This is a genomic window from Streptacidiphilus jeojiense (assembly GCF_000719095.1).
Taxonomy (GTDB): Bacteria; Actinomycetota; Actinomycetes; order Streptomycetales; family Streptomycetaceae; genus Streptacidiphilus; species Streptacidiphilus jeojiensis.
In genome coordinates this window covers 1-57,671 of sequence record NZ_JOEH01000035.1, presented here as the reverse complement: position 1 = coordinate 57,671, position 57,671 = coordinate 1, and the positions used below count along the sequence as shown (strand labels likewise).

Genomic DNA, 57,671 nt, shown 5'->3' with positions numbered 1-57,671 from the left:
CCGACTTCGTGACGGCGGACGACGGCCAGGGCACGGGCCTCGACGCGAGCTCTGACGCGGGTTTCGACGCGGGCGAGGACCGGCCGCGGCGGATCACCGCGCCGGTGTCGGCCGGGGACCGCATCTTCCGCGGGTTGCTGCGCGCCGCCGGGCTCTCGGTCTTCGCGATCATGGGCCTGATCGCCTTCTTCCTGCTCTACCGGGGTCTGCAGGCGCTGAGGTCGAGCGGCTGGTCGTTCTTCACCGAGCAGAACTGGCTCACCCAGGCGCATGTCTTCGGGATCGCCGCGGTGCTCCCGGACGGGATCATCATCGCGCTGGTGGCGCTGGCCATCGCGGTGCCGGTGGCGCTGACCGCCGCGGTCTTCATCTCGGAGTACGCGCCGGTGCGGATCAGGTCCGCGCTGGTGTCACTGGTGGACCTGATGGCGGCGATCCCCAGCATCGTCTACGGCCTGTGGGGGCTGTTCTTCCTCCAGCCCAGGATCGTCGGCTTCGTCCGCTGGCTGACCATGCACCTGGGCGGCGTGCTGCCGTTCCTGAAGGTGCGCACCGGCGACATCGACACCTCCTACACCTCGTCACCGTTCATCGCCGGCACGGTCGTCTCGCTGATGATCATCCCGATCATCGCCTCGCTCAGCCGCGAGGTCTTCTCCCAGGCCCCGCAGGGCGAGCGGGAGGGCGCCTACGCGCTGGGCAGCACCCGCTGGGGGATGGTGCGGAAGGTGGTGCTGCCGTTCGGCCGGGGCGGGGTGATCGGGGCGGTGATGCTCGGCTTCGGCCGGGCGATGGGGGAGACCATCGCCGTCGCCCTGATCATCTCGCCGAAGTTCCTGGTGACCGGTCACATCCTGGAGAACGGCGCCAACTCCATCTCGGCCCTGATCGCGCTGCGCTTCGGCGAGTCGGACGCGCTGTCGCTGTCCGCGCTGATGGCCGCAGGCCTGGTGCTCTTCCTGCTCACCCTGCTGGTCAACATGGTCGCCTCGGTGGTGATCGGGCGGTCCCGCTCCGGTGCCGCGACGGCGGACTGAGGCAGCGGTGGACCGAAACGACTCACGAGGGGCTGGGATGCAGTGAGTGTCATCGAGCGTACGGCGCAGGCCGTGCCCACCGCGCCGGCGGAACGGCGGGTGCGCCTGGGCGGCGTCACCAGGGAGAGCGTGCTGACGCTGCTCGGCGCCGCCGCGGGCTCCCTCGCGCTGGACTGGGTGCTCTACGAACGGGTGCTGCCGCTCAGCGGCGCCTTCGGCTTCCTGGTCGTCTGGTACCTGCTGTTCCTCGCCATGACCTGGGGCCTGGGCCGGCTGCAGTGGGACGCGCGCACGGTCCGCGAGCGCCTGGTGCAGACCGTGGTCGGCAGCTCCGGGGTCCTGGTGGTGGCGCTGATCGTCGATCAGATCGTCTATGTGGCGATCCGGGGCTCGCACGCGGCCTCGCACAGCAACTTCTTCACCCAGTCGATGGAGACCACGGCGACGCTCTCGCCGATCACCTCGGGCGGGGCGCTCAACGCGGTGGTCGGCTCGCTGGAGCAGCTCGGCCTGGCGACCCTGTTCGCCGTGCCGCTGGGCATCGCGGCGGCGGTCTTCATGTCCGAGGTCGGCGGCAGGTTGGCCCGACCGGTCCGGACCGTGGTCGAGGCGATGACCGCACTGCCCTCGATCGTGGCCGGGCTGTTCATCCTCGGCGTGGTCATCCTCTCGCTGGGGGTGCAGAAGTGCGGCTTCGCCGCCTCGCTGGCGCTGACGGTGATGATGATGCCGATCGTGACCAGGGCCGCCGAGGTGGTGATCAGGCTGGTGCCGGGCACCCTGCGGGAGGCCTCGTACGCGCTCGGCGGCAGCCAGTGGCGGACGGTGCTGAACGTGGTGCTGCCGACGGCGCGGCCCGGTCTGGTCACCGCGGTGGTGCTGGGGATGGCCCGCGGTGTGGGCGAGACCTCGCCGGTACTACTGACCTCAGGCTTCACCTCGGGGATGAACGCCGACCCGTTCTCGGACCACCAGGTCAGCCTGCCGCTCTACATCTGGAACTACGTCAGGTACCCCGCGCCGGACATGGTGGCGCGCGGTTTCGCCGCCGCGCTGACCCTGATGGCGATGGTGCTGGTGCTCTTCGTCACCGCCCGGCTGATCGGCGGCCGCCGCCCCGGTGACCTGAGTCGCCGTCAGCGGCGGCGGCTGCAGCGGGAGATGGCCGCGTCATGAGTCGAACCGATCCTGGAGGAACACCCATGTCAGCGACACCCCCCGGGGCCGGTCGCCTGCTGCGCCGACTGCGCCTGTCGGCCGTCCTGCTCTGCGCGGTGGCCCTGGTGCTGGTGCAGAGCGGCACCGCCGGCGCGGCGACCTCGCTCAACGGCGACGGCTCCAGCTGGGCGGGGCCCGCGCTGGACCAGTGGCGGCAGGACGTGGGTCCGCTGGGGATCAACATCAACTTCTCGCCGGTGGGCTCGGCCGCCGGGCGCCAGCAGTGGAGCCTGGGCCAGGACGACTTCACCGCCTCGGACGTGCCGTTCCGCACCCACGCCGACGCCGGCATGCCGACCAACGGCGGGCAGACCTTCAACGGCGCGGAGAACCCGGTCTACGACTTCTCCTACGTCCCGGTCACGGCCGGCGGCACCGCCTTCATGTACCACCTCACCGTCGGCGGCAAGCTGGTCCGCAACATGCGGCTGTCGCCCGCCACCATCGTGAAGATCTTCACCGGGGCGATCACCTACTGGGACGACCCGGCCATCGTCCACGACTACGGCAGCGCGCTGCCGCACACCCCGATCACCCCGGTGGTCCGCTCCGACGGGTCGGGCGCGACCGCCCAGTTCACCCGGTACATGGAGCACACCTACAAGTCCCAGTGGGACGCCTACTGCCGGGCCCAGGTCCATGCGACCTGCGGCGACTACACCGAGTTCTTCCCGCCCTCGGGCCGCATGGTCGCGCAGAACGGGTCCGACGTGGTGGCCAACTACATCCAGTCGCCCACCGGTGAGGGCACCATCGGGTACGACGAGTACGCCTACGCCAAGCGCGCCAACTGGCCCGTCGTCAAGGTGCTCAACCCGGCCGGTTACTACACCCTGCCGACCGCCTCCAACGTGGCCGTGGCGCTGACCGCCGCCAAGATCCGCGGCGTGGACGACAACACCTCGCCCAACGACCCCAACTACCTGCAGCAGAACCTGGACGGGGTCTACACCAACAGCGACCGGCGCTCCTACCCGATCTCCAGCTACAGCTACCTGATCGTGCCGAGGTCCGGAGAGTCGCGCGGGGTGCCGCCGCGGTTCAACACGGCCAAGGGGTCGGCGCTCAGCCGCTACATCGGCTACATCCTCTGCGCCGGGCAGGGCGAGGCCGACCAGTTGGGGTACTCGCCGATCCCGCGCGGGCTGGTGAAGGGTGGCCTGCTGCAGGTCGCGCACATCCCCGGGAACGCCAGCGGGGTCAATCCCAACACGCTCAGCAACTGCCCCAATCCGACCTTCAACTCGGCCGGACAGCTGACCGTGCTGATCAAGGCCCCGCAGCCGAGCCCCTGCGACAAGGCGGGCGAGCCGCTGACCTGCACCGTGCAGGCCAACGGGCAGCCCAGCAGCGGCAGCGGCAGCGGCGGCGGTTCCGGCTCCTCCGGCGGTTCCGGCTCGGGGAGCGGCGGCAGCGGCTCGTCCGGCACGTCCGGCGGAACGGGCGGCAGCGGAACCGGCGGCAGCGGGGCCGGTACCTCGGGGAGCGGCGGGGCGGCCGGCGGCAGCACCGGCGGCGCCAGCGGTTCGACCTCCGGATCCGCGGGGTCCACCGGCGGCAAGATCGATCCGGACACCGGCCAGGTGGTCCCGGCCTCGGGCACCGGGACCGGCGGAGGGGACGCCGGGAACGGGGCTCCGGCCACCATCGTCTCGCTGGCCGGACGGCACGACGACGCCCTGCTGAGCTCGCTCACCGCGGTCGAACTGCTCGCCGTCGTCAGCGTTCCCCCCGCTGTCGGCGGCTACCTGGCCCGGCGACGGCGCCTCCTCGCCCTCGGCACCGGCGCCGGGCCCCACCCCGGCGGCGGGAGCGGTGGCGGCGGCGGTGGCGGCGGTAACAACGGGGGCAACGGCGGCGAGGGGGCCGGCTCATGAGCGCCCCACCGCTGGACCGCCCCGCGGTCACTGCCCCTCCGGCGCCGCCGGAACCCCCCGCGGTCCCGGCCACCGCGGCCGACCCGGCGCCGGTGCGTCCCCGCCGGCCCCCGGCGACACCGGGGCGCCGCCGGCTGCTGCGGACCGCCACCGCGGTCAGCCTGCTGGGCTTCCTGCTGGTCGGATTCGCGGTCTTCCTGCTCGCCTTCGCGGGCCTGCAGGAGCAGCACTTCCAGTCCACCTCCTACAAGTCCTTCGCGCTCGACCTCGGCAACGCCGTCGCGCCGACCGGCAGCGCCCCCGACGGCGCGCCGGTCGCCGTGATCGACATCCCGGCCATCGGGCTGCACTCGACCGTGGTGGTCGAGGGCACCACCGGGCGGGACCTGATGCGCGGCCCCGGACACCGCAGGGACACCGCGCTCCCGGGCCAGCAGGGCGTCAGCGTGCTCTACGGACGCACCGTCACCTTCGGTGCCCCGTTCGGCGCCATCACCTCGCTCCGCACCGGCGACAAGATCTACGCCACCACCGGGCAGGGCCGGTTCAGCTACACCGTCGACGCCTTCGGCGACGGCAGCCACCCGATCACCGACACCGCGGCCTCCCGGCTGGTCCTGGTCACCGGGAACTCCAGCTGGATCCCCACCGGTACCACGACCGTCGGCGCCCGGCTCGACGGAACCGCGGCGCCCAACCCGGGCGGCCGTCCGGCCGTCGTCGCCCAGGACAAGGCGCTGGCCTCCGACGACTACGGGCTGGCGCCGCTGCAGCTGTGGTCGCTGGCGCTGCTGGGCGCGGTGCTGCTGGTCACCCTCGGCTCCAGGCTCTGGCACCGGCAGGCCGCCTACCTGGCCGGGGCCCCGGTGGTGCTGGCGCTGCTCTGGAGCGTCTACGAGAACGCGGCAGCGCTGCTTCCCAACCTCTACTGACACGGAGAGACGCGATGAGCGACACCGCAGCTGCGGACCCGACCGTCCCCATGGCCGCGATCGACGCCGCCGACGCGACCGACACCATCGTCCTGCCCGGCGTCGAGCGCCCGTCCGGGGGAACCCCGCTGTACGGGCTGGAGAGCCGGGGCGTCTCGGCCTGGTTCGGCACCCACAAGGTGCTGGACCGGGTCTCGCTCACCATGCAGCCGGGACAGGTCACCGCGCTGATCGGCCCGTCCGGCTGCGGCAAGTCCACCTATCTGCGCATCCTCAACCGGATGCACGAGATGGTCCGCACCGCGGGCCTGGCCGGCGAGGTGCTGCTGGACGGGGAGGACGTCTACGCCCCGGGCCGGCGCCCGGCCGACGTCCGGCGCCGGATCGGGATGGTCTTCCAGCGGCCCAACCCCTTCCCCGGCATGTCGCTGTACGACAACGTCGCCAGCGGGCTGAAGCTGGCCGGGATCAAGGTGAGCCGGGACCACCGCGACCACCTGGTGCAGTCCAGCCTGGAGCGGGCCGGGCTGTGGAACGAGGTCCGCAACCGGCTGCGCACCCCCGGCGGCTCGCTCTCCGGCGGCCAGCAGCAGCGGCTCTGCATCGCCCGCTCGCTGGCGGTCTCCCCGGACGTGCTGCTGATGGACGAGCCCTGCTCGGCGCTGGACCCCACCTCCACCCGCCGGGTCGAGGAGACCATCGCGGAGCTGCGCGGACGGCTCACCATCGTGATCGTCACCCACAACATGCAGCAGGCCCAGCGGGTGTCGCAGTCCTGCGCCTTCTTCCTGGCGACCCACGACACCCCGGGGCGGATCGTCGAGGCGGGCGACACCGAGCAGGTGTTCGGAGACCCGGCGGACCCGCGCACGGCGGACTACGTCAACGGGCGTTTCGGCTGATCGCGCGGGCGACGGTAGGATGGGGCTCCCCCCATCGCACCGCCGGAAGGCCGCCCTGTGGCAATCGCGACCCCCGACCACCAGACGACAGACACCGTGCTCGTCGTCGACTTCGGCGCCCAGTACGCCCAGCTCATCGCGCGCCGGGTGCGCGAGGCCCGGGTCTACAGCGAGATCGTCCCCTCGACCATGCCGGTCGCCGAGATGCTGGCGAAGAAGCCGGCGGCGATCATCCTCTCCGGCGGGCCGTCCTCGGTGTACGCCGAGGGTGCCCCGGTGCTGGAGCGGGCGATCTTCGAGGCCGGGGTCCCGGTCTTCGGCATGTGCTACGGCTTCCAGCTGATGGCGGTGGCGCTCGGCGGCACCGTCGACAACAGCGGCGCCCGCGAGTACGGCCGGACCGAGCTGACCGTCTCCCGCCCCGGATCGACCCTGTTCGAGGGCACCCCGGCCGAGCAGTCGGTGTGGATGTCGCACGGCGACGCCTGCTCCGCCGCCCCTCCCGGGTTCACCGTCACCGCCTCCACCGGGGTGGTCCCGGTCGCCGCCTTCGAGGACGACGCCCGCAAGCTCTACGGCGTCCAGTACCACCCAGAGGTGCTGCACTCCACGCACGGCCAGCAGATCCTGGAGCACTTCCTCTACCGCGGCGCCGGCATCGCCCCGTCCTGGACCACCACCAATGTGGTGGAGGAGCAGGTCGCGCTGATCCGGGCCCAGGTCGGCGACAAGCGCGCCATCTGCGGCCTCTCCGGCGGCGTGGACTCCGCGGTCGCCGCCGCGCTGGTGCAGAAGGCCATCGGCGCCCAGCTGACCTGCGTCTACGTCGACCACGGGCTGATGCGCAAGGGCGAGTCCGAGCAGGTCGAGAAGGACTTCGTGGCCGCCACCGGCGTGCAGCTGAAGGTCGTCGACGCCGAGGAGCGCTTCCTGACCGCGCTGGCCGGGGTGTCCGACCCGGAGCAGAAGCGCAAGATCATCGGCCGGGAGTTCATCCGGGTATTCGAGCAGGCCGCGAGCGAGATCGTGGCCGAGGCCGGCGCCTCCGGCGAGTCGGTGGAGTTCCTGGTCCAGGGCACCCTCTACCCGGACGTGGTGGAGTCCGGCGGCGGCACCGGCACCGCCAACATCAAGTCGCACCACAATGTCGGCGGCCTCCCCGAGGACCTGCAGTTCCAGCTGGTCGAACCGCTGCGCAAGCTGTTCAAGGACGAGGTCCGGATGGTCGGCGCCGAGCTCGGCCTGCCCGACGAGATCGTCCAGCGGCAGCCGTTCCCCGGTCCGGGGCTGGGCATCCGCATCGTCGGCGAGGTCACCAAGGAGCGGCTCGACCTGCTCCGCGAGGCCGACGCCATCGCCCGCGCCGAGCTGACCGCGGCCGGGCTGGACCGCTCGATCTGGCAGTGCCCGGTGGTGCTGCTCGCGGACGTCCGCTCGGTCGGCGTCCAGGGCGACGGCCGCACCTACGGCCACCCGATCGTGCTGCGCCCGGTCTCCTCCGAGGACGCCATGACCGCCGACTGGTCCCGGGTGCCCTACGAGGTGCTGGCGAAGATCTCCACCCGGATCACCAACGAGGTCGCCGACGTGAACCGGGTCGTGCTGGACGTCACCAGCAAGCCGCCGGGCACCATCGAGTGGGAGTAGCCGCCTTCGGCTGCTCCCGCAGGGCCCTGCCGTCGCCGTCGTCCGCTCAGCGGGCGGCGGCGACGTCGCGTTTCCGGCCGTGGTCGGCTCTGGTCATTGCTGGTACTCAGGGGTAGCTTCCAGGCTCAGGACACCACCATGAGGAGAGCCGCCGTGACCAACCCGCCGCCGGGGCCCGTGCCCATGGACCAGTTGCAGTTCGCGCTGCCGCAGAAGTTCGCGACCGTGGAGGAGGAGCGGCAGCACCGCAAGGAGCGGCTGGTGGTGGCGCTGCGGCTGTTCGGCAGGTTCGGCTTCGAGGAGGGCGTGGCCGGGCACATCACCGCCAGGGACCCCGAGTGGACCGACCACTTCTGGGTGAATCCGTTCGGGATGTCCTTCAAGCGGATCACGGTCGGCGATCTGATCCTGGTGAACCACGACGGCCAGGTCGTCCAGGGCCGCCACCACGTCAACGCCGCGGCCTTCGCGATCCACTCGCAGGTGCACGCGGCCCGTCCGGACGTGGTGGCGGCCGCGCACAGCCACTCCCTCTACGGCAAGACGCTGTCCGCGCTGGGCGAGCTGCTGGAGCCGATCACCCAGGACGTCTGCGCCTTCTACGAGAGCCATGCGCTGTTCGACGACTACACCGGGGTGGTGCTGGACCAGGAGGAGGGCCGCCGGATAGCCGTCGCCCTGGCCGGCCACAAGGCGGTGATCCTGCGGAACCACGGGCTGCTGACGGTGGGCGACTCGGTGGACGCGGCCGCGTGGTGGTTCATCACCATGGAGCGGTCCTGCCAGGTGCAGCTGATGGCCAGGGCGGCGGGCAAGCCGGTGCTGGTGGACCACGAGAACGCTGTGCGCACCAGGGATCAGCTGGGCAACGACCTGGTGGCGTGGATCAACTACCAGCCGCTGGTCGCCGGGCACGGGGATGCGTTGGTCGGGGCGTTCGAGTAGGGGGTTTCTGTTCCGCTCTCTGCTGCGGGCCGTAGTTGGCTGGTCGCGCAGTTCCCCGCGCCCCTGGGGGGCTGCAACTGGCTCAGTTGCACATGGCAGGGGCGCGGGGAACTGCGCGACAAGCCCGGCACATGCTGCACCCGCGAACTGAACCTTGCGTTGCACCCGTGCGTAGGGGACAGATGTACGAACGGTCAGTTCGAGAGGTGGAGACCAGCATGGATCTGTCAGAGAAGGCGACCCGGTACGCGCTGCTGCCGCTCCGGCTCTTCCTGGGGGTGACCTTCATCTATGCGGGGCTGGACAAGCTCACCGACTCGCACTACCTGGCCGGGCTGAGCGATCCGACCTCCTTCGCCTCGATGACCACGGGCGTCAAGGCCGGCAGCCCGATCGGTCCGCTGCTTGACCTCGCCCTGAAGGCGCCCACCGGCTTCGCCCTGGCCATTGCGATAGGCGAGCTCGCGGTGGGCCTCGGGGCTCTCTTCGGGCTGCTGGGGCGGATCGCGGCGTTCGGCGGGGTGCTGCTGAACCTGAGCTTCTGGCTGACCGTGAGCTGGCAGGTGCACCCCTACTACCTGGGCAACGACCTGATCTACCTGATGGCCTGGGTGCCGCTGGTGCTGGCCGGGACGCCGTACCTGTCGCTGGACGGGTGGCTGGCGTCCCGGCGGCGCCATGCGGCCGGGGCTCACAGCCTGCGTTCGGGGTCCTCGTCCAGCAGCCCGAGCGAGTCCAGGTCGGTGGAGAGGTCGTCGTAGCGGTACGGGTGCTCCCCGGAGGGTGAGCCGGCCGCAGGGGTCCCCGCGGGCTCCTCCGGCAGGTTCTCGCGCTGGCCCCGCGCTATCCGGTAGATGGCCCCGGCCAGTCCGGCCACCCCGAGCGCGACCAGCAGCAGCGGGATCACCAGGCGGCCGTTGACGCTCAACTGCCCGGCGGCGTCCAGCAGGTAGAGCACGGCGATGGCGACGAAGGCCAGCCCCGCGATCAGCGAGAACAGGTCGAGCTGATGGCGCTTCACTGGGTGACCTCCAGGTCTCCGACGCCGACGTTCAGGTCGAGGCTGACGGTTCCGTGCTTGGCCGCGGCCTCGGGGGCGATGTCCGCGGTGCGGCTGGTCGAGACGCCTCCGGCGCTGCTGTCGTCGGGGAGCCGGATGCTGCCGATGCCGACGTGGGCGTCGATCCTGAGCTCGGTGCCCGGCGGCACGATCACGGTGAGCTTGCCGAAGTCGAGATGGACCCTGGTGCTCACGGTCTGCCCGGCGGCCGGTGCGGCGGCGCTGAGGTCCAGCGTGGCGTCGCCGCCGTCCAGCTGATAGCTGGGCTGCACCGTGCCGGCCGTGACCGGGGTCCAGGTCATGTGCTGGTAGGCGGTGCGCAGGTGGACCGGCCCCGCGCCGACGGCGGTGACCGCGAGGGTGAGCAGCGTGGCCCACACCGCCAGGCTGCGGCCCCGCCCCCAGAAGGAGCAGACCACCAGGCCCAGGCCCAGCACCAGCAGCGCGGCGGCCAGTACCGCCAGCACGTTGACCGGGCGGTTGTCCTTGGCGGCGACCCACCACACCGCGCTGCCGGTGATGAGGGCCAGGAAGAAGAAGGCCGAGCCGAGGAAGGACCGCTGGCGGGTCCGCCGGCGGGCGGGGACCGGCGCGGGCGCCCGGGGCGCCGGCGGGGGCTGCGGCGGGGTGTACGGAGGCAGCGGCTCGGTCGGGTCCGCGTCGCGCGGAGCGGCGTCCTCGGGTTCCTTGAGCAGGCCGACGGTGGGCGCGCCGTCCTGCGGCGGCGGGTCGCCGGCGGGGCGCTTCTCCATCGGGTCGGCCCTCTGCCACCAGGCCGGGGCCGACGGCGGGACCGGCACGGTGGGCTGCTCCGGGGGCGCCGACGGCGGGCTGGTGCGGAACTTCAGGCCGAAGACCGAGCCCTCCACACCGCCGCCGGCCGACTCGGCCTCGTCGGCCGCGCCGATGACCGGCTGCTCCCAGCGGCGCGGGTGCTTGGCCGGGTCGTAGCGCAGCGCGGCGAAGGCCAGCAGGGCGATCAGGGTCAGCGGGAAGATGTGGCCGGTGCTGCCCATGTAGGAGAAGAAGATGCCGGTGCCCAGCACGGTCACCAGCACCGCGCCGAGCGACTGGCCGTCCACCCGTCCGGACAGCAGCCGCTGCAGCTCGTTCCGCCTGGTCCGCTCGACCGGGACGATCAGCCAGGCCAGGCCGTAGATGAACAGTCCGACGCCGCCGGAGAGGCAGAGCACGGCGATCACCACCCGGAACACCACCGGGTCGATGTCCAGGTGCCGGCCCAGGCCGCCGCAGACCCCGGCCACCACGCGGCGGTCGCGGCTGCGTTCCAGCGGGGGCCGTGCGGCGCGGGCCGGCTGCGGGCCGGCCTGGGGTGGTGCCGGTGGCGGAGGCGTCTCGTCCTTCATGCCTCCATCCTGCTGCCCCGGGAGCCCGGAGCCCATCAGGCATCTCCCTGACCGGACCCTGAGATACCCCCTCGGTAGATACCCGCAGCGCTCCGGACGTGTGACGATCGTGGTGTGGCAGCCACCGACTTCGACCCCGATCCCGCGCAGGCAGCGGCGTCCGCGCCTGCGCCCGGACCCGCTCCCGCGCCGGAGCCTGCGCCGGGACCCGCGCCGGTGCGCAAGCTGTACCGGATCCCGGACGGGCGGATGCTCGGCGGGGTGGCCAACGGGCTCGCGGCGCACCTGGGTGTCGGCCGGTTCTGGGTGCGGGTCGCCTTCGTGGTGCTGCTGCTGGGCAACGGGCTGGGGGCGCTGCTGTACGCGGCCTTCTGGTTCGCGGTGCCGATGGGGCTGCGCGCCGGTGCGGCTCCCGCGACGACCTGGCAGGTCGGCAACATCGGCCCGTACTCGCTGGAGAAGCAGCAGCGCGGGCTGCGCCGGGTCCGCCAGCTGCTGCAGCAGACCATCCAGGGCGAGCCGACCGTGGACGGGCAGAGCGCCCCCGGCGCCGGCTCGACCCGTCCGGCCACCGGGCCGGGCTCCGCGGAGGACGAGGAGCACCGCGGCCCGCTGCTGGCGCTGATCGCCGTCGTCGCCGGACTGCTGGTGTTCCTCAACACCGTGACCAAGCAGGCGACTTCGCCCTACGTCTGGCCGATACTGCTGGCCGGCCTGGGGGTCGCCGTGGTCTGGCGGCAGGCCGACGACGCGCGCTGGGCGCGCTGGTTCTCGCTGGGCGAGAGCAAGCGCGGCTCCACGGTGCTGCGGACCCTGGCCGGGGTGCTGCTGGTCGCGGCCGGTGTGGTCGGCTTCCTGTTCGTCTCCGGGACGCTGGCCGACTTCGCCAAGGTCGCCCAGGCCGTGCTGGCGGTGCTGGCCGGGGCGCTGCTGCTGGGCGGCCCGTACCTGCTGCGGATGTGGCAGGACCTGGGCACCGAGCGCGGGGAGCGGATCAGGGCGCAGGAACGCGCCGAGGTGGCCGCCCATCTGCACGACTCGGTGCTGCACACGCTCACCCTGATCATGCGCAACGCCGAGGACCCCAAGGAGGTGACCCGGCTGGCCCGCGCCCAGGAGCGGGACCTGCGGCAGTGGCTCTACCGGCGGCCGAGCGACGCCGACGAGGCCGAGGCGGCCGCGGACACCCTGGCCGAGTGCGCCCGCAAGGTCGCCGCCGAGGTGGAGGACCTGCACGGGGTGCCGGTGGAGGTGATCGTGGTCGGCGACTGCCCGATGGACGAGAAACTGGTGGTGCAGTTGCAGGCCGCCAGGGAGGCGCTGGTCAACGCGGCCAAGTACGGTGGCGGCGAGCCGGTCTCGATGTACGCCGAGGTCGAGGGGAACACCGTCTGGGTGTTCGTCCGCGACCGCGGCCCCGGCTTCGACCTGGACTCCGTGCCGGAGGACAGGATGGGCGTGCGCGGATCGATCATCGGTCGGATGCAGCGCAACGGCGGGCACGCGCGGGTACGTCCGGCTCCCGCCGGCGGTACCGAGGTCGAACTTGAGATGGAGAGGGCGAGCGAGCAATGACGACGGGCGGGGACGAGATGGCTGCCGGGACCGGGACCGCCGGGACCGAGGGCGCCGGGGCCGAGGGCGGTCGCCGGGCGCGGGTGGTGCTGGTGGACGACCACCGGATGTTCCGCACCGGCGTGCGTGCCGAGATCGGGCAGACCGAGCGCACCGGCGTGGACGTCGTCGGCGAGGCCGCCGATGTGGAGCAGGCCGTCGCGGTGGTCACCGCCACCCGGCCGGACGTGGTGCTGCTCGACGTCCACCTGCCCGGCGGCGGCGGGGTGGAGGTGCTGCGGCGCTGTGCCCCGCTGATGCCTGGCGGCACCGCGCCGGCGACCTCGCCCGAGGGCGCGGAGGCGGTGCGGTTCCTGGCGCTGTCGGTCTCCGACGCGGCCGAGGACGTCATCGGCGTGATCCGGGGCGGCGCCCGCGGCTACGTCACCAAGACCATCACCGGCACCGACCTGGTCGACGCGATCTTCCGGGTCGCCGACGGCGACGCGGTCTTCTCGCCGCGGCTGGCCGGCTTCGTCCTGGACGCCTTCGCCGCCACCGACACCCCGCCGGTCGACGAGGACCTTGACCGGCTGACCCAGCGCGAGCGCGAGGTGCTGCGGCTGATCGCCCGCGGGTACGCCTACAAGGAGATCGCCAAGCAGCTGTTCATCTCGGTGAAGACGGTGGAGAGCCATGTCTCCGCGGTGCTGCGCAAGCTGCAGTTGAGCAACCGTCACGAACTGACCCGCTGGGCGACGGCGCGACGGCTGGTCTAGTGCAACTTGCCCACGTCGGTTCAGTTGCAGCCCCATAGGGGCGCGGGGAACTGCGCGACAAGCCATGCACGAGCCGCACCCGACAACCCCGCCCTGCCCCTACCCGGGGCGGACCGCACCGCTGATCGGCATCTCGTCCACCGGCGCGTACTCCACCGACGCGCCGGGGTGCGGAGCGTGGATGATCTGGTGGTTGCCGACGTAGATGCCGACATGGCTGATGCCGGAGTAGTAGAAGACCAGGTCGCCGGGTTGGAGCTGGCTGACGGAGATCCGCTGCCCGGCGTTGATCTGCTCGTAGGTGGTCCGTGGCAGCGAGACCCCGGCGGCGGCCCAGGCGGCCTGGATGAGCCCCGAGCAGTCGAAGGCGTCCGGCCCGGCCGCACCCCAGACGTAGGGCTTGCCGAGCTGGGCCCGGGCGAAGGCGACCGCGGTCGCGGCGCGGCCGGAGACCGGGGCGGGAGGTGCCTCGGCGGCCCCGGGGGCCTGCTCGGCGGCGGCCTGCTGCGCGGCGGTGAGGGTGCCGAGCAGCTGACGGGCGGCGGCCAGCTTCGCCTGGACCTGGGCCCGCGCGGCGGAGATGCGCTGCTGGGCGGCCTGGAGCCGGGCCAGTTGGGCGGTGGCGGCGGCCTGCTCCTGGTCCAGGGTGCGGCGCTGGGTCCCGTACTGGGTGAGCAGCTGCTGCTCGGAGGCGTTGAGCCGGCTGAGCGAGCCGGCCTGCTGCAGGAAGTCGTCCGGGTGGGCGCTGGTGAGCAGCTGGATCAGCGGGTCGACCCCGCCGCCCCGGTACTGCGCGGCGGCGACCGCCCCGAGCCGGGTCTGCAGCGTGGTCATCGCCGCCTGGGTACGGGCCGCCCGGTCCTGCAGCTCGGCGGTCTGCTGCTGGAGCGCCGCGGTCCTGGCGACCGCGCCGTCGTAGTCCTGGGTCGCCGCCTCGGCCTGCTGGTAGAGCTGGTCGACCTGCGACTTCACGCCCTCGGCGGTGGGTCTGGGATCGGCGTGCCCGGGGTGGGCGAACACGGTGACTGACGCGGCGGCGGCCGTGGCCAGGGTGACCGCGGTGCGGGTGGTGGCCCGGGTGGTGACGGCGGCCAGCGGGTTCGGTCTCGGTTTTCGGTGCGACGCCATGGGCCGGGACGCTAGTCCGGCGGGGACCGGCGGCGAGGGGCGGAGTTCGAGGCTGGTCGAAGTTCTGCGGAACTGATCGTTCCGATTGATGAAGTCCTGGCTGATTGGGCAGCGGATCCGCCCGTAGTTGAGCGAAACACTGATCAATCGGATCATCTGACCGTGCTCGGCGGCAGCGGTCCGCGGATAGCGGCCAGGAGTGTCGGTGCGGACGCCTAGACTCGTTGACGATGAGCAGCCTCTTTGATGACATTCCCCTGCCCGGTCTGCAGGGTTCCGCCGCGGAGCCGCCGGCCGACCATGCCGGCCATGCCGACGACGACCTCCCCTACGAGGAGGAACTGCCCGCCGACCTGTTCGCGGGCAGCTTCGACGCGCCCCCGCCGCAGCGCGAGGGGTACTACCGCGACGGCGCCCCGCGCCCGGTCGCGGACCCGGCCGCGCTGCTGGACGGGATGAACCCGCAGCAGCGCGAGGCCGTGGTGCACGCCGGCTCGCCGCTGCTCATCGTGGCCGGCGCGGGTTCCGGCAAGACCCGGGTGCTGACCCACCGGATCGCCTACCTGCTGGGGGCGCGCGGGGTGCAGCCGGGCGAGATCCTGGCGATCACCTTCACCAACAAGGCCGCCGGCGAGATGCGCGAGCGGGTGGAGGCGCTGGTCGGGCCGCGGGCCAAGGTCATGTGGGTGTCCACCTTCCACAGCGCCTGCGTCCGGATCCTGCGCCGGGAGAGCAAGAAGCTGGGCTTCACCTCCAGCTTCTCGATCTACGACTCCGCCGACTCGCAGCGGCTGATGGCGCTGGTCTGCCGGGACCTGGACCTGGACCCCAAGCAGTTCCCGCCGAAGTCCTTCACCGCCAAGGTCTCCAACCTCAAGAACGAGCTGGTCGACGAGGAGACCTACGCCGGGCAGGCCGCCAACCCGATGGAGCGCAAGCTCGCCGAGGCCTACCGGCTCTACCAGGCGCGGCTGCGCGAGGCCAACGCCCTCGACTTCGACGACATCATCATGACCACGGTGCACCTGCTGCAGGCGTTCCCGGACGTCGCCGAGTACTACCGGCGCCGCTTCCGGCACATCCTGGTGGACGAGTACCAGGACACCAACCACGCCCAGTACATGCTGGTCAGGGAGCTGTCCGGGGGTGCGGCCGGGTCCGCGCCGAAGAAGACGGTGGACGGCGAGTTCGTCAATCCGGCGGCGGCCGGGCTGGCCACGGTGCCGCCGGCCGAGCTGTGCGTGGTCGGTGACGCGGACCAGTCGATCTACGCCTTCCGCGGCGCGACCATCCGCAACATCCTCGACTTCGAGGAGGACTACCCGAGCGCCACCACCATCCTGCTGGAGCAGAACTACCGCTCCACCCAGACCATCCTCAGCGCCGCCAACGCGGTGATCGAGCGCAACACCAACCGCCGCGCCAAGAACCTGTGGACGGCCGGCGCCGACGGCGAGCTGATCACCGCCTACGTCGCCGACGACGAGCACGGCGAGGCGCAGTTCGTCGCCGACGAGGTGGACCGGCTGACCGACTCGGGCGCGGCCCGTCCGGGCGACGTCGCGGTGTTCTACCGCACCAACGCCCAGTCCCGGGTGTTCGAGGAGGTGTTCATCCGGGTCGGGCTGCCCTACAAGGTGGTCGGCGGGGTGCGCTTCTACGAGCGCCGGGAGGTCCGGGACGTGCTGGCCTACCTGCGGGTGCTGGCCAACCCCGAGGACACCGTGCCGCTGCGGCGGATCCTCAACGTCCCCAAGCGCGGGATCGGCGACCGGGCCGAGGCGATGATCGAGGCGCTGGCGTCGCGCGAGCGGATCTCCTTCGCCCAGGCGCTGCTGCGCGCCGACGAGGCGTACGGAATGGCTTCGCGCTCGCTCAATGCGGTGAAGAAGTTCAACGATCTGCTGGCGAAGCTGCGCGGGGTCGTAGAGTCGGGTGCAGGACCGGCGGCGGTGCTGGAAGCCATCCTGGAGGAGACCGGCTACCTCGCCGAGCTCCAGGCGTCGACCGATCCCCAGGACGAGACCCGGGTCGAGAACCTGCAGGAACTCGCGGCCGTGGCCCTGGAGTTCGAGCAGGAGGAGGCCGCGGCGGAGCCCGCGGACCCCGAGGCGGAGCCGGTCGCGACCGGTCTCGCCGCGTTCCTGGAGCGGGTGGCGCTGGTGGCGGACAGCGATCAGATCCCGGATGACGACGACGGTGAGAGCAAGGGCGTCATCACGCTGATGACGCTGCACACGGCCAAGGGGCTGGAGTTCCCGGTGGTGTTCCTGACCGGGATGGAGGACGGGATCTTCCCGCACATGCGGACCTTCGGCCAGGCGAAGGAGCTGGAGGAGGAGCGCCGACTGGCCTATGTGGGGCTGACCAGGGCGCGGGAACGGCTGTACCTGTCCCGGGCGGTGCTGCGCAGCGCCTGGGGGCAGCCCTCGTACAACCCGGCGTCGCGCTTCCTGGAGGAGATCCCGCCGGCGCTGGTGGACGAGAAGCGGTCCTCCGCGGCCGCGGTACCGTCCGCCCGCGGCTCCTTCGGGGGCAGCGGCGGGGCCAACGGCGGCGGTGGCAGGAAGTCCTCGGCGCCCGCGGGTTGGGGCCGGAGTGCGGGGCGGATCAAGGAGCGGGCGGCGGTGTCACTGGCCGTCGGCGACCGGGTGACGCACGACCGCTTCGGCCTTGGCACCGTCGTGGCCGTGGGCGGACCGGCGGACGATGCCAAGGCGACGATCGACTTCGGTGCGGAGGGGACCAAGCAGCTGCTGCTGCGCTACGCCCCGGTGGAGAAGCTCTGATCCTGGGGCTGGGCCGGGTCCTCGGGCTGGGCCGGCGGTTGCGGCTGTGACGCGTTGCGGCGCAGCAGGTAGAGGCCCAGCCCGACGGCGGTGATGACGGCGGTGAAGACGACGGCGCCCCACTGGAAGTACCAGTGGTCGTTGCCGTAGACGGCGGCCCGGGGCCAGGCGAGGTTGACGGTCATGGCCGCGCCGTACAGCACCGCGAAGATGTTCACCGGCAGGCCCCAGCGGCCCAGGTTGAAGTGCGGGCCGTGGTTCTCGCGGGGCCACTCGCCGCGCAGGCGGCGCAGCAGCATGGGCGCGGTCACCATCAGGTAGGGGATGTAGAAGAGGATGATCGCGACCGAGGTCAGGATGTAGAACACCCGCTGGTTGCCGATGTTGACCAGCAGCAGGGCGATGGTGAGCACCCCGGTGAGCAGGGCCGGCACCATCGGCGTCTTGGAGCGCGGGGAGACCCGGGAGATGGCGGCGGACCAGGGCAGCCGTCCGTCCCTGGCCATGGAGAAGATCAGCCGGATGGCCGCGGTCTGCACGGCCAGGCAGCAGACGGTGATGGCGATGGCGGAACAGACCAGGAAGGCGTCGCCGAGGCCGGTGCCCAGGGTGCTCTTGATCAGGTAGGGCATGCCCAGGGTGCCGATCTCCTTGGCGTTGATGTTGCCGACGGCCATCATGCCGACCAGCATCAGCAGGCCGCCGGCGATGAAGGCGGCGGTCAGCGCGCGCAGGATGGCGCGGGGGGCGTGCAGCCGGGGCTGCTTGGTCTCCTCGGCCAGGGCGCCCGCGGTGTCGAAGCCGTAGAAGACGTAGGCGCTCATCAGTGAGGCGACCAGGAAGGCGCCGAGGTAGCCCCAGGAGTGGCCGGCGCCGGTGCCGGCGGTGTGCAGCACCACCTGCGGGCCGCGCTTGATGTGGACGGCGAGCATGATGATCAGCAGGGTGACGCCGATGAGCTCCACGGCCACACCGAGGTTGTTGAGCTTGGCCATCAGCCGCACGCCGATGATGTTGACGATGGTGGTGAAGACGACCAGGCCGAGCGCCAGCAGGATGGCGTTCCTGGCCCCGTTGGGAGTGCTGGTGAGCCCGGCGTCCGCGGAGCCGCCGACGATCTGGAAGGCCAGCGACACCTGGGGAAGGATGATCTGGTAGGCCACCGCGACGGCGGCTGCGGTGACGATCGCCCCGATGGACATGATCCATCCGGCCATCCAGGAGGTGCCGGGGCCGGCGATCTGCTTGGACCACTGGTAGACCGAGCCCGCCAGCGGGAACTGCCCGGCCATCTCCGCGAAGCAGAGGGCGACCGCCAGTTGGCCGACGAAGACCAGCGGCCAGGTCCAGAAGACGGCGGGGCCGCCGCTGGCGAAGCCGAAGCCGAAGAGCTGGAAGACGCCGGTCATGATCGAGATGTAGCTGAAGCCGGCGGCGAAGCTGGAGAAGGAGCCGAGCGAACGCTCCAACTCCTGGCGGTAGCCGAAGCCGGCCAGGTCGTGGGTGTCCTCGGAGTGGGTGGGTGTGGGCGGCGGGCTGAGGGTGCTCATGGTCGCTCCAGGTGCGGGCGGGGGTCGGGGAACGCACGTCTGGCGGGAACGCAGCAGCAAGATTTCGTTGCGCCATGAGAGACAGTCGCCTTCATCTGCAACGAGGTGTCGCCAAGCATGGGAGCGCCTCGATGCAGCGTCAAGTACTACACGTGAACGTGGTGTTACTTGCCCGAGGTGCTCTTGACACCCCCTCGCGGTGCGAACACCCTGGTGCTCAGTTCCTCATCGTGAGTTGGGTTTCTCCATACGCAACAATTCCGGGAGGGCGGTCCTCGGCTATGACGGCACAACCCGCAGTAGTGATCATCGGAGCCGGGATCGTCGGCTGCGCGCTCAGCGACGAGCTGTCGGCGCGCGGTTGGACCGACATCACGGTGCTGGAGCAGGGCCCGCTGTTCGCCACCGGCGGCTCCACCTCGCACGCTCCCGGGCTGGTCTTCCAGACCAACGCGTCCAGGGCGATGAGCGAGTTCGCGGCGTACACGGCCCGCAAGTACGCGGCGCTGTCGCTGGACGGGCGCCCCTGCTACCGGCCACTGGGCGGCCTTGAGGTGGCCACCACGCCGGAGCGGGCGGAGGAGCTGAAACGCCGTCACGGCTGGGCCACCGCCTGGGGGATCGAGTCCCGACTGGTCGACACCGAGGAGTGCGCCCGGCTCTACCCGCTGCTGGACCGCGACCGGGTGCTGGCCGGCTTCCACACCCCCGGGGACGGGCTGGCGGACGCCGTCGCGGCCGCCGCGGCCCAGGCCCGGACAGCGAGCGGACGAGGCGTCAGATTCCTTGCGCACCACACCGTCACCGCCATAGAGCAGCACGCGGGACGGGTCAGCGCGGTGGTCACCGACCAGGGGGTGTTCCGGGCCGACATCGTGGTCTCCTGCGCCGGGTTCTGGGGTCCGCTGATCGGCCGGATGGTCGGCGCCGAACTACCGCTAGTCCCGCTGGCGCACCAGTACGTCCGCACCACCCCGGTGCCGGCGCTCACGGCACCCGGAGGGGCGGCCGGCGGGGTGGCCGAGGACCTGCCGATCCTGCGGCACCAGGACCAGGACCTGTACTTCCGGCGGCACGGCGACCGGATCGGCATCGGCTCCTACGCCCACCGGCCGCTGCCGGTGGACCTGGACCGGCCGCTGGGCGGGGGCGGCGGCCCTGACATGCCGTCGGCGCTGGCCTTCACCGAGGAGGACTTCGAGCCCTCCTGGCAGGAGTCCCGGCGACTGCTCCCGGCCCTGGGCGCGGCCAAGGTCGAGGAGGGCTTCAACGGGGTGTTCTCCTTCACCTCGGACGGCTTCCCGCTGCTGGGGGAGGATCCGGCGCTGCCGGGCTTCTGGCTCGCCGAGGCGGTCTGGGTGACCCACTCCGCCGGTGCGGCGGCGGCCGTCGCCGAGCTGATGGTGGACGGGCGCTCCCGGTTCGACCTGCACGAGTGCGAGATCGGCCGGTTCGACCAGGTGCAGCTGGCGCCCTCGTACACCCGGCAGCGCGGCTGCCGGAACTTCGTCGAGGTCTACGACATCCTGCATCCGCTGCAGCCCGCCGAGCAGCCCCGCCCGCTGCGGGTCAGCCCCTTCCACGTCCGCCAGCGCGAGCTGGGCGGGTACTTCCTGGAGGCCGGCGGCTGGGAGCGGCCGCACTGGTTCGAGGCCAACGCCGGGCTGCCGGAGGTCGCCGAGGTCCCGGGCCGGGGAGAGTGGGCCTCCCGCTACTGGTCGCCGATCGCCGGGGCGGAGGCGCTGGCGACCCGGCGCCGGGTCGGGCTCTACGACATGACACCGCTGCGGCGGCTGGAGGTGACCGGGCCCGGCGCGCTGGCCCTGCTCCAGGGCGCGACCAGCAACCAGCTGGACAAGCCGGTGGGCACGGTGACCTACACCCTGCTGCTGGACGAGGGCGGCGGCGTCTGCAGCGACCTGACCGTGGCCCGGCTCGGCGAGCAGCACTTCCAGGTCGGCGCCAACACCCCGCTCGACCTGATCCGGCTGCAGCGGCTGCTGCCCGAGGACGGCAGTGTGCAGCTGCGCGACAGCACGGCCGGCACCTGCTGCGTCGGCGTCTGGGGCCCGCTGGCCAGGGAACTGGTCCAGCCGCTCACCACGGCCGACTTCTCGCACCGGGGCTTCGGCTACTTCAAGGCCCGCCGGGCCTGGATCGGCGAGGTCCCGGTCACCGCGCTGCGGGTCTCCTACGTGGGCGAGCTGGGCTGGGAGCTCTACACCGACGCCGACTGCGGCCTGCGGCTGTGGGACACCCTGTGGCAGGCCGGGCAGCCGCTCGGCGCGGTCGCCGCCGGGCGCAGCGCCTTCAACAGCCTGCGGCTGGAGAAGGGCTACCGCTCCTGGGGCGCGGACCTCACCGCCGAGCACCACCCCTACCAGGCGGGATTGGGCTTCGCGGTCCGGCTCGACAAGGGCCCCTTCACCGGCCGCGAGGCGCTGCTGCGGCTGAAGGACGCCCCGCCCGAACGGCAGCTGTGCTGCCTGGTCCTCGACGACCCGTCAGCGGTGGTGCTGGGCAAGGAACCGGTGTACGCCGACGGCGCGCCGGCGGGCTACGTCACCAGCGCGGCGTACGGGTACAGCGTCGGCGCCTCGATCGCCTACGCCTGGCTGTCGGCATCCTCGGCCGCGCCCGGCAGCCGGGTCGAGATCGAGTACTTCGGCGAACGGCTGCCGGCCCGGGTGGCCGCGGAGCCGCTGTTCGACCCGCGGATGGAGGCCATCCGGTGCTGAGGCCATCCGGCGCCGAGCAGGACGTCCCCACCGAACGGAAGGCAGGCATGACCGTCACCGAGCACCCCGCCAGTCTGCTGCCCACCCTGCCCGGGGCGGCGTACACCGACCCCGGGGTGTTCGCCCGGGAGCAGCGGCTGATCCTGGAACGGATGTGGTTCTGCGCGGTCCGCGCCGCGGACCTGGGATCCCCCGGCGCCTTCCGCACGGTCCAGGTCGGCCGGGAGAGCGTACTGCTGACCCGGGACGCGACCGGCGCGGTACGGGCCTTCCTCAACCTCTGCCGGCACCGCGGCGCACTGGTCTGCACCGAGGAGTCCGGCCAGGTCAAGCGGGCCTTCCGGTGCCCGTACCACGCCTGGACCTACGGCCTGGACGGCAGGCTGACGGCCGCGCCCAACCTGGTCCGGATGCCTGACGTGGACCGCACCGCATACGGGCTGCTCCCGGTCCGGGTGCGGGAGTGGCTCGGCTACGTCTGGGTGTGCCTGGCCGACGACCCGCCCTCCTTCGAGGAGCAGGTCGTCGGCGCGGCGACCGAGCGGCTCGGCGATGCCGGGGCCATCGGCCACTACCAGGTCGAGGAGCTGGCCGTCGGGCGGCGGATCCGCTACGACGTGAAGGCCAACTGGAAGCTCATCGTCGAGAACTTCATGGAGTGCTACCACTGCGCCACCATCCACCCCGAACTCACCCAGGTGCTGCCGGAGTTCAGCAACGGCTACGCGGCCCAGTCCTATGTCGGCCACGGCGCCGAGTTCTCCGGCGCGGCGCAGGGGTTCACCGTCGACGGCAGCCCGGGCGCGGACCGGATACCCGGCGTCTCGCCGGAGCAGGACCGGCGCTACTACGCGATCACGGTGAAGCCGCAGGTCTTCGTCAACCTGGTGCCCGACCACGTGATCGTGCACCGGATGTACCCGCTGGCCGTGGACCGGACCGTGGTGGAGTGCGACTGGCTGTTCCTGCCCGAGGTGGTGGAGTCGGGACGGGACCTGTCGCTGTCGGTGGAGCTGTTCCACCGCGTCAACGTCCAGGACTTCGACGCCTGCGAGCGCTGCCAGCCGGGGATGGCCTCGCGCGGCTACGCGCGCGGCGGCGTCCTGGTGCCCAGCGAGCACCACATCGGGGAGTTCCACGCCTGGGTCACCGCCGCACTCGCCGAGGAGGAAGAGCGATGAGTTCCTACGACTTCGTGATCGTGGGCGGGGGTTCGGCCGGCTGCGCCCTGGCGGCCCGGCTGAGCGCGGACCCGGCCAACCGGGTGCTGGTACTGGAGGCGGGCCGTCCTGACTACCCGTGGGACGTCTTCATCCATATGCCGGCCGCGCTGACCTTCCCCATCGGCAGCCGCTTCTACGACTGGAAGTACGAGTCCGAGCCCGAGCCGTTCATGAACGGGCGCCGGATCTACCACGCCCGCGGCAAGGTGCTCGGCGGCTCCAGCAGCATCAACGGCATGATCTTCCAGCGCGGCAACCCGCTGGACTACGAGCGCTGGGCCGCCGACCCCGGGATGGAGGACTGGGACTACGCCCACTGCCTGCCGTACTTCCAGCGGATGGAGAACTGCCTGGCCGACGACGGCACCGACGGCGGGTTCCGCGGCCACGACGGACCGCTGGTGCTGGAGCGCGGACCGGCGACCAACCCGCTGTTCGGGGCCTTCTTCGAGGCGGTCCAGCAGGCCGGCTACCCGCTCACCGACGATGTCAACGGCTACCGGCAGGAGGGCTTCGCGGCCTTCGACCGCAATCTGCACCGGGGCCGCCGGCTCAGCGCGGCCCGGGCCTACCTGCACCCGGTGCTGAACCGGCCCAACCTGGAGGTCAGGACGCGTGCCCTGGTCACCAGGGTGCTGTTCGAGGGGAAGCGGGCCACCGGCGTCGAGTACCGGCAGGGCCGCGGCGGTGCGGCCCGACAGGTGCGCGCCGGGCGGGTGGTGCTCTGCGGCGGTGCGATCAACTCGCCGCAACTGCTGCAGCTGTCGGGCGTCGGCAACACGGACGAGCTGGCGAAGCTGGGCATCGACCCGGTGCACCACCTGCCGGGCGTCGGCGAGAACCTCCAGGACCACCTGGAGGTCTACGTCCAGCACGCCTGCACCCAGCCGGTGTCGGTGCAGCCCGCCCTGAAGCTGTGGCGACGGCCGTTCATCGGTGCCGAATGGCTGTTCCTGCGCAAGGGACCGGGCGCCACCAACCACTTCGAGGGCGGCGGCTTCGTCCGGGGCAACGACCGGGTCGACTACCCCAACCTGATGTTCCACTTCCTGCCGATCGCGGTGCGCTACGACGGCTCGGCCCCGGCCGGCGGCCACGGCTACCAGGTGCACATCGGCCCGATGTACTCGGACGCCCGGGGCTCGGTCCGGATCGTCTCCACGGACCCCCGGGTGCACCCGGCGCTGCGCTTCAACTACCTCTCCACCGAACAGGACCGGCGCGAGTGGGTGGAGGCGATCCGGGTCACCCGCAGCATCCTGGGCCAGGACGCCTTCGCCCCGTTCAGCGGCGGCGAGATATCCCCCGGCCCGGCGGTGGAGACCGACGAGCAGATCCTGGACTGGGTGGCCCGCGACGGCGAGACGGCCCTGCACCCCTCCTGCACCTGCCGGATGGGGACCGACGAGATGTCGGTGGTGCACCCGGACTCCATGGCCGTGCACGGCCTGGAGGGGCTGCACGTGGTGGACGCCTCGGCGATGCGCTACGTCACCAACGGCAACATCTACGCCCCGGTGATGATGCTCGCCGAGAAGTCCGCGGACCTGCTGCTGGGCAACACCCCGCTGGAGCCGCAGCGGATCCCCTTCTACCGGCACCGGGAGGCCGCGGAAGGGCATACCGTTGCGCCATGAGCAACAACACGGCTGTCACTGCACCGACTGCCTCCCCGGTGCAGTCGGTCGACCGGGCGGTCAGCATCCTGGAACTCGTCGCCCGCCGCGGTGAGGCCGGGGTGACCGAGATGGCGGCCGAGCTGGGTGTGCACAAGTCCACCGCCTTCCGGCTGGCCGCGGCCCTGGAGCAGCGCGGGCTGCTGGAACAGCCGGGGGACCGGGGCAAGTACCGGCTCGGCCTCGGGCTGGTCCGGCTGGCCGGTGCGGCGACGGTGCGGTTCGACCTGTCCCAGCAGAGCCGCCCGGCCTGCGAACGGCTGGCCGCGCAGGTCTCGGAGACCATCAACCTGGCCATCCTGGACGGCGACGCGGCCGTCAACATCGACCAGGTGCTCGGCCCCTCGGCGGTCACCACCCACAACTGGGTAGGACAGCGGACGCCGCTGCACGCCACCTCCAGCGGCAAGGTGATGCTGGCCCATCTGCCGGAGGCCGCGCTCCAGGAGCGGCTCGCCCCGGGGCTCGACCGCTTCACCCCGGGCACGGTCACCGACCCGCGGTTGCTCCGCACCCAGCTGCGCACCGCGCTGGAGGCCGGATTTGCCTACTGTGTGGAGGAGTTGGAGACCGGACTGAACGCCGTCGCCGCGCCGGTGCTGGCCCAGGACGGGCAGCTGATCGCTGCGATCAGCGCCTCGGGCCCGTCCTACCGGTTGACCGAGGAACGGATCCCGGAGGTCGCGGCAGCTGTGAAGGCGGCGGCCGCGGAGGCGTCGGCCCGGCTCGGCTTCCTGCCGATCCGTCGCTGACGCGGCGTGAGCCGATGGCTCGTCAGCGCGGGTCGAGGCCGTGGGCGAGCAGCCAGGGCAGCGGGTCTATCGCCGCGCCGCCGTCCGGGTGCACCTCGAAGTGCAGGTGTGGTCCGGTGGAGTTGCCGGTGTCGCCCGAGTAGGCGATCACGTCGCCGGCCTTGACCGAACCGCTGCGCACCTTGTAGGCGCTGAGGTGGCAGTACCAGGTCTGGGTGCCGTCGGGGGCGGTCAGTATCAGCATGTTGCCGTAGTAGGCGTTCCACTTGGTGCTGACCGTGCCGTCGGTCACCGCGTGCACGCTGGTGCCGGTGCTCACCGGGAAGTCGATTCCGGTGTGCAGGGACATCCAGTGCGTGCCGGCCTGGCCGAACAGCGCGCTGAGGCCGACGTGCTGGGTGATCGGCAGCACGACCTTGGGGGTCTCGGCGGCCTTCTTCTTGGCCGCCGCGGTACGCAGCGCCAGGGCCTGCCTGGCATGGTCCCGGCTGGCCTGCTCGGCCGAGGCCTTGGCCTCCTGCGCGGCGAGCGCCTGCGCCTTCTGGTCGGCCGCGGTGAGCGTCGAGTTGGCGTCGCTGGCAGTGGCGTTGGAGTGGCCGGAGGCGCTGCTGCCCGGTGCGAGGGTGGCCGCCGCGGCCCCGGCGATGCCGAGAACGGCCACCGAGGGGACGGCGATGGTCAGGACGGCGGAGCGGCGCCGGCTGGTGCGCTTCTGCGCCGCGCGGGCCGCCGCACGGCCACCGGGACGTGCCTCCGGCAGGGCGGCGAGGGGCCGCTCCGGCAGCTCGGGGTTGTCGTCCAGGTCATCCAGGTCGTCCAGCGGCTGCGGGTCCTCCAGCAGGTCCTCCGGCTCCTCCTGGTACGGGGAGGGCTCCTCGGCGACCGCGGAGTCCTGGTACTGGAGGTAGGCCAGGTCCTGGGGGGTCAGCTCGTCGAGGACGGCCGTCATGGTGCTGGTCGCCTGGTACGCGGGGTACTCGTAGCCGACCTCGTACGGCTGTGCGTACTGCTGCTGCTCGTAGGGCGGCTGGTACTGCTGCTGGGCGTACTGCTGGGGGTAGGGCTCGGGTTCGGGGGTCCAGTAGTACTGCTGCGGTGGCTGCTGTTCGTAGTAGTACTGCGGTTGCGGCGACTGCGGGTAGTAGTACTCCTGTTGCTGCGTGTGGTCGTACCAGCCGGTGTCGGCGGTCATGCACGCCCCCCGCTCGGCGCACGATGCGGAGCGTCGTCGTCCACCACAGCAGTCCCAATCCTCGAACCGAAGGAAATTGAGCGTGACTGTATCCCTCGTAACGGGACGGCCACAATCTCCCGGGAAAGGTATCCACTTATGGGGGGAATTGTCAGGCGGTGAGTCGTATCGGTCCGTCCAGGACCCCCAGCTGTGGTCCCGTCAGCACCTCCCGCACCTGTGTGATCACGGTGCGGTGGACCGGCAGAGTGACATGTCCGGAGCCCAGGACCAGGACGTTCTCCGCCCACAGGTCCGGGTGGCGGAGTGCGGCGCTGCGCTGCGGGAGGATCAACGGGTCGTGTTCGCCGCGGAACGCCACGAACCGGGTGGTGCAGCCGGGCGCGGGGGCGCCCAGCTCCTGGAACACGCCGCTGCCGGGCAGCAACTGACGGGATATCGGCAGCGGGTGCAGCAGATGGGCGCTCAGGGTGCCCTCGTGCGGCGTGGCCAGCGTCACCACGGTGTGGACGTGCTCGTCGCCGCCGAGCCGCTGCACGTAGTAGCGCGCGATCAGGCCGCCCAGGCTGTGGCCGACCACGGCCACCCGCTCGCCGCCGTAGACCTCGCGGGTGTGCCGCACGTGCCTGCCGAGGAGATCGGCGGCCTCGCGCAGGTCGACGGTGATCGGGTTGTAGTTGAGCGCGTGCACATGCTCCCAGCCGTGGGAGGCCAGCGAGCGGCGCATCCGGCTGAACACGGCGCGGTTGTCGAACAACCCGTGCAGCAGCAGGACCGGGGTGTGCGGTGCGGCGTCCGCGCTGTGCGCACACGCGGGGGCGGGCAGCGGCCAGCGCTCCGGGGGTATCCCGCTGGGGTACAGCAGCAGGTGGCCGACGAGCGCGGACCCCTCCTGGCCTGCGGCTCTTGCCAGGGTGACGGCACGGCAGAACGGGATGCCCATGGCCTGCACCTCCCCGTCGAGGTCCTTCGGAGGGTGACGCGGATGACACGCTGGGGTGTCGGCAGGTCGGCTCCGGGCCCAATACGCAGTGAACGTCTGTTCTGAAGGGATTCTCCCCTCGCCCATGCCCGCGAAACGGCAGGCGACCGGCGCGGGGAGTAGCGTTCGCCCATCGGATGGGAACGATCGTTAACATGCGAGGGCGAGCGGCGGCGAAATCGCGGCGGCGAAATCAAGGAGGCAACGATGGGCGTGTCCGGACCTCTCCGCGTGGTGGTGGCCAAGCCGGGCCTGGACGGCCACGACCGGGGCGCCAAGGTGATCGCCCGCGCGCTGCGCGACGCGGGCATGGAGGTCGTCTACACCGGCCTGCACCAGACGCCCGAACAGATCGTCGACACCGCGATCCAGGAGGACGCCGACGGCATCGGCCTGTCGATCCTCTCCGGCGCGCACATGACCCTCTGCGGACGCGTGGTCGCGCTGCTGAAGGAGCGGGAGGCGGAGGACATCACCGTCTTCGTCGGCGGCATCATCCCGGACGACGACATCCCCCTCCTCGCCGAACTCGGCATCAAGGGCATCTTCACTCCGGGCGCGACCACCACCGAGATCGTGTCCTGGGTAACCACCAACCTCCGCTCCACGGCAACCGCGTAGCCATGCACGGACCTCAGGGGCGCGGGGAACTGCGCTGCCAACCATGCACCTCCGTAGTGGGCTGGTCGCGCAGTTCCCCGCGCCCCTGGGTGGTCACGGGTTGAGCTCGGAGAGCATGGTGGCGCGTAGGCGGAGGGTTGCGGCGAGGCGGGTGAACATCTCGGCCCAGGCCGAGTCCGCGTCGGCGGCCAGCGCGTCCAGGCGGTCCGCCGTCTCCGGGGGCAGCGCCCGCTCGGCCACGCCGAGCACCCCGCTGTGGCTCCACGGGTAGCCCCCACCCGCGGCCACCCGGGTCAGCGCCCGCAGCACCGCCTCGGCCAGCGTCGGCGGCCAGGGGGCCGGGCAGGCGACCAGGAGCTGGAAGACGTCGCCCAGCCCCTGCGACCCGCTCAGGAAGTCCGCCGTCCAGCGCGCCCGCTCGTCCGGCGGCAGTACCGCCAGGAGCTTGGCCGCCGTGCCGGCCCCGGGGCCGATCCCGGCCAGCAGGGCGCGGGCCCAGGCGGTGTCGTTCTGGCGGACCGCCGCGCGGGCCCAGGCGTCGTGCAGGTCCTGGGCCCACTCCTCGGAGACCGGCAGGGCGAGTACCTCGGCCGGGGTGCCGAACCCCTCGCACCAGGTGCCGAGCGGGGTCGCGGCCACGATCTCGCCCAGCCAGAACGCCCGTGCGGAGCGTCCGGTGGGAGAGGTCGCGGGTATGCCGTCCCGCTGCATGGCGGCGTCGCAGGCGGTCGGCGGGTGCACGGTGAGCCGCGCACCCCCACCGGCCGTGGTGAGCGCGACCGCGGCGCGGGCGCGTTCGGCCATCCGGCCGGCCAGGGCGGAGCCGGGGAGCGTGGAGAGCAGTTCGGCGGCGGTCAGCCGGACGTTCTTGGAGCGGTCGCTGAGCGCGGACTCCAGGAAGGGCTCGTCGGCGGCGGAGAGGTTCTCCTGGAGGGCGTCCAGGAACAGCAGCCGGTCCTCGGCCCGTTCGGTGGACCAGCTGCCGACCAGCAGTTCCCTGGCCCCGGCCGGATCGCGGCGGCGGTACCGGGTGAGGTAGGTCACCCGCTCGGCGAACAGCCCCTCCTGCCACAGCCGTTGCTCCTCGTCCTGGCCCCCGCCGTCACCGCGGACCGGGGTGCGCAGCACATAGCGCCAGTCCGGGTTGCGTTCGGCGAGCCAACGCCCCAGCGGGCCGGCCAGCTCCACCGCGTCGCCGCGCAGCTCGCTGCGGGCGCGGGCGGCGTCCAGCAGCGGCGGCACCAGCGGTGCGGGGGCGCGGTAGCCGTGGGTGTTGGCGGCCGCCAGGTACTGCGGCAGCAGCTCGTTGACATTGGCGAGGCTGCCGGCCCCGCTGCTGCTCCCGGGGGCGGGCAGCAGCATGGCCAGGCGCTGCGACGCGCTCTCCGGCAGGGCCGGCCTGGGGTCCTCCGGGGCGGGCGGCGTCGCTGGTGCCGCCCGTCCGGGGAGCAGGCCGGCCCGCCGGCCGACGGTGTGCAGCGCGGCCCGGTCCAGCAGGGCGGTGGCGGGGTCGGTGGCCGGGTCGGTGTCGGCCGCGCCGGGCAGCGGACGGCGGTCGGTGCCGAGCAGGGCGGTGGTGACCAGCTCCGGCCAGTCGGTCCCGTCGATCGCTGTGGTCATGGCCGGCCTCCGAACTGGGCGACTGTGAGCGGGCGGACGGTCCCGCCGTCCTGGTACCAGGCGGTGACCGGGGTGAAGCCGCGGTGGCCGCACTCGCCGAACAGCGTGAGCGGACGGCCGCCGGAGGCGGCGAGCAGCCGCCACAGGCCGGAGTCGGGGACCGAGCGCCGGTCCACCGGCAGGGACTGCTCGGTGGCGGGGTCGGCCAGCTCCCAGCCGATCGCGGTGGGCGCGGGTATCACCCGGCGCAGCACCACCGGCCAGGACTCCAGCCAGGGGTCGTCGCCCAGGGCCCGCCCGTAGGCGTCCAGCGCGGCGGTCAGATCCAGGCCCTCGGGGGCCGCCCCGGTCGGCTCCGGGGTCTCCGGGGCGGCGTAGCGGGTGCCCAGGGCGGCGCGCAGCGGGCGTACGCCGGGATGGAAGGCCAGCTCGGCGTCGAGCAGCAGGCCGGTGGGGAGGGCGAGGTCCGGGGCCGTCCCGGGGCGGCCGAAGGCCAGCAGCAGCGCGTCCCGGCCGCTGCTGCTGCCGCGCAGCCAGATCCGACGGGTGATCAGCCGGTCGTCGGCGCTGTCCCTGCTGCCGAGGACCAGCCACCGGTCCCGCAGCAGCGGGCCGCGCAGCAGTTCGGCGGCGTCCACGGTGAAACCCACCCGGGAACGGACCGTGGCCGCCAGCGGCGCGGGCAGGAGGTCCACCTGCCGGTAGCCGGTCGCGAGCAGGTGCAGCAGCCCGTACTCCTCCAGCAGCCGGGCCGGCCAGCCGCTGCCGGAGCCCGGTACCGCACCCAACTCCCTTGCCCTGGAAGCCAGTCCCGGAGCCTGCGCATCGACCATCCGGGCTGCGACATCGCCCCAGCCGGCGTAGCCCTGACCGGGGGCGTCGGCCAGGCCGGAGCGGATCCGGTCGGCGAGCCTGGCCTCCAGCTCGGACGCGCCCGCGGCGACCCGCGCCGCCCGGCGGGACAGCCGCCGTTCGGCGGCGGCGCGCGCGTTGTCGTCCGGCTCGGGCTGCGCCTCCCGCTCCTGCTGCTGCCGCTCGGACTTCAACTGCCGTGCCGCCAGCCAGCCCTCGGCCCAGTCCGGTACCTCCGACGGGTCCCCGACCTGCTCGGCGGCCCCCTGCGACCAGCGCAGCAGCAGCGCCAGCGCGTGTTTGCAGGGGAACTTGCGGCTGGGGCAACTGCACTGGAAGGCGGGCCCGGAGAGGTCCACCACCGTACGGTAGGGAGTGCTTCCGCTGCCCTTGCACTCGCCCCAGACCGCCGTCCTCGCGGCAGCGGAGACGGAACCCTCGGCCGACCACGGCGCGGGCGCGGAGAGCTTGCCCGCGGCCTTGCGTGACGGTGCGTCAGGGGCGAGTGAGAGAACGTGCTCGGGTGTCCACCGATCCTCCATGGCCACGACGGTAGAGGGAGGGTCCGACAATCGCCCTCCGCCGTGCATCGCCGCAGGTGGGACGGGGCAGGTGCGGATTGTCAGTGGGTGGGTGCAGAGTGGGTTCCGCAGCCGGCGTCCCGCTGCTTCCAGGCTTTCGCCCCATTCCTCAACGACCCTACGGAGTCCGCATGTCCGTATCCGCTGTGCCCCCGGTCGAGGCCCCCGCCGAGGAGGCCCTGCGCCCGCATGCCGAGACCGCCTACGCCGCCGAACTCGCCGCCCTCGCCGCCGCCGACGACCGGCCCCGTCCGGCGCGCTGGCTGCTCTCGCCCTGGGCCGTCGCCACCTATCTGCTCGGCGGGACGCTTCCGGACGGCACCGTCGTCACCCCCAAGTACGTGGGCCCGCGCCGGATCGTGGAGGTGGCTGTCACCACCCTCGCCACCGACCGCGCGCTGCTGCTGCTCGGTGTTCCCGGTACGGCCAAGACCTGGGTGTCCGAGCACCTGGCGGCCGCCGTCAGCGGTGACTCCACGCTGCTGGTGCAGGGCACCGCGGGCACGCCCGAGGAGGCCGTCCGCTACGGCTGGAACTACGCCAGGCTGCTGGCCGAGGGGCCGAGCCGGGGCGCGCTGGTGCCCAGCCCGGTGATGCGGGCGATGGCCGAGGGCCGCACCGCCCGGGTGGAGGAGCTCACCCGGATACCCGCCGACGTGCAGGACAGCCTGATCACCATCCTCTCCGAGAAGACCCTGCCGATACCCGAACTGGGGGAGGAGGTGCAGGCGGTCCGCGGCTTCAACCTCATCGCCACCGCCAACGACCGGGACCGGGGCGTCAACGAGCTCTCCAGCGCGCTGCGCCGCCGCTTCAACACCGTGGTGCTGCCGCTGCCGGCCTCGCTGGAGGAGGAGGTGGACATCGTCTCCCGGCGGGTCGGCGAGCTGGGACGCTCGCTGGACCTCCCCGCGGTGCCGAGCGGCTCGGCCGAGATCCGACGGGTCGTCACCGTCTTCCGGGAGCTCCGGGACGGCGTCACCGCCGACGGCCGCACCAAGGTCAAGTCCCCCTCCGGCAGCCTGTCCACGGCCGAGGCCATCTCGGTGGTCACCAGCGGCCTGGCCCTGGCCGCGCACTTCGGCGACGGCGTGCTGCGGCCGGCCGACGTCGCCTCAGGCCTGCTCGGGGCGGTCGTCAGGGATCCGGCCGCGGACCGCCTGGTCTGGCAGGAGTACCTGGAGAGCGTGGTGCGCGAACGCGACGACTGGAAGGACTTCTACCGCAGCTGCCGCGAGGCCGCACAGCGCTGACAGGCCGTCGACCATCGAGAATCGGAAGGAGGCGCGGCACTATGCCTACGACACAGCGACGGGTCGAGGACGTAGCCCTGCTCGGCGTGCGTCACCACGGACCCGGATCGGCCCGGGCGGTGGCGGCTGCGCTGGCGCAGTACCGGCCCGACACCGTACTGATCGAGGGACCGCCCGAGGCGGACGCGCTGCTGGAGCTGGCGGCGCATCAGGACATGGTCCCGCCGGTGGCCCTGCTGGCGCATGTGGTGGACGACCCGGCCCGGGCCGCGTTCTGGCCCTTCGCCGCCTTCTCCCCGGAGTGGGTCGCCCTGCGGCACGCCCTGGACCACGGCGTACCGGTGCGGTTCATCGACCTGCCCGCCGCGCACGGCTTCGCCAGGGAGCGCGAGGAGGAGCCGGAAGCGCCGGGGATCGACCCGATCGGCGAGCTGGCCCGGGCGGCCGGGCACGACGACCCGGAGCAGTGGTGGGACGACGCGGTGGAGCACCGCTCCGCCGACGATGCGGACGCGCTGGGCCCCTTCCGCGGCATCGCCGAGGCCATGGCCGAACTGCGGCCCCCGGGCTCGGAGCCGTCCGGCGCCCACGAGGCCCGGCGCGAGGCCTTCATGCGCCGGCAGATCCGGGCGGCCCGGCGGGCCGGCCACCAGCGCATCGCCGTGGTCTGCGGCGCCTGGCACGTACCCGCGCTGGCCGCGCGACCGCCGGTCGCCGCCGACGACGCCCTGCTCAAGGGGCTGCCCAAGGCCAAGGTCGAGCTGACCTGGGTGCCCTGGACCCACCGCAGGCTCTCCCAGCACACCGGCTACGGCGCCGGCATCGCCTCACCAGGCTGGTACCAGCACCTCTTCGAGTCCACCGACCGCGGCACCGTCCGCTGGATGACCAAGGTCGCCGCGCTGCTCAGGGCCGAGGACCACTCCGTCTCCTCGGCCCATGTCATCGAGGCGGTCCGGCTGGCCGAGACCCTGGCCGCGATGCGCGGCCGCCCGCTGCCCGGCCTGGCCGAGAGCACCGACGCGGTGCGGGCGGTGATGTGCGAGGGGTCCGACGTCCCGCTGGCGCTGGTGCAGGACCTCATGGTGGTCGGCGACCGGATGGGCCAGGTGCCGGATGAGGCGCCGACCGTGCCGCTGCAGCGCGATCTGACCAGGCTTCAGCGGAGCCTGCGGCTGAAGCCCGAACCGGGCGAGCGCGACCTCGACCTCGACCTGCGCAAGGACACCGACGCCGCCCGCAGCCGGCTGCTGCACCGGCTATCCCTGCTCGACATCCCCTGGGGCCGTGCCGCGGCCTCCCGCACCGGCAGCACCGGGACGTTCCGGGAGAGCTGGCGGCTGGTCTGGGAGCCGGAACTCGCCATCAAGGTCGCCGAGGCGGGCATCTGGGGCACCACCGTCGAGTCCGCGGCCACCGGCCGGGCCCGGGACCTGGCCGCCCACTCCGGCTCGCTGGGCGAGGTCACCGCGCTCGCCGAGGGCTGCCTGCTGGCCGACCTGCCGGACGCGCTGCCGACCGTGCTGCAGGCGCTCGCCGACCGGGCCGCCCTGGACGCCGACGTGGCCCACCTCGCCGAGGCGCTGCCGGCCCTGGTCCGCTCGCTGCGCTACGGCGACGTCCGCGGCACCGACGCCACCGCGCTGCGCGAGCTGGCCGAGGGCCTCGCGGTGCGCATCTGCATCGGCCTGCCCCCCGCCTGCAACAGCCTGGACGCCGAGGGCGCCGGCGCGATGGCGGGCCATCTGGGCTCCACCCACGCGGCGGTGGCCCTGCTCACCGACTCCGATGCCGACGACCTGCGCCGGCGCTGGTCGGCCACGCTGCGCACGCTGGCCGAACGCGACACCATCGCCGGCCTGCTGCGCGGCCGGGCGGCCCGGCTGCTGCTGGACGACAACCAGTGGGACGCCGCCGAGGCCGCCCGGCAGATGCGGCTCACCCTCAGCCCGGTCACGCCCCCGGCCGAGGCCGCCGGCTGGATCGAGGGCTTCCTGGCCGGCGGCGGAATGCTGCTGGTCCACGACACCCGCCTGCTGGGCCTGGTCGACGACTGGCTCACCTCGGTCCCCGACGCGGCCTTCCCGGACGTCCTCCCGCTGCTCCGCCGCACCTTCTCCGGCTTCGAACCCGGAGTCCGCCGCACCATCGCCGACCGCATCCGCAGCGGCACGAAGGCGGCTGACACCCCGTCGGACGACCGCCCCGGCTTCGCTCCCGACCTCGACCCCCTCAGAGCCGCCAAGGCCCGCAAGACAGCAACTTTGCTGCTTGGGCTCAGCCATGCACAACCTGGGGGCGCGAGGAACTGCGCGGCCAACCACCCACCCACGGAGGTTCGATCATGACCACCGACACCGAGGAACGCCTACGCCGCTGGCGACTCGTCCTGGGCAGCGAAGCCGACGCGCCGGCCTCCCGCCTCACCGGCCGCGACGCCGCCATGGACCGCGCCCTCTCCGCCCTCTACGGCCATGCCGCAGGCGACCGCTCCGCAGGCCTCGGCGGCTCCGCCCCGCAGGTGGCCCGCTGGCTCGGCGACATCCGCGAGTACTTCCCCACCAGCGTGGTGCAGCTGATGCAGCAGGACGCCATCGAACGGCTGGGCCTGGCCCAGCTGTTGATGGAGCCGGAGATGCTGGAGGCGGTCGAGCCCGACGTGCACCTGGTCGGCACGCTGATCTCGCTGGGCCGAGCGCTCCCGGAGACCACCAGGGAGACCGCCCGTGCCGTGGTCCGCAAGGTGGTCCAGGACCTGGAGCGCCGGATCGCCACCCGCACCCGCTCGGTGCTCGGCGGCGCCCTGGACCGCAGCGCCCGGGTGAACCGGCCCCGGCACCGCGACATCGACTGGGACCGCACCATCCGCGCCAACCTCAAGAACTACCTGGAGCCCACCGCGGAGCGGGACCACGGCACCGTCGTCCCCGAGCGGCTGATCGGTTACGCCCGGGCCCACAACGCGGTGAAGAAGGAGGTCGTCCTCTGCATCGACCAGTCCGGCTCGATGGCCGCCTCGGTGGTGCACTCCTCGGTCTTCGGCGCGGTGCTGGCCTCGATGCCCTCGCTGAGCACCCGGCTGGTGGTCTTCGACACCTCGGTGGTGGACCTCACCGAGCAGCTCTCCGACCCGGTGGACGTGCTCTTCGGGGTCCAGCTCGGCGGCGGCACCGACATCAACCGGGCGCTGGCCTACTGCCAGTCGAAGATCACCCGTCCGGCCGACACCATCGTGGTGCTGATCAGCGATCTCTACGAGGGCGGCATACGCGACGAGATGCTGAAGCGGGTGGCCGCCATGAAGGCGTCCGGCGTCCAGTTCATCGCGCTGCTCGCACTCTCGGACGACGGCGCCCCGGCCTACGACCGCTCGCACGCCGCCGCGCTGGCCGCCCTCGGCGCGCCGGCCTTCGCCTGCACCCCGGACCTCTTCCCGGACGTGATGGCGGCGGCCATCCAGAAGCAACCCCTCCCGGTCCCCGAGGACTGAGGCACTCGAACCGGGGGGACGCGACCGGGAACCCTCACTCCTCCGAAAGGGCCAACGCCGCCCAGACGGTCTTGCCCTCGGTCCCCGGCCGGGGCACCGCGCCCCAGGCCGTGGCGAAGCTGTCGATCAGCAGCATCCCGCGCCCGTGCTCGTCGTCCGCGTCGGCGACGCCGAGTTCCGGGAGGTCGCCCCGGTCCTCGTCGTCCACCTCCAGGAACAGCACCCCCCGGGCGCTCCAGAGCCGGCAGTGCACCCGGCTGCTGCCGGTGTGGGTGACCGCGTTGCAGACCAGTTCCGACATGCACAGCTCGGCGTCGGCCAGGGTCTCCCGGGAGAGCTGCCACATGGCGGCGGTGATCCGGACGAAGCGTCGGGCCAGGGCCACCGAGGAGGGCGCCCCGGGCAGGGTGGCCGCCGCCTGGCGGTCCATCTCCCAGGTGTTGCGGGCGGTACCGAGCTGGGGGATCTCGACGCCCAGTGCAGTGGGAGCAGGGGCGGCGGGGGCAGGGGCGGCGGGAGGGGCGGTCGCCCCGTCGTGCGGCGCGTCCGGGTTCTGGACGCGGTGACGTGCGCTGTGCATCGAGCATCCGCTTCTTGGACGGTCGTCGCTACGGTCTGTGCGTGCACCGTTACCAGAACACGTTCCTGGAGTCGGGGGGCAAAAGCAATGAACTTCGTCGGATTCGCCCCGGAGGAGTGCCATGTGCGGGAGCGTGGTGAGGTCGTGCGCCCCCGCTGTGACGGTTATCACCGGCCACAGTCCGGTCGGCGGCGAAATGTGCACCTCGGACGGGGATAACCTGCGAGACGGACATGCCTGCCCGTCTGACGCCAGGCCGTGTGCTCCCCGTAGCAGATGGCGTCGGCCGCGAGAAACCTCCGGGATTCCGCGTACCGACCGCCGCGACGGCCACAGCGGCGACCTTTCGGGCGGCACGCTGGGAAGATAGGAGTGGCCGGCCCTCCCGTGACCGACCACTTCCGAAGTCGCGATCACAAGGACGGACGCGCGTGGACCTGTTCGAATACCAGGCGAGGGACATCTTCGCCAAGCACGGTGTACCGGTGCTGGGCGGTGCAGTCATCGAGAACGCCGAAGAGGCGCGAGCGATCGCTGAGGGTTGGGGCGGCCGCGCGGTCGTCAAGGCGCAGGTCAAGGTCGGTGGCCGTGGAAAGGCCGGCGGCGTGAAGCTGGCCTCCGACCCGGCTGACGCGGTCGCCAAGGCCGAGGCCATTCTGGGCATGGACATCAAGGGCCACACGGTCCACAAGGTGATGCTGGCCCAGACCGCCGACATCAAGGACGAGTACTACGTCTCGTTCCTGCTCGACCGCACCAACCGCACCTTCCTGGCGATGGCCTCGGTCGAGGGCGGCGTGGAGATCGAGGTCGTGGCCGTCGAGAACCCCGACGCGCTGGCCAAGATCGCGGTGGACGCCAACGAGGGCGTCACCGACGCCAAGGCCCGCGAGATCGTCGAGGCGGCCAAGTTCCCGGCCGACGTCGCCGACCAGATCGTCGAGGTGCTGAAGAGCCTGTGGAAGGTCTTCATCGCCGAGGACGCCCTGCTCGTCGAGGTCAACCCGCTGGTCAAGACCGGTGACGGCAAGATCGTCGCGCTGGACGGCAAGGTCTCCCTGGACGAGAACGCCGACTTCCGCCAGCCCGAGCACGAGGCGCTGGTCGACCACGCCGCGGCCAACCCCCTCGAGGCCGCGGCCAAGGCCAAGAACCTCAACTACGTCAAGCTCGACGGCGAGGTCGGCATCATCGGCAACGGCGCGGGTCTCGTCATGAGCACCCTGGACGTCGTCGCCTACGCGGGCGAGAAGCACGGCAACGTCAAGCCCGCCAACTTCCTCGACATCGGCGGCGGCGCGTCCGCCGAGGTGATGGCGAACGGCCTGGGCATCATCCTGGGCGACCCGGACGTCAAGTCCGTGTTCGTCAACGTCTTCGGTGGCATCACCGCCTGTGACGAGGTCGCCAACGGCATCGTCCAGGCGCTGGAACTGCTCGCCGCCAGCGGCGAGGCCGTCACCAAGCCCCTGGTCGTCCGCCTGGACGGCAACAACGCGGAGCTGGGTCGCAAGATCCTGTCTGACGCCAACCACCCGCTGGTGCAGCGTGTGGACACCATGGACGACGCGGCCGACAAGGCCGCCGAGCTGGCTGCGAAGTAAGGGACGAGGACTCCACAACCATGGCTATCTTCCTCACCAAGGAAAGCAAGGTCATCGTCCAGGGGATGACCGGTGCCACCGGCATGAAGCACACCCGCCTCATGCTCGCTGACGGCACCAACATCGTCGGCGGCGTCAACCCGCGCAAGGCCGGCACCAGCGTCGACTTCGACGGCACCGAGGTGCCGGTGTTCGGCTCGGTCGCCGAGGCGATCGAGAAGACCGGCGCCGACGTCTCCGTGATCTTCGTGCCGCCGGCCTTCGCCAAGGCCGCCGTGGTCGAGGCCATCGACGCCGAGATCCCGCTGGCCGTCGTGATCACCGAGGGCATCGCGGTGCACGACTCCGCGTCCTTCTGGGCCTACGCCGGCGAGAAGGGCAACAAGACCCGGATCATCGGCCCGAACTGCCCCGGCCTGATCACCCCCGGCCAGTCCAACGCGGGCATCATCCCCGGCGACATCACCAAGCCGGGCCGGATCGGTCTGGTGTCCAAGTCGGGCACCCTGACCTACCAGATGATGTACGAGCTGCGCGACATCGGCTTCTCCTCCGCCGTCGGCATCGGTGGCGACCCGATCATCGGGACCACGCACATCGACGCGCTGCAGGCCTTCCAGGACGACGACGACACCGACCTGATCGTGATGATCGGTGAGATCGGCGGCGACGCCGAGGAGCGTGCCGCGGCCTACATCGCCGAGCACATCACCAAGCCGGTCGTCGGCTACGTGGCCGGATTCACCGCGCCCGAGGGCAAGACCATGGGCCACGCCGGCGCCATCGTCTCCGGCTCCTCCGGCACCGCGCAGGCCAAGAAGGAGGCCCTCGAGGCCGCCGGGGTCAAGGTCGGCAAGACGCCGTCGGAGACCGCCCGCCTGGCCCGCGAGCTGATCGGTAAGTAGGCACGGCAACACGTAGGCACGGCAACACGTAACAGGCAGTCAGGCAGGCGCCCTGCACCGGACGATCCGGTGCAGGGCGCTTCGCTGTGCGGGTGCCGGGACGTCAGTGGTGCCGGTGGCAGGGCAGCGCGAACAGCCGGCACAGGGCGCCCGGCAGCGACGGCCGGTGCATCGAGCGGTGCGCCACCGGGTGGCCACCGGAGTGCACGGCCGCCGCGGTGGGGCCGGTGGCGCCGGTCGGCAGCGCCGGCAGCAGCAGGCCGGAGGAGATCGGCCGGGCCAGTGGCTGCCGCCGGGCGCCGGGCGCCGTGAACAGCCGCACCGGGAGGCGGCCGGTCCGCGCCGCGGACGCGGTGAACAGCGACAGGTTCGGCAGCGCGGCCGCGGCAGACACCGGGGCGGGGGCCGACACGGGAGCCGACACCGGTGCCGGGGCCGTCTCCGGAGCCGGGTTCGGCAGCGCCTCCGACACCGGCACCGGGTTCTGCCCCGCCGCCTGCCCCGCCGCCTGCCCCGCCGCCTGGGCGGAGTCCGCCGCCACCCGGTTCGCCGGGTGGTAGGCGATGAACGGCACCGTCCGCGGATGCCACGGCGTGCCGACCACGGCGCCGGCGACCAGCGCTCCGGCCATGCCCAGGGCCAGCACCCCGGCCGCCGCGGTCACCCCGCGCTCGTGCAGCCGGGAACGCTGCCGTACCACGCCCGGTGACGGGACCTCAGGCAGCGGGCAGCCGCGGACGGCGGCGCCGCGCAGCAGCACGCCCAGCTCGCGACCGAAGCCGCGCCGGCGGGCGTCCTTGCCGGCGACCGTCGGGGCCATCCGGGCCAGGCCGAGCCTGGCGCGGACCACCCTGCCGTAGGCGGCGGGGGTGCTGGACTCGATCTCGGCGGCGGTCTGCTGCCAGTCCAGACCCAGGGCGTCGTGCAGCACCACGGCCCTGCGCTGGGCCCGGGGCAGGTGCAGCAGCGCCGTCAGCAGCTTGCGGTCGTCCCGGGTCAGCCGGGCGCTGTGCTCGGGGTGGCGCAGCGGGCTGCGGTGCCAGGGGGACAGTGCCAGGTCGAAGGCAGCGGCGCGGATCCACCCCTCGGGGGAGGGGTCGGCGGACACCACGTCCCACTCGCTCCAGGCGAGCTGGAAGGCCCTCCGTACGCAGTGGGCCGCCCGGTGCCGGTGGCCGACCAGCAGGTAGGCCTGCCGGGTCAGCCGCTGGTAGCTGTCGCGGTAGAGCGCCTCGAAGGATTCGGCCGAGCGCCGTTGATCAGCAGAGCCGATGAGAGACATATAGGAATTCTTCGGCGAAATGCTGATGTCTGCCATGTCGTTGGTCAAAACGGGTGGCACCCGGAGCATGGTGGGGCATGGCCTTCTTGATGGAGCGGTTGCGCCCGGCCGCGGTGGTCCTCGGCGATCCGGCGGCGGCCAGGACCGGGCTGGTGGGCGGCGCCGCGGCGGCCGGACTGGGCTTCGCCGGGCTGGCCGTCCCGCTGTTCCTGCTGTGGATCGTGACCCCGTACGTCCAGGTCGGGCCCGGCGGGGCGCTGCACCTGGCCGCGTGCCTGTGGCTGCTGGCGCAGGGAGCCGGGCTGCTGCGGCCGGACGGGGCGCCGCTGGCGCTGCCCCCGCTGCTGGTGACGGTGCTGGTGCTGCTGCCGCTGTACCGCTTCGCGCTACGGGCCGGTACGACCCGGACGGACGCGGCCGAGCGGGCGGAGGGGGCCGAGGAGTTCGACGACTTCAGCGACGACTTCGGGGACGACTTCGGCGACGAGACCGGGGACGAGTCCGAAGACGAGGCCGGTGTACGGGAGCCCGGACACCCCGGTTCGGCGCTGCTGGGCCTGGCGGCGGGCTACCTGCTGGCGACCCTGGCCATCGTGGTCGCAGCCGCGGCGGACACCCCCGGCGGCCTCCGCGCGGCCGACCCCCTCGCCGCTCTCGGGCACACCGCGCTGCTGGCCCTGCCGGTCGCTGCGGTCGGCGTGCACCGCGGCTCGGGCGCCCGCGGCCTGCCCGCCTGGCTGCACCTGCCCGTCCGCCCCCGACTGCCCGCCTGGGTCCGGTGGCCAGACCGGGCCGGTCTTCCAGGCTGGGCCCGCAGATTCGCCCCGAATCCGGACGACCCGGACGGCCCGGAAGACCTGGACGGTCCAGATGCCTCGGGCCGCTGGGGCGCCCTGCCGACCCCGAACGCTCTGGAGGCCCTGTACGCCCCCGGCGGCCCCGCCGTCGCCCTCCGGGCCGCCCTCTGCGCCGGCGCGGCGCTGCTGGGCGCCGGTGCGGTCCTGCTGGCGGCCGCCCTGCTGCTGCACTTCGGCGCCGCCGGCGGCCTCGCCGCCCAGACCGCGCCCGATCTGGCCGGACGGCTGTCGCTGCTGCTGCTCTGCATCGTGCTGCTGCCGAACGGCGCCGTCTGGGCGGCCGCCTACGCGCTCGGACCCGGTTTCCAGCTGGGCGGTCGGCTGGCCCCGCTCACCGTCGCGGTGCCGCCGGCTCCCCCCGCGTTCCCCCTGCTCTCGGCGTTGCCGACGGCCGGAGGCGGCCTGTCGGCGCTGCTGGTGCTGGCCGTCCCGGTGGCGTCCGCGGCCGCCGTGTCCGGCTGCGTGGGCCGGGCGGCGGAGCGGTGCGGGTGGCGCGCCGTGGCCACCGCCGGGGTCGCCCTGGGCGCGGCGGTCGGCACCGGCGTGCTGGCGGCGGTGTGCGCCGCGGCGTCCGGCGGCTCGCTGGGCACCCGGGCGCTCGCCGCCGTCGGCCCCTCCCCGTGGTGGACCGGGCTGGCCGCCCTCTGCTGGGCAGCCGCCGGCGTGCCCGGCGCGCTGCTGGTACGGCTGGTGCTCAGCCGCCGATCTGCACCAACCACTGCGGAGGCTTCGGCGTCACCGTGGTGGCGCAGCTGTTGTAGGCGGCCTTGGTGAGCGCGTTGTTCTGGCAGTCGTAGAAGCTCTTGTAGTACAGCTGCACCCCGAAGACGGTGGCGACCATCGCCAGTCCGACGATGGCGGCGATCAGTCCGCCCATCGCGGCGGGCACCTGGGGCCGGGTCTGGTACGGCGGCACGTACCCGGGGCGGTAGCCCGGCATCCCGTACCCGGGCGGGGCGGGCGGTGCCCCCGGCGCGGTGGGTGCGGTCGGGGCCGGGGGAGCGCCGGGGAACGGCCCGGCCGGTCCTGCGGTCCCGGCGCCGGCCCCGGTGCCGTCCAGGGCGGAGGTCGGGGTCTTGGCCGTGCCGCGCAGCGAGCTGATGGCCCAGTACAGCGCCAGCGACGCCAGCAGCAGGGTGATGTAGGGAACGCCGAGGATCAGGAAGAAGATCCCCCACATGCCGCTGAGCAGCGCGTAGCGAGCCCTGCGCTGCACCGGGTCGGTGGGGTCGAAACGGGGGGCCTGCGGGGCCGGGCTGTACAGCGGACGGGGCGGCTGCTGGCCCTGGTAGCCGGGGCTCCAGGGGTGCGGCGGCGGTACCACCGGACGCGGCGGCCGACCGTCCTGCGGGCCGTCCTCGGAGTCCCCGCCCTGCTCGTCCGGCGGGGTCTCGGTCGCCCAGCCGCGCTCGTCGTTCCGGTGCTGGCCGGGGTGGCCCGAGTGGCCGGAGTGCCCCGAGTGCTGGGAGTCCTGCGGGTGCTGCGGCTGCCGGGGCTGCCAGGGGCGGTCCGGCGCGTCCTTGGACGGCGGGGCGAAGGGGTCGCGGGGCCCCTCGGGGGGTGTGCCGCTGTCCGATTTCTGGACCATGGTCTTCGCCGTACTCCTGACTGTGGGCTGCTTTCCCGCTGTCCCTCTGAGAGGACACCCGTGAGGACACCCTCTCACTACGTACCCCGCTCTGGCTCGTCCCCACCCCATGATCGTCGACCACGAGTGCGGGGCCGCTGTCAGGGCCCGGTATCGTTGCTGACGACCGGCGGCCCCTGTGGGTTCCTGGTCGGCCCTCGGCGCCGTCGTCGGCCCCTTCGGCGGACACGGATGCCGGTCACGAGATGACACCCCGTGGCTGCCCCCAGATAGCCCGGTTTGCCCTGGATGCGCAGTGTGCCGTTCGGCCGAGTACGCCTCAGGGGCAGCCGTGCCGTGACGTGAGGACCGTGCTTTGGCGTACCTCGATGCCCAGGCGTCCGACTACCCCGCTCCCGCTGCTCCCGCGCGCCTCGTCGTCCTGGTGTCCGGCTCCGGGACCAACCTGCAGGCCCTGATCGAGGCCTGCGCGGACCCGGCGTACGGAGCGGTGATCACCGCCGTCGGCGCCGACCGCGACTCCATCGCCGGCCTCGAACGCGCCGAGGCGGCCGGCATCCCCACCTTCGTGCTCCGGGTGAAGGACTTCGCCGTCCGCACCGACTGGGACGTGGCGCTGACCGAGGCCACCGCCGCGCACGCGCCCGACCTGGTGGTGACCGCGGGCTTCATGAAGATCCTCGGCGGCGGCTTCATGCGCCGCTTCGAGGGCCGCATCGTCAACACCCACCCCGCCCTGCTGCCCTCGTTCCCCGGCGCGCACGGGGTTCGGGACGCCCTCGCCTACGGCGTCAAGGTCACCGGCTGCACCGTCCACCTGGTCGACGAGGGCGTCGACACCGGGCCGATCATCGCCCAGGGCGTGGTCGAGGTGACCGACGCCGACCACGAGGACGGCGGCGAGGCGCTGCACGAGCGCATCAAGGCCGTCGAACGCGGACTGCTGGTCGAGGCCGTGGGCTGGCTGGCCCGCGAGGGCCACCGGGTCGACGGGCGCCGCGTCCTCTCCCTCCCCGCCCCGCCCCCTCTCTCCTGACCTCCTCCTGACGGACCACCACACACCGAAGGATCAGCAATGAGTTCCGGCAGCACCCAGCCCGCGCCCGTCTCCGAAAACCAAAGGCCGCTCCGCCGCGCCCTCGTCAGCGTCTACGACAAGACCGGACTGGAGGAGCTGGCGCAGGGCCTGCACGCCGCCGGCGTCGAGCTGGTGTCCACCGGTTCCACCGCCGCGCGGATCGCCGCGGCCGGCGTCCCGGTCACCCCGGTCGAGGAGCTGACCGGCTTCCCCGAGTGCCTGGACGGCCGGGTCAAGACGCTGCACCCGCGGGTCCACGCCGGAATCCTGGCCGACCTGCGGCTGCCCTCGCACCGCGAGCAGCTGGACGAACTGGGCGTGGCCCCGTTCGACCTGGTGGTGGTCAACCTCTACCCGTTCAAGGCCACCGTCGCCTCCGGCGCGAGCCCCGACGAGTGCGTGGAGCAGATCGACATCGGCGGCCCGAGCATGGTCCGCGCCGCCGCCAAGAACCACCCCTCGGTCGCGGTGGTCACCTCCCCGACCCGCTACGCCGACGTCCTCGCCGCGGCCTCGGCCGGCGGCTTCGACCTGGCCACCCGCAAGCGCCTGGCCGGTGAGGCCTTCGCCCACACCGCCGCCTACGACGTGGCCGTCGCCTCCTGGTTCGCAAGCGAGTACGCCCCGGTCGACGACGAGGCGTTCCCGGCCTTCCTCGGCGCCACCTGGGAGCGCGAGAACGTGCTGCGCTACGGGGAGAACCCGCACCAGGCCGCCGCGCTCTACGTGGACGGCAGCGGGACCGGCCTGGCCGCGGCGGAGCAGTTGCACGGCAAGGAGATGTCGTACAACAACTACGCCGACACCGACGCGGCCGTCCGCGCCGCGTACGACCAGGACCAGCCCTGCGTCGCGATCATCAAGCACGCCAACCCCTGCGGCATCGCGGTCGGCGCGGACGTCGCCGAGGCGCACCGCAAGGCGCACGCCTGCGACCCGGTCTCGGCCTACGGCGGCGTCATCGCGGTGAACCGCGAGGTCACCGTGGAGCTGGCGGAGCAGATCGCGCCGATCTTCACCGAGGTCGTCTTCGCCCCCTCCTACGCGGACGGCGCGGTCGAGGTGCTGGCGCAGAAGAAGAACATCCGGGTGCTGCACGGCACCCCGGCGGCCGCCCCGATCGAGACCCGCGCGGTCACCGGCGGGGTGCTGCTGCAGCAGGCCGACCGGATCGACGCGGCCGGTGACGACCCGTCGACCTGGACCCTGGCCACCGGCGACGCGCTCTCCCCGGAGGAGCTCGCCGAGCTGTCCTTCGCCTGGCGCGCCTGCCGGGCCGTCAAGTCCAACGCGATCCTGCTGGCCTCGGGCGGTGCCTCGGTCGGCGTCGGCATGGGCCAGGTCAACCGGGTGGACTCGGCCAGGCTCGCGGTCGAGCGGGCCGGCGAGCGGGCGGCCGGCTCCTACGCCGCGTCGGACGCCTTCTTCCCCTTCCCCGACGGCCTGGAGATCCTGCTCGCCGCGGGGGTCAAGGCGGTCGTCCAGCCGGGCGGCTCGATCCGTGACGACCAGGTGGTCGAGGCGGCCAAGGCCGCCGGGGTGACGATGTACCTGACCGGCACCCGGCACTTCTTCCACTGAGCTGATGAACGCGCGAGGGCCCGCTGTCCCCACCAACGGGACAGCGGGCCCTCGCGTGCTGTCAGGGCTTGATGACCAGGGTGTTGGCGGCCCGGTCGTGCCAGCCGCGCAGCTTGCCGGTGTTGTCGAAGAACGGCGAGATGTAGATCAGCACGGCGCCGAGGCCGCAGGTGATCAGGCCCAGGCCGATGGGGAAGCCCCAGCGGGTCAGCGCGCCGCCGAAGCTGGGCTTGACGCCGGTGCGCTCGTCCACGACCAGCAGGCCGAGGATCATCTTGCCCGGGGTTGCGCCCTTCCAGGCGACGAACACGACGTCCCAGGCCAGCAGCACGACGTAGAAGAAGATGTCGACCAGGAAGAGCACGCCGATGCCGGCCCCGCTGGAGCTGCCGTTGTTGATCGAGCTGATCATCGCGGTGAGGATCACGGCGTAGATCACGCCGAAGATGATCCCGACGAACACCATGTCCAGCAGCCGGGCGCCGAAGCGGGCGCCGTAGGAGGCGATCTGGAAGGTCCCGGTCGGGATGGTCACGTAGCCCGAGGCGCCCTGGGCCACGCCCGGCACCGGCTGCGGCTGGTAGCCGTAGGCGTTGGGGTCGTAGCCGGGCTGCTGGGGCGGGTAGCCGTACTCGGCGCCCTGCGGCGGGACCGGGGGCTGCTGCGGGTAGCCGTACTGCGGCGGCTGCTGAGGCTGGCCCTGCGGGTAGCCGTAGCCGGGCTGCTGCGGAGGCTGCTGCGGCGGCACGCCCTGCGGAGCCTGCTGCGGGTAGCCGTAGCCGGGCTGCTGCGGTGGCTGTTGCGGCTGGCCATAGGGGTTGTTGGGGTCGGGAGGATAGGACACGGTTTGCCTCCGGGCAGGAAGGGTGAACGAGGTGCACGCTCCGGGACGCCGCAGGCACGGGCCGTACGGGTGAGAACGCGGCGAGATTATCGGACGGGTATGACAGTGCGGTCGGTGCTCTCCGTGGAATCCCCGGTGTGGGTCGCCAGGGTCCACTGATGGGACGTCATTGGCGACTGCTGATGACCGCGCACTGTCTCCCCCGAGTTCCGACCGCATCCTGACGCCGCTGTCTGTCGTGACAGGCCATCAGGGCGGACCACATTGCCGTGCCCATCGTTCCGGTCCCGTGCCGCGCTGTCCAGCCACTTCGCGTTGCTGTGCGTAGTTGTGGCGGATCTGCAACCGGATCCCCGCGCTCCGCCGGGTGCGCGTCGGGAAGCACCTGGGTAACGACCTGCCGCCGGGATCCGCGAGAATGGGGCCATGACCGCCCAGATTCTCGATGGCAAGGCCACCGCCGCCGCGATCAAGTCCGAGCTCGCCGTACGGATCGACGCCCTGAAGGCCAAGGGCGTCCAGCCCGGCCTCGGCACCGTCCTGGTCGGCGACGACCCCGGAAGCCACTCCTACGTCCGCGGCAAGCACCGGGACTGCGCCGAGGTCGGCATCGCCAGCATCCAGCGCGAACTGCCCGCCGACGCCACCCAGAGCGACGTCGAGGAGGTCGTCCGCGAACTCAACGCCAACCCGGCCTGCACCGGCTACATCGTCCAGCTGCCGCTCCCCAAGGGCCTGGACGAGAAGCGCGTGCTGGAGCTGATGGACCCGGCCAAGGACGCCGACGGCCTGCACCCGATGAGCCTGGGCCGGCTGGTCCTGGGCATCGAGGCGCCGCTGCCGTGCACCCCCAACGGCATCGTCGAGCTGCTGCGCCGGCACAAGGTGGAGACCAACGGGGCCCACGTTGTGGTGGTCGGCCGCGGGGTCACCGTGGGCCGCTCGATCGGGCTGCTGCTCACCCGCCGCAGCGAGAACGCGACGGTCACGCTCACCCACACCGGCACCCGCGACCTGTCCGCGCACCTGCGCAGCGCCGACATCATCGTCGCGGCGGCCGGTGTGACGCACCTGGTCAAGCCCGAGGACGTGCGCCCCGGCGCGGCCGTGCTGGACGTCGGCGTCAGCCGCGACGAGAACGGCAAGCTGCTCGGCGACGTGCACCCCGGCGTGGCCGAGGTGGCCGGCTGGCTGTCGCCCAACCCGGGCGGTGTCGGGCCGATGACCCGGGCGATGCTGCTGAGCAATGTGGTCGAGGCGGCCGAGCGTGCCGCGGGCTGAGTCCGGGCCGGGCCGGCCGTCGCGGCCGCAGCACTCCTCGGGCAGGCGTCGCTCCGACGCCACCACCGGCACCTTCCCGCCCGAGGGGTCCGCAGCCGCGGCCGACCGGAGCCATCCGGTCCCGGTCCGGCAGTGGCCGATAGTGGTGGTGCTCACCCTGGTCGCGGTGGGGCTGGCGGTGACCTCGTTCAACGCCTTCCGGCCCGGCGTGATCACCATCGGCGCGGCGCTGCTGCTCGGCTGCGCGCTGCGGATCGCGCTCCCCGAGGTGGGGATGCTGGCGGTGCGCAGCCGGTTCACCGATGTGCTGGTCATGGGGGTGCTCGGGGTGGCGATCGTGGTGCTGGCGCTGGCCTCGGAACCCAATCCGGTGATCACACTGCCGTTCGTCAATGACATCGCCCGCTTCTTCGGTCGGGCACAGGGCTGAAATACCGGCATGAGCTGGACTTATGCTGAATCGGTATAGGCGTGTGGCAAACGTGACGAAGGACGCCCCGGGAGGTCCGCCGGGGCGTCACCAGGAACCCCCCTCCTGGGATAGCCTGTCAGCGGTCTCTTGAAGTCAAGAGACCGATCAGGTGCTCCGACGTTCGAAAGAAGCTCCTGACCACCCAAAGGCACCAGCAGGAGACGTCAACCATGACCAGCACTCCCGTCAACGTCACCGTCACCGGCGCAGCCGGACAGATCGGCTACGCGCTGCTGTTCCGCATCGCCTCCGGCCACCTCCTCGGCCCCGACGTGCCGGTGAAGCTGCGTCTGCTGGAGATCCCGCAGGGCGTCAAGGCCGCCGAGGGCACCGCGATGGAGCTCGACGACTGCGCCTTCCCGCTGCTGGCCGGCATCGACATCTTCGACGACCCGAACAAGGGCTTCGAGGGCGCCAACGTCGGTCTGCTGGTGGGCGCCCGCCCGCGCACCGCCGGCATGGAGCGCGGTGACCTGCTCTCCGCCAACGGCGGCATCTTCGGCCCGCAGGGCAAGGCCATCAACGACAACGCCGCGGACGACATCCGGGTCCTGGTCGTCGGCAACCCGGCCAACACCAACGCGCTGATCGCCCAGCGCAACGCCCCGGACGTACCGGCGGACCGCTTCACCGCGATGACCCGCCTGGACCACAACCGCGCGGTGGCCCAGCTCTCCAAGAAGCTCGGCGTCTCGGTCTCCGAGATCAAGAAGCTGACGATCTGGGGCAACCACTCCGCCACCCAGTACCCCGACGTCTTCCACGCCGAGGTCAACGGCGAGAACGCGGCCAAGGCCATCTCGGACGACGCCTGGCTGTCGGACTTCTTCATCCCGACCGTGGCCAAGCGCGGCGCCGCCATCATCGACGCCCGCGGCGCCTCCTCGGCCGCCTCGGCCGCCAACGCCGCCATCGACCACGTCTTCACCTGGACCAACGGCACCGCCGAGGGCGACTGGACCTCCGCCGGCGTGGTCTCCGACGGCTCCTACGGCGTGCCCGAGGGCATCATCTCCTCCTTCCCGGTCACCGCGAAGGACGGCAGGTTCGAGATCGTCCAGGGCCTGGACATCAACGACTTCTCGCGGGCCCGGATCGACGCGTCGGTCGCCGAGCTCATCGAGGAGCGGGACGCAGTGGCTGGCCTCGGCCTGATCTAGTCACATCCCCTTCGCAACCGACAGCCCCCACCCGTTAGGGTGGGGGCTGTCGCGACTGGCGCACGTGGAAGCAACCACGAGGGAGCGACGGAGCACCGCCGCCGGAGTGCCGTACGCCTGGGCACCCGGGTCACCATTCGATGGACGACCCGGAGGACGCCGCATGAGCGCGTTGCAGAGCACGGACCCCGAGATCGCCGCCCTGGTCGCCGCCGAGGAGCGGCTGCAGGCCGACACGCTGCGACTGATCCCCAGTGAGAACTACGTCTCCGCCGCGGTGCTGGAAGCCTCCGGCACGGTGCTGCAGAACAAGTACTCCGAGGGCTACCCCGGCAAGCGCTACTACGAGGGCCAGCAGAACATCGACCAGGTCGAGACGCTGGCGATCGAGCGGGCCAAGGCGCTGTTCGGCGTCGAGCACGCCAATGTCCAGCCCTACTCCGGCTCGCCCGCCAACCTCGCCGTCTACCTGGCCTTCCTCAAGCCCGGCGACACCGTGCTGGGCATGGCGCTGCCGATGGGCGGCCACCTCACCCACGGCTGGGGCGTCTCCGCCACCGGCTCCTGGTTCCGCGGCGTGCAGTACGGGGTCCGGCCGGACACCGGGCTGACCGACCTGGACCAGGTGCGGGAGCTGGCGCTCAAGGAGCGGCCGAAGGTGATCTTCTGCGGGGGCACGGCGGTGCCGCGCACCATCGACTTCCCCGCGTTCGCGGAGATCGCCCGCGAGGTCGGCGCGGTGCTGGTCGCGGACATCGCGCACATCGCCGGGCTGGTCGCGGGCGGTGCCCACCCGTCGCCGGTCGGGTACGCGGACGTCATCTCCACCACCACCCACAAGACGCTGCGCGGGCCCCGGGGCGCGATGCTGATGTCCACCGAGGAGCACGCCCGGGCGCTGGACCGGGCGGTCTTCCCGGGGCTGCAGGGCGGTCCGCACAACCAGACCACCGCGGCCATCGCGGTCGCCCTGCGGGAGGCCTCCGGCGAGGAGTTCCGCGGGTACGCCCGACAGGTCGTCAGCAATGCGCGTGCGCTGGGGGAGGAGCTCGCCGCGAGGGGGTTCGACCTGGTCTCCGGCGGGACCGACAACCATCTGCTGTTGATCGACCTGAGCAGCAAGGGGGTGCCCGGGAAGGTGGCGGCCAAGGCGCTGGACCGGGCCGGGATCGTGGTCAACTACAACAGCGTGCCCTATGACACCAGGAAGCCGTTCGACCCGTCCGGCATCCGCATCGGGACTCCGTCGCTGACCTCGCGGGGGATCGGGGCGGATGCGATGCCGCAGGTGGCGGAGTGGATCGATCGGGTGGTGACGGGGGACGAGGAGGTCGTCACCAAGGTGCGGGCCGAGGTCGCCGAGCTGATGCAGGCGTATCCGGCCCCGGGGCTGTCGGCTCTCCGTCCGTAGCGGGTTGCTGTTCGCGCAGTTCCCCGCGCCCCTGTCGGGGCGCGGGCCTTCCGCTCCGCCGCCTAAACTGCCCGCGTGAGCGCAACGCTGCAGGATGCCGGGCTGGTCCTGGTCTTCATCGTCATCGGCGGAATCTTCAATGTCGCCGAGATCTCGCTGATCTCGCTCCGGGAGGGGCAGATCCAGGCCCTGGCCGAGCAGGGCACCAAGCGTGGGGCGCGGGCCGCGCATCTGGCCGGGGACCCGAACCGGTTCCTGGCCGCGGTGCAGGTCGGGGTGACCTGCATGGGGTTCCTCTCGGCGGCCTTCGGCGCGGACACCCTCGCCGTCAAGGTGGCGCCGATCTTCACCGGGATGGGGCTCAGCGACGGGGTCGCCGACGCCGTCTCGCTGGTCGGGCTGACCCTGCTGATCTCCTACGTCTCGCTGGTGCTGGGCGAGTTGACGCCCAAGCGGATCGGGCTGCAGCGGGCCGAGTCCATCGCCCTGCTCGCGGCGCCGCTGGTGGACTTCATCTCGGTGGTGCTGCGCCCGGTGATCTGGCTGCTGTCGCGCTCCACCAATCTGATGGTGCGGCTGCTCGGCGGCGACCCCGGCGCCGGACGCAACGCGATGAGCTCGGAGGAGCTCCGCGGCCTGGTCGCCTCCAACACCGAGCTCAGCAGCGACGAGCGGCGGCTGATCGGCGAGGTCTTCGCGGCGGGGGAGCGGCAGCTGCGCGAGGTGATGGTGCCGCGCACCGAGGTGACCTTCCTGGACGCCTCCCGCCGACTGGAGGAGGTGCGGCAGGAGATCAACCGCTATCCGCACTCCCGCTACCCGGTGGTGGACGGCTCCTACGACGCGGTGGTGGGGTTCGTCCACGTCCGCGACCTCTACCAGGAGGCCAACGGCGCGCAGACGGTGCGTGACCTGGCCCGTCCGGTGAAGCTGCTGCCCGCGACCAAGAGCGTGCTGCCGTCGATGTCGGAGATGCGGCACGAGGGCCACCACCTGGCGATCGTGGTGGACGAGTACGGCGGCACCGCGGGGATCGTCTCGCTGGAGGACCTGGTGGAGGAGGTCATCGGCGAGATCAGGGACGAGTACGACTCGCAGGAGCTCAGCACCACCCGCAGGCTGGCCGGCGGCAGCATCGAGGTGGACGGGCTGCTCAACCTCGCCGACTTCACCGAGGAGACCGGGGTCGAGCTGCCGGAGGGGCCCTACGAGACGGTGGCCGGCTTCGTGGTGTCCCAACTGGGGCACCTTCCGGAGCCCGGCGAGCAGGTGGAGGTGGGCGCGGGCTACCGGCTCGCCGTGGCCGCGCTGGACGGCCGCAGGGTGGACCGGGTGCGGGTCACCCGGGTCGTTACCGCCCAGGCTGCCCAGGCCGCAGGATCCCCAGCCGCTTCCCCAGACAGCGCAGGCGCCACCGCGCCGCCTTCCGCAGACTGACCGGGGCCAGTCCGATCAGCAGCTCGCCGTCCGGGCCGGCCTCGGTGGACACCTGGTAGGGCCGTCCGCCGCGCCAGATCCGCAGCGGCGGTGGCAGCTCGGCCCCGTCGCCGGGGCGGGCCGGAACGGGCAGGCAGACCTGGCTCCCGGCGTGGTCGGTCTCCAGCCGGAGCGACCATGTGGCCGCCGGTACGGCCGGTCGGCGGGGTCCTGGCACTCCTGGCACCAGCCCGCGCAGCGGAACGGTCAGCAGCGGCCCGGCGCCCGCCGGGACGGTCAGTTCCGGATCGCCTCCGGACGGCACCAGGCGGGCCGTGAGCGGTCCGGTGAGGCGATCGAGGGCCGGCGGTCGCCGGGTGGCGATGGTGAGTGCGCGACCGTCGGGTGACCAGCCCAGCCCGGAGAACTCGACCGCCTCGGGCAGCCGGCCGGTCTCCTGCTCGTGCCTGACGACCGCGACCAGTTCGTCCAGCAGCCCGTGGCTGACGCAGTGCAGCTTCAGGCGCTCCTCCGGAGTGCAGCGGGCCAGCGCCCCCTCGGTCCGGTGGGTGCGCAGCAGGCGGGCGGCGATGTCGAGGATCCGCTGCTGCTCCGGACGGTCCAGGAGCTCGAACCCGGACCGGAACAGTCCGACGACGTCGCAGCGCAGGTGTCTCGCGTTCACCAGGTCCCGCTCGGGGCCGGCGTCGGAGAGGCGCGCCGTGAGGTCGAGGGCGGCCTCGATGGAGGGCAGCCGGTCGCCCGGGGCGGCCTGCGAGGTGATGTTCCCCCGGTCGGGGCGCAGCGACTGGAAGTAGTAGTCGTAGTCGCCCAGCACCGAGACCCGCCCGGCCCGGTAGTAGGCCTCCAGCACGAAGGGCCCGTCGCTGTAGACAGGGAGGTCCTCGCGGAACCACATCCGGGGCTCCCGGACCAGGTCGTGCCGGAACAGCTTGGAGGGGGTCAGCGACCAGGCGAGGTCGCTGCCGGGGAACCGTACGTCGGGGTCGCTGCGGTACCAGATGAAGTCGGGTACCCAGCGGCCGTCCACCCCGACCACGCGGCCGACGACGATCCCGCTGCCCCGGGCGTCGGCCACCGCCACTATCCGGGCGAGTGCCTCGTCGCCCAGCCAGTCGTCCGAGTCCAGGAAGAACAGGTACCGGCCCACCGCGTGCTCCATCCCGCGGTTGCGGGCCCGGCCGGGGCCGCCGCGGTCCGGCAGCCGCAGCACCGTCGTCCGCAGGCCGGGGTGGGCGGCGGCGAGTCGCTCGACCGCGTCGGCGCAGTCGTCGTCGGAGCCGTCGTCCACCACGATCAACTGCAGCCGCTCGGTGCCCAGCGACTGCCGTACCAGCGAGTCGAACCACCGTTCGAGGTACGGGCGGGTGTTGTGGATCGGAACGATCACGCTGACGTCCGGCGGAACATCGTCGGGCAGTGACACCGCAGCGGCTCCCATCGTCGGCCTCGAACCGATCAACGGTCCTCGGCACGGAGTGGGTACGGCTTCCTGAGAGAATGGCCGCATGGTCACTGATCGCCCCCGCGTCCTCTCCGGCATCCAGCCCACCTCCGGGTCGTTCCACCTGGGCAACTACCTGGGCGCGGTGCGCCAGTGGGTGGCCCTGCAGGATTCGCACGACGCCTACTACATGGTCGTGGACCTGCACGCGATCACCGTCGAGCAGGACCCGGCCACCCTCAGGGCGAACACCAGGGCGTCCGTCGCGCAGCTGCTCGGGATGGGGCTCGACCCGGAGCGCTGCACCCTCTTCGTGCAGTCGCACGTGCCCGAGCACGCCCAGCTCGGCTGGGTGATGAACTGCATGGCCGGCTTCGGCGAGGCCGCCCGGATGACCCAGTTCAAGGACAAGTCGGCCAAGCAGGGCAGCGACCGCACCACGGTCGGCCTGTTCACCTATCCGATCCTGCAGGTCGCCGACATCCTGCTGTACCAGGCCGACCAGGTGCCGGTGGGCGAGGACCAGCGGCAGCATGTCGAGCTCACCCGGGACCTGGCCGAGCGCTTCAACCACCGCTACGGCCCGCAGCCGACCTTCACCGTCCCCAGCCCGTACATCCTCAAGGAGACCGCCAAGGTCTTCGACCTGCAGGACCCGACCGCGAAGATGAGCAAGTCGGCCTCCTCGGCCAAGGGCCTGGTCAACCTGCTGGACGAGCCCAGGGTCAGCGCCAAGAAGTTCCGCAGCGCGGTGACCGACACCGGCACCGTGGTCTCCTTCGACGAGAAGGAGAAGCCGGGCGTCTCCAACCTGCTCGGCATCTACTCGGCGATCAGCGGCCGTTCGGTGGCCGAGCTGGTGGAGCACTTCGAGGGCAAGATGTACGGGGCGCTGAAGACCGAGCTCGCCGACGCGTTCAGCGAGTGGGTCGCCCCGATCCAGGAGCGCACCCAGGCCTACCTGGACGATCCGGCCGCCCTGGACGAGGTGCTGGCCCGCGGCGCCGAGAAGGCCCGCTCGGTGGCCTCGGAGACGCTGGCCACGGTGTACGACCGGATCGGCTTCCTCGCGGCGAAGCGCTGAGATGCCCGGCAGTGCGATACCGGCAGCGGGGCCGGGGCGGACCGTGATCGGTGTGTCGATCGCGGTCCCCGAGCCCTGGGCCACCGAGATCCAGGACGCCCGCGCCGATTACGGCGATCCGCTGGCGCGGGCGATACCCACGCACATCACCCTGCTCCCGCCGACCGAGGTCGACACCGGGGCGCTGGGGCGGATCGAGGAGCACCTGTCCGCCGCCGCGGCCGGCCACCGGCCGTTCCGGGTGCTGCTGCGCGGCAGCGGCAGCTTCCGGCCGGTTTCCCCGGTGGTGTTCGTCCGGGTCGAGGCCGGGGTGCGCGAGTGCCGGGAGCTGGAGGCCTCGGTCCGCCGCGGTCTGCTGGCCAGGGAGCTGAGCTTCCCCTACCACCCGCATGTGACGGTGGCGCACGGCGTCGATCCCGCGGCCCTGGACAAGGCCTTCGCCGACCTCCGGGGCTACCGCGCCGACTTCGAGGTCCCCGGTTTCAGCCTGTACCGGTTCGGTGCCGACGAGGTGTGGCGACCGCTACGCTGCTTCACCTTCGGCCCCGGGCCCGGGTGAACGCAGTCTGACCGGGAACGTGACGGGATGTGAAGTTTGGATACACGAAAGTTAAGAGACTGAGCAAACTTAAATAGACGTGAAGAACACCGATCGATTAACGTCAGGTGTGGAATCAAGGGGCGGTAGGGGCTCGCGGCGCTGCGACGTGCACTTACCCAGGACTTGAATCCCGGTTCCATGCCCACTGATCTGATGGATGATCATGCCCCGCTTCAGCATCGTAGTACCCCACACCGAGGACGCCACGTACCTGCGTGACGTCCTCGACTCCGTACTGACCCAGGTCTTCACCGACCTGGAGCTGATCCTGGCGGGCAGCGCACCCGGCAGCGACGCGGCGGCACTCATTGACGAGTACGCGCAGAAGGATTCCCGGCTGGTCAGGATCGAGGTCCCCGGGAATACACCGGCCGAGGGCGATCTTTCGGTGCAGCGGGACCACGGCGCGGCCCGGGCCGTGGGCGACTACCTGCTGCTGTTCGACAGCGATGTGCTGCTGGTGCCCGGTGCGCTGGAGGCCCTGGACGACCGGCTGACCGAACTGGGCAGCCCCGACCTGCTGCTGTTCGACCACGAGCGCCGGGACTGGCTGGCCCGGGTCACCCCCAGCCTCGACGGCGAACTACTGGCCGAACTCGAAGCCGTCGGGGACGGCAGCTTCACCGCCGCCGCGGTCCCCTCGGCGGTCCGGGTCGCCCCGCTGCTCTGGAACCGGGTCGTGCGCCGGGACTTCCACACCCGGCACTTCCACCCCGAGCAGGCCGAGGCCGCCACTGCGCTGCCGAACCTGGTGCTCGCCGAGCGGGCCCTGCTGGCCGCCCGGAGCGTCGGCGCCCTCGACGCGATCTGCACCCAGCGGCTGCGCCGCCGCACCGTCGGCCGCTGGATGGAGATCGTGCTCAACGAGGGGCTGCTCACGGTGCGGGGCTACCGGCAGCTGCTGGAGTCGTTCGCCACCCCGCAGGGCCGCCCGGCCGGCACCGAGGACGAGCTCCGGGCGCTGGTCTCGGCGCTGTACGACGAGATGTTCCTGTCCGCGCTGGCGACCCTGCAGCGCTCGCTGGAGGCCCCCGACTCCTCGCGGCGCCGCTTCCTGGTCGCCGCCGCCGAGTCCCTGCGCGCGGCCCGCCCGGAGGGCTGGACCCGCCCGGCCGAGGCCGACGGACTCCGCGCCGCCGCCCTGGAGCAGGGGTCCTACCTGCGCTTCCGCACCGTCGAGCGGGCCGGCACCACGCTGGTGAAGGGGCGCAAGCAGCTGCGGCTGCGCCGGCACAACACCGCCCGCAGGGCGATCAAGGCGATCTACCGGGCCAATCTCCGCCGCCCGGTCGAGAAGGGACTGGTCGCCTACCAGGCGTACTGGAACCGCCAGATCGCCTGCAACCCCGAGGCGATCTACCGCAAGGCCAAGGAACTGGCCCCGGGCATGCGCGGGGTCTGGGTGCTGAACAAGGAGGCCGCCGCGCTCGCCCCCAAGGGCGTCCGGACCGTGGTGGCCGGCTCCCGCGCCTACTGGGAGCTGATGGCCAGGGCCGAGTTCCTGGTCACCAACGCCAGTTGGACCGGAGACATCGTCAAGCGCCCTGAGCAGACGTACATCCAGACCCACCACGGCACCCCGCTGAAGAAGATGGGCCTGGACCAGCGCGACTACCCCGCGGCCACCATGAACTTCGGCCGGATGCTGGACAGCATCGACCAGTGGGACGTCAGCCTCAGCTCCAACCGGCACTCCACCCAGGTCTGGGAGCGGGTCTACCCGAGCGGCTACACCACCCTGGAGAGCGGCTACCCGCGCAACGACGTCTACCAGCACGCTACCGCCGAGGACGTCGCCCGGATCCGCGCCGAGCTGGGCATCGAGCCCGGCCAGAAGGCGATCCTCTACGCGCCCACGCACCGCGACTACCGCAAGGACTTCGTCCCCCCGCTGGACCTGGAGGCCTTCTGCGCCGGTCTGGGCGACGAGTACGTGGTGCTGGTGCGCGCGCACTACTTCTACGGCGCCAACAAGCGGCTCCAGTTGCAGAGCCGCCGCGGCGTGCTGCGGGACGTCTCCGCGCACCCCTCGGTCGAGGAGCTGGCGCTGGCCTCGGACGTGCTGCTCGCCGACTACTCCTCGGTGATGTTCGACTACGCCAACCTGGACCGGCCGATCGTGGTGCACGCCCCCGACTGGGACGTCTACAAGGAGTCCCGCGGGGTCTACCTCGACCTGGTCTCCGGCGATCCCGGCGACACCCCCGGGGTGGTCGCCACGGACGTCGAGGGCCTGGTCGAGGCGTTCCGCTCGGGGGCCTGGGACAGCGAGCGGTCCACGAAGCTGCGGGCTGCCTTCCGGGAGCGGTTCTGCCAGTTCGACGACGGCAGGGCGGCGGAGCGGGTGGTCCGCCGGGTGTTCCTGGGCGAGAAGGCCGACATCCCGTTCATCCCGCTGGACGAGCGCACTCCCGCGCCCCGGCCCTCGGTCGCCCGGTCGGACCTGGACGAGAGCGCCAAGGCGCACGCCTGACGGCGGCTCAGCACGCCGCAAGAGGCCGGTGGCCGGAACCCCGAAGGGTTCCGGCCACCGGCCTCTTGAGCTTTCGTTCCTAGCCCTGGTCTTCCAGGAGGGCGTCGATGACGCGGGTGGTGGCTTTGCCGTCGTCCCAGGGGCTGTAGGCCTGTTGGTAGGCGGTGTAGGCCTCTTGGTGGGGTTGGGTGGCGGCGTGGATGTCCTGGAGGGCGTGGATGAGT

At 72.2% G+C, this 57,671-nt stretch carries 45 protein-coding genes and 1 riboswitch (1 of these 46 running past the window's edge); of the genes, 32 read left to right on the top strand and 13 right to left on the bottom strand.

From position 1 onward, the window contains the following. The 8 genes from pstC to IF29_RS0135605 all read left to right on the top strand — a co-directional run. A protein-coding gene (gene pstC, locus IF29_RS0135640; RefSeq protein ID WP_084715417.1) for a phosphate ABC transporter permease subunit PstC crosses the window boundary here: on the top strand, positions 1-1,037 show its 3' portion. Its footprint begins 4 nt before the window's first position; the window shows 1,037 of its 1,041 coding nt (coding positions 5-1,041); the start codon falls outside the window, past its left edge; its stop codon occupies positions 1,035-1,037. 42 nt (positions 1,038-1,079) lie between these two features. After that, the gene (pstA, locus tag IF29_RS0135635) at positions 1,080-2,213 is read left to right on the top strand and encodes a phosphate ABC transporter permease PstA (RefSeq protein WP_084715414.1); all 1,134 of its coding nucleotides are present in this window, start codon (positions 1,080-1,082) and stop codon (positions 2,211-2,213) included. 26 nt (positions 2,214-2,239) lie between these two features. Then, positions 2,240-4,132, top strand: a complete 1,893-nt coding sequence (locus IF29_RS0135630) for a substrate-binding domain-containing protein (protein ID WP_063757688.1) — start codon at positions 2,240-2,242, stop codon at positions 4,130-4,132. Continuing rightward, positions 4,129-5,064 carry a class E sortase gene (locus IF29_RS0135625; RefSeq protein ID WP_030264416.1) on the top strand — a complete coding sequence of 312 codons (936 nt, stop codon included), beginning with the start codon at positions 4,129-4,131 and terminating at the stop codon, positions 5,062-5,064. The genes IF29_RS0135630 and IF29_RS0135625 overlap by 4 nt, the downstream gene beginning before the upstream one ends. A gap of 14 nt (positions 5,065-5,078) precedes the next feature. Further along, positions 5,079-5,966 carry a phosphate ABC transporter ATP-binding protein gene (locus IF29_RS0135620; RefSeq protein WP_232242729.1) on the top strand — a complete coding sequence of 296 codons (888 nt, stop codon included), beginning with the start codon at positions 5,079-5,081 and terminating at the stop codon, positions 5,964-5,966. Positions 5,967-6,023: 57 nt separating this feature from the next. Then, positions 6,024-7,613 carry a glutamine-hydrolyzing GMP synthase gene (gene guaA, locus IF29_RS0135615; protein ID WP_030264413.1) on the top strand — a complete coding sequence of 530 codons (1,590 nt, stop codon included), beginning with the start codon at positions 6,024-6,026 and terminating at the stop codon, positions 7,611-7,613. Between the two features lie 183 nt (positions 7,614-7,796). Continuing rightward, a complete protein-coding gene (locus IF29_RS0135610) occupies positions 7,797-8,558 on the top strand; it encodes a class II aldolase/adducin family protein (RefSeq protein ID WP_051726471.1) in 762 nt (253 codons plus the stop codon). A gap of 218 nt (positions 8,559-8,776) precedes the next feature. Further along, positions 8,777-9,319, top strand: a complete 543-nt coding sequence (locus IF29_RS0135605) for a DoxX family protein (RefSeq protein WP_063757687.1) — start codon at positions 8,777-8,779, stop codon at positions 9,317-9,319. Here IF29_RS0135605 and IF29_RS0135600 read toward each other — a convergent pair. Both IF29_RS0135600 and IF29_RS0135595 read right to left on the bottom strand, forming a co-directional pair. Continuing rightward, positions 9,250-9,579 carry a hypothetical protein gene (locus IF29_RS0135600; RefSeq protein ID WP_030264407.1) on the bottom strand — a complete coding sequence of 110 codons (330 nt, stop codon included), beginning with the start codon at positions 9,577-9,579 and terminating at the stop codon, positions 9,250-9,252. The two genes, IF29_RS0135605 and IF29_RS0135600, sit on opposite strands and share 70 nt — an antisense overlap. Next, positions 9,576-10,985: a PspC domain-containing protein gene (locus IF29_RS0135595; protein WP_030264405.1), complete on the bottom strand. Its 1,410-nt coding sequence runs from the start codon at positions 10,983-10,985 to the stop codon at positions 9,576-9,578. Before IF29_RS0135595 ends, IF29_RS0135600 begins: the two co-directional genes overlap by 4 nt. Positions 10,986-11,201: 216 nt before the next feature. On the opposite strand from IF29_RS0135595, the gene IF29_RS0135590 reads away from it, so the two are divergent. Both IF29_RS0135590 and IF29_RS0135585 read left to right on the top strand, forming a co-directional pair. Further along, positions 11,202-12,560 carry an ATP-binding protein gene (locus tag IF29_RS0135590; protein ID WP_037597866.1) on the top strand — a complete coding sequence of 453 codons (1,359 nt, stop codon included), beginning with the start codon at positions 11,202-11,204 and terminating at the stop codon, positions 12,558-12,560. Beyond that, a complete protein-coding gene (locus IF29_RS0135585; protein ID WP_380523436.1) occupies positions 12,557-13,318 on the top strand; it encodes a LuxR C-terminal-related transcriptional regulator in 762 nt (253 codons plus the stop codon). The genes IF29_RS0135590 and IF29_RS0135585 overlap by 4 nt, the downstream gene beginning before the upstream one ends. Positions 13,319-13,417: 99 nt before the next feature. Here IF29_RS0135585 and IF29_RS0135580 read toward each other — a convergent pair whose 3' ends face one another. After that, positions 13,418-14,446 (bottom strand): C40 family peptidase, encoded by a 1,029-nt coding sequence (locus tag IF29_RS0135580; protein WP_030264399.1) that lies wholly within the window; start codon positions 14,444-14,446, stop codon positions 13,418-13,420. A 230-nt stretch (positions 14,447-14,676) separates the two neighbouring features. On the opposite strand from IF29_RS0135580, the gene pcrA reads away from it, so the two are divergent. Continuing rightward, the gene (pcrA, locus tag IF29_RS0135575) at positions 14,677-17,235 is read left to right on the top strand and encodes a DNA helicase PcrA (protein ID WP_030264397.1); all 2,559 of its coding nucleotides are present in this window, start codon (positions 14,677-14,679) and stop codon (positions 17,233-17,235) included. On the opposite strand, the gene IF29_RS0135570 is transcribed toward pcrA, so the two are convergent. Beyond that, entirely contained in the window at positions 17,211-18,785 is a 1,575-nt protein-coding gene (locus tag IF29_RS0135570; protein WP_084715411.1) for an amino acid permease, read from the bottom strand. The genes pcrA and IF29_RS0135570 overlap by 25 nt on opposite strands. A 281-nt stretch (positions 18,786-19,066) precedes the next feature. Here IF29_RS0135570 and IF29_RS0135565 point away from each other — a divergent pair, with 281 nt between their 5' ends. Genes IF29_RS0135565 through IF29_RS0135550 form a run of 4 tightly spaced genes read left to right on the top strand, consistent with a single transcriptional unit; the run spans position 19,067 to position 25,174 of the window. Further along, a complete protein-coding gene (locus IF29_RS0135565; RefSeq protein WP_030264393.1) occupies positions 19,067-21,523 on the top strand; it encodes a GcvT family protein in 2,457 nt (818 codons plus the stop codon). Positions 21,524-21,570: 47 nt separating this feature from the next. Continuing rightward, positions 21,571-22,704 (top strand): aromatic ring-hydroxylating oxygenase subunit alpha, encoded by a 1,134-nt coding sequence (locus IF29_RS0135560; RefSeq protein ID WP_030264391.1) that lies wholly within the window; start codon positions 21,571-21,573, stop codon positions 22,702-22,704. Beyond that, the gene (gene betA / locus IF29_RS0135555) at positions 22,701-24,383 is read left to right on the top strand and encodes a choline dehydrogenase (RefSeq protein ID WP_030264387.1); all 1,683 of its coding nucleotides are present in this window, start codon (positions 22,701-22,703) and stop codon (positions 24,381-24,383) included. Before IF29_RS0135560 ends, betA begins: the two co-directional genes overlap by 4 nt. Then, positions 24,380-25,174, top strand: coding sequence for an IclR family transcriptional regulator (locus tag IF29_RS0135550; RefSeq protein WP_380523431.1), 795 nt, complete (start codon positions 24,380-24,382; stop codon positions 25,172-25,174). The genes betA and IF29_RS0135550 overlap by 4 nt, the downstream gene beginning before the upstream one ends. Positions 25,175-25,196: 22 nt before the next feature. Here the strand turns inward: IF29_RS0135550 and IF29_RS44095 are convergent, their stop codons facing one another. Both IF29_RS44095 and IF29_RS0135540 read right to left on the bottom strand, forming a co-directional pair. Continuing rightward, positions 25,197-26,366 (bottom strand): M23 family metallopeptidase, encoded by a 1,170-nt coding sequence (locus IF29_RS44095; protein WP_051726469.1) that lies wholly within the window; start codon positions 26,364-26,366, stop codon positions 25,197-25,199. A 151-nt stretch (positions 26,367-26,517) separates the two neighbouring features. Beyond that, positions 26,518-27,309 (bottom strand): esterase/lipase family protein, encoded by a 792-nt coding sequence (locus IF29_RS0135540; RefSeq protein WP_051726470.1) that lies wholly within the window; start codon positions 27,307-27,309, stop codon positions 26,518-26,520. A 246-nt stretch (positions 27,310-27,555) separates the two neighbouring features. On the opposite strand from IF29_RS0135540, the gene IF29_RS0135535 reads away from it, so the two are divergent. Continuing rightward, positions 27,556-27,969: a coenzyme B12-dependent isobutyryl CoA mutase small subunit gene (locus IF29_RS0135535; RefSeq protein ID WP_030264377.1), complete on the top strand. Its 414-nt coding sequence runs from the start codon at positions 27,556-27,558 to the stop codon at positions 27,967-27,969. A gap of 93 nt (positions 27,970-28,062) precedes the next feature. Here the strand turns inward: IF29_RS0135535 and IF29_RS48665 are convergent, their stop codons facing one another. Both IF29_RS48665 and IF29_RS0135525 read right to left on the bottom strand, forming a co-directional pair. Further along, positions 28,063-29,589, bottom strand: a complete 1,527-nt coding sequence (locus IF29_RS48665; protein WP_030264369.1) for a DUF5691 domain-containing protein — start codon at positions 29,587-29,589, stop codon at positions 28,063-28,065. Then, positions 29,586-30,983, bottom strand: a complete 1,398-nt coding sequence (locus tag IF29_RS0135525; protein ID WP_030264368.1) for an SWIM zinc finger family protein — start codon at positions 30,981-30,983, stop codon at positions 29,586-29,588. Before IF29_RS0135525 ends, IF29_RS48665 begins: the two co-directional genes overlap by 4 nt. Positions 30,984-31,153: 170 nt before the next feature. Between IF29_RS0135525 and IF29_RS0135520 the strand changes: the two genes are divergently transcribed. From IF29_RS0135520 to IF29_RS0135510, 3 genes are read left to right on the top strand one after another with little or no spacing between them, the layout of a single operon-like run. Beyond that, positions 31,154-32,275, top strand: coding sequence for an ATP-binding protein (locus IF29_RS0135520; protein WP_030264365.1), 1,122 nt, complete (start codon positions 31,154-31,156; stop codon positions 32,273-32,275). 41 nt (positions 32,276-32,316) lie between these two features. Further along, on the top strand, positions 32,317-34,623 hold the full coding sequence (locus tag IF29_RS0135515; protein WP_051726468.1) for a DUF5682 family protein: 2,307 nt from the start codon (positions 32,317-32,319) through the stop codon (positions 34,621-34,623). Beyond that, positions 34,620-35,765, top strand: coding sequence for a VWA domain-containing protein (locus IF29_RS0135510; protein WP_030264361.1), 1,146 nt, complete (start codon positions 34,620-34,622; stop codon positions 35,763-35,765). Before IF29_RS0135515 ends, IF29_RS0135510 begins: the two co-directional genes overlap by 4 nt. Before the next feature lie 34 nt (positions 35,766-35,799). Here IF29_RS0135510 and IF29_RS0135505 read toward each other — a convergent pair whose 3' ends face one another. Continuing rightward, complete coding sequence (locus IF29_RS0135505) at positions 35,800-36,345, bottom strand: ATP-binding protein (protein ID WP_051726467.1); 546 nt, start codon at positions 36,343-36,345, stop codon at positions 35,800-35,802. Positions 36,346-36,776: 431 nt separating this feature from the next. Between IF29_RS0135505 and sucC the strand changes: the two genes are divergently transcribed. Both sucC and sucD read left to right on the top strand, forming a co-directional pair. Continuing rightward, on the top strand, positions 36,777-37,949 hold the full coding sequence (gene sucC / locus IF29_RS0135500) for an ADP-forming succinate--CoA ligase subunit beta (RefSeq protein ID WP_030264353.1): 1,173 nt from the start codon (positions 36,777-36,779) through the stop codon (positions 37,947-37,949). Positions 37,950-37,969: 20 nt separating this feature from the next. Next, positions 37,970-38,854: a succinate--CoA ligase subunit alpha gene (gene sucD / locus IF29_RS0135495; protein WP_030264350.1), complete on the top strand. Its 885-nt coding sequence runs from the start codon at positions 37,970-37,972 to the stop codon at positions 38,852-38,854. Between the two features lie 103 nt (positions 38,855-38,957). Here the strand turns inward: sucD and IF29_RS44090 are convergent, their stop codons facing one another. Beyond that, positions 38,958-40,136 (bottom strand): RNA polymerase sigma factor, encoded by a 1,179-nt coding sequence (locus tag IF29_RS44090; protein ID WP_051726466.1) that lies wholly within the window; start codon positions 40,134-40,136, stop codon positions 38,958-38,960. A 77-nt stretch (positions 40,137-40,213) separates the two neighbouring features. Between IF29_RS44090 and IF29_RS0135485 the strand changes: the two genes are divergently transcribed. Further along, positions 40,214-41,767: a cell division protein PerM gene (locus IF29_RS0135485; RefSeq protein ID WP_030264344.1), complete on the top strand. Its 1,554-nt coding sequence runs from the start codon at positions 40,214-40,216 to the stop codon at positions 41,765-41,767. On the opposite strand, the gene IF29_RS0135480 is transcribed toward IF29_RS0135485, so the two are convergent. Beyond that, on the bottom strand, positions 41,688-42,581 hold the full coding sequence (locus IF29_RS0135480; protein ID WP_051726465.1) for a hypothetical protein: 894 nt from the start codon (positions 42,579-42,581) through the stop codon (positions 41,688-41,690). The two genes, IF29_RS0135485 and IF29_RS0135480, sit on opposite strands and share 80 nt — an antisense overlap. A gap of 355 nt (positions 42,582-42,936) precedes the next feature. Here IF29_RS0135480 and purN point away from each other — a divergent pair, with 355 nt between their 5' ends. Together purN and purH are read left to right on the top strand one after the other, a co-directional pair. Beyond that, positions 42,937-43,617 (top strand): phosphoribosylglycinamide formyltransferase, encoded by a 681-nt coding sequence (gene purN / locus IF29_RS0135475; protein WP_051726464.1) that lies wholly within the window; start codon positions 42,937-42,939, stop codon positions 43,615-43,617. Between the two features lie 39 nt (positions 43,618-43,656). After that, the gene (gene purH, locus IF29_RS0135470) at positions 43,657-45,240 is read left to right on the top strand and encodes a bifunctional phosphoribosylaminoimidazolecarboxamide formyltransferase/IMP cyclohydrolase (protein ID WP_030264331.1); all 1,584 of its coding nucleotides are present in this window, start codon (positions 43,657-43,659) and stop codon (positions 45,238-45,240) included. Positions 45,241-45,301: 61 nt separating this feature from the next. Here purH and IF29_RS0135465 read toward each other — a convergent pair whose 3' ends face one another. After that, on the bottom strand, positions 45,302-46,084 hold the full coding sequence (locus tag IF29_RS0135465) for an RDD family protein (RefSeq protein WP_030264328.1): 783 nt from the start codon (positions 46,082-46,084) through the stop codon (positions 45,302-45,304). Between the two features lie 426 nt (positions 46,085-46,510). Between IF29_RS0135465 and IF29_RS0135460 the strand changes: the two genes are divergently transcribed. The 5 genes from IF29_RS0135460 (at position 46,511) to IF29_RS0135440 (ending at position 51,845) form a co-directional block, all read left to right on the top strand. Next, a complete protein-coding gene (locus IF29_RS0135460; protein WP_030264325.1) occupies positions 46,511-47,365 on the top strand; it encodes a bifunctional methylenetetrahydrofolate dehydrogenase/methenyltetrahydrofolate cyclohydrolase in 855 nt (284 codons plus the stop codon). After that, positions 47,352-47,795, top strand: a complete 444-nt coding sequence (locus IF29_RS0135455; protein ID WP_030264321.1) for a DUF3017 domain-containing protein — start codon at positions 47,352-47,354, stop codon at positions 47,793-47,795. Before IF29_RS0135460 ends, IF29_RS0135455 begins: the two co-directional genes overlap by 14 nt. A gap of 212 nt (positions 47,796-48,007) precedes the next feature. Continuing rightward, the gene (locus IF29_RS0135450) at positions 48,008-48,997 is read left to right on the top strand and encodes a malate dehydrogenase (protein WP_030264317.1); all 990 of its coding nucleotides are present in this window, start codon (positions 48,008-48,010) and stop codon (positions 48,995-48,997) included. A gap of 41 nt (positions 48,998-49,038) precedes the next feature. Then, positions 49,039-49,127: riboswitch (ZMP/ZTP riboswitch) on the top strand. A 33-nt stretch (positions 49,128-49,160) separates the two neighbouring features. After that, positions 49,161-50,408 (top strand): serine hydroxymethyltransferase, encoded by a 1,248-nt coding sequence (locus tag IF29_RS0135445; RefSeq protein WP_030264315.1) that lies wholly within the window; start codon positions 49,161-49,163, stop codon positions 50,406-50,408. A 75-nt stretch (positions 50,409-50,483) separates the two neighbouring features. After that, a complete protein-coding gene (locus tag IF29_RS0135440) occupies positions 50,484-51,845 on the top strand; it encodes a hemolysin family protein (RefSeq protein WP_051726462.1) in 1,362 nt (453 codons plus the stop codon). Here the strand turns inward: IF29_RS0135440 and IF29_RS44085 are convergent. Continuing rightward, a complete protein-coding gene (locus tag IF29_RS44085; protein WP_198037647.1) occupies positions 51,760-53,271 on the bottom strand; it encodes a glycosyltransferase family 2 protein in 1,512 nt (503 codons plus the stop codon). The two genes, IF29_RS0135440 and IF29_RS44085, sit on opposite strands and share 86 nt — an antisense overlap. Before the next feature lie 82 nt (positions 53,272-53,353). On the opposite strand from IF29_RS44085, the gene trpS reads away from it, so the two are divergent. From trpS to IF29_RS0135420, 3 genes are all read left to right on the top strand, one after another. Further along, positions 53,354-54,373: a tryptophan--tRNA ligase gene (gene trpS, locus IF29_RS0135430; RefSeq protein WP_030264306.1), complete on the top strand. Its 1,020-nt coding sequence runs from the start codon at positions 53,354-53,356 to the stop codon at positions 54,371-54,373. Between the two features lie 52 nt (positions 54,374-54,425). Further along, on the top strand, positions 54,426-54,932 hold the full coding sequence (locus IF29_RS0135425; protein ID WP_232242727.1) for a 2'-5' RNA ligase family protein: 507 nt from the start codon (positions 54,426-54,428) through the stop codon (positions 54,930-54,932). 205 nt (positions 54,933-55,137) lie between these two features. After that, positions 55,138-57,447, top strand: a complete 2,310-nt coding sequence (locus tag IF29_RS0135420) for a bifunctional glycosyltransferase/CDP-glycerol:glycerophosphate glycerophosphotransferase (protein WP_030264302.1) — start codon at positions 55,138-55,140, stop codon at positions 57,445-57,447. Positions 57,448-57,671 lie beyond the last annotated feature (224 nt).

Coding starts and splice junctions, on each gene's coding strand:
- IF29_RS0135630 (WP_063757688.1), top strand. CDS start 2,240: ATGTCAGCGACACCCCCCGGGGCCGGTCGCCTGCTGCGCCGACTGCGC.
- IF29_RS0135625 (WP_030264416.1), top strand. CDS start 4,129: ATGAGCGCCCCACCGCTGGACCGCCCCGCGGTCACTGCCCCTCCGGCG.
- IF29_RS0135620 (WP_232242729.1), top strand. CDS start 5,079: ATGAGCGACACCGCAGCTGCGGACCCGACCGTCCCCATGGCCGCGATC.
- IF29_RS0135610 (WP_051726471.1), top strand. CDS start 7,797: ATGGACCAGTTGCAGTTCGCGCTGCCGCAGAAGTTCGCGACCGTGGAG.
- IF29_RS0135605 (WP_063757687.1), top strand. CDS start 8,777: ATGGATCTGTCAGAGAAGGCGACCCGGTACGCGCTGCTGCCGCTCCGG.
- IF29_RS0135595 (WP_030264405.1), bottom strand. CDS start 10,985: ATGAAGGACGAGACGCCTCCGCCACCGGCACCACCCCAGGCCGGCCCG.
- IF29_RS0135585 (WP_380523436.1), top strand. CDS start 12,557: ATGACGACGGGCGGGGACGAGATGGCTGCCGGGACCGGGACCGCCGGG.
- IF29_RS0135580 (WP_030264399.1), bottom strand. CDS start 14,446: ATGGCGTCGCACCGAAAACCGAGACCGAACCCGCTGGCCGCCGTCACC.
- pcrA (WP_030264397.1), top strand. CDS start 14,677: ATGAGCAGCCTCTTTGATGACATTCCCCTGCCCGGTCTGCAGGGTTCC.
- IF29_RS0135570 (WP_084715411.1), bottom strand. CDS start 18,785: ATGAGCACCCTCAGCCCGCCGCCCACACCCACCCACTCCGAGGACACC.
- IF29_RS0135565 (WP_030264393.1), top strand. CDS start 19,067: ATGACGGCACAACCCGCAGTAGTGATCATCGGAGCCGGGATCGTCGGC.
- IF29_RS0135560 (WP_030264391.1), top strand. CDS start 21,571: ATGACCGTCACCGAGCACCCCGCCAGTCTGCTGCCCACCCTGCCCGGG.
- betA (WP_030264387.1), top strand. CDS start 22,701: ATGAGTTCCTACGACTTCGTGATCGTGGGCGGGGGTTCGGCCGGCTGC.
- IF29_RS0135550 (WP_380523431.1), top strand. CDS start 24,380: ATGAGCAACAACACGGCTGTCACTGCACCGACTGCCTCCCCGGTGCAG.
- IF29_RS44095 (WP_051726469.1), bottom strand. CDS start 26,366: ATGACCGCCGACACCGGCTGGTACGACCACACGCAGCAACAGGAGTAC.
- IF29_RS0135540 (WP_051726470.1), bottom strand. CDS start 27,309: ATGGGCATCCCGTTCTGCCGTGCCGTCACCCTGGCAAGAGCCGCAGGC.
- IF29_RS0135535 (WP_030264377.1), top strand. CDS start 27,556: ATGGGCGTGTCCGGACCTCTCCGCGTGGTGGTGGCCAAGCCGGGCCTG.
- IF29_RS48665 (WP_030264369.1), bottom strand. CDS start 29,589: ATGACCACAGCGATCGACGGGACCGACTGGCCGGAGCTGGTCACCACC.
- IF29_RS0135525 (WP_030264368.1), bottom strand. CDS start 30,983: ATGGAGGATCGGTGGACACCCGAGCACGTTCTCTCACTCGCCCCTGAC.
- IF29_RS0135520 (WP_030264365.1), top strand. CDS start 31,154: ATGTCCGTATCCGCTGTGCCCCCGGTCGAGGCCCCCGCCGAGGAGGCC.
- IF29_RS0135515 (WP_051726468.1), top strand. CDS start 32,317: ATGCCTACGACACAGCGACGGGTCGAGGACGTAGCCCTGCTCGGCGTG.
- IF29_RS0135510 (WP_030264361.1), top strand. CDS start 34,620: ATGACCACCGACACCGAGGAACGCCTACGCCGCTGGCGACTCGTCCTG.
- IF29_RS0135505 (WP_051726467.1), bottom strand. CDS start 36,345: ATGCACAGCGCACGTCACCGCGTCCAGAACCCGGACGCGCCGCACGAC.
- sucD (WP_030264350.1), top strand. CDS start 37,970: ATGGCTATCTTCCTCACCAAGGAAAGCAAGGTCATCGTCCAGGGGATG.
- IF29_RS44090 (WP_051726466.1), bottom strand. CDS start 40,136: ATGTCTCTCATCGGCTCTGCTGATCAACGGCGCTCGGCCGAATCCTTC.
- IF29_RS0135485 (WP_030264344.1), top strand. CDS start 40,214: ATGGCCTTCTTGATGGAGCGGTTGCGCCCGGCCGCGGTGGTCCTCGGC.
- IF29_RS0135480 (WP_051726465.1), bottom strand. CDS start 42,581: ATGGTCCAGAAATCGGACAGCGGCACACCCCCCGAGGGGCCCCGCGAC.
- purH (WP_030264331.1), top strand. CDS start 43,657: ATGAGTTCCGGCAGCACCCAGCCCGCGCCCGTCTCCGAAAACCAAAGG.
- IF29_RS0135460 (WP_030264325.1), top strand. CDS start 46,511: ATGACCGCCCAGATTCTCGATGGCAAGGCCACCGCCGCCGCGATCAAG.
- IF29_RS0135450 (WP_030264317.1), top strand. CDS start 48,008: ATGACCAGCACTCCCGTCAACGTCACCGTCACCGGCGCAGCCGGACAG.
- IF29_RS0135445 (WP_030264315.1), top strand. CDS start 49,161: ATGAGCGCGTTGCAGAGCACGGACCCCGAGATCGCCGCCCTGGTCGCC.
- trpS (WP_030264306.1), top strand. CDS start 53,354: ATGGTCACTGATCGCCCCCGCGTCCTCTCCGGCATCCAGCCCACCTCC.
- IF29_RS0135420 (WP_030264302.1), top strand. CDS start 55,138: ATGCCCCGCTTCAGCATCGTAGTACCCCACACCGAGGACGCCACGTAC.